We start from the raw sequence: 54,634 nt of genomic DNA on the forward strand, positions 1-54,634 counted from the left end.
CCCGGGCATCGTGAAGACGAACATCACGAACACGACGACGTTCGTCGGAGTGTCCGAAGAGGAGCAGCGACGGCGGCAGAAGGAAAGTTCGAAGCTGTACGCCCGACGCGGTTTCGGCCCGGAAGGCGTCGCGAAGGACATCCTGCGCGCCGTGGAGAAGGACACCGCGATCGCACCGTCCACTCCGGAGGCCAAGGCGGCGCTGGTCCTTTCGCGACTGGCGCCCGGACTGCTGCGTGCGGCGGCGAAGCTGGACCTGACGCCGTGAGCCGGCCGCGGCGGATGTCGCCGCAGGCGCGCCGCGACGACCTGATCCGCGCCGCGCTGGACCTGTTCGGTTCACGGGCGCCGGAACTGGTCACCGTGGACGACATCGTCGCGCGCGCCGAGGTGTCGCGGCCGTTGTTCTACCGGTACTTCCCGAGCCTGCGCGAGCTTCAGGTGCAGGCCCTGCGCACGGTCACCGACGGCCTCATCGACGGCTTGGCCGGGCTCGAGGAAGGCCCGCCGGAAACCCGGCTCCGGGCGGCGGTCCGGGGCCTGATCGACGTCGCCGACCACTACCGGGCCGGGTACATCGCGTTGCTGCGCAGCGGTTCGGTGATCGCGACGTCGGAGACGGACGCGGCGATCGACGAGGTCCGCAACCGCGCGGTGGCCCTGATCCTGGACGCGCTGGCCGTCACCGATCCCTCGCCTCTGCTCTCCCTCACCCTGCGCTGCTGGACGGCGGTGGTCGAGGGAGCCCTTCTGTCCTGGCTCCAAGAGCGCACGGTCCCGCGCGAGCACCTGGACACGTGGCTGGTCGACCAGCTCACGGCAATGCTCGCCGCCACCGCCGCCCACGACCAAGCCGTCACTTTCACGTGAAAGTGACGTGGAGGGTGCCTCCGGGTCGCTTTCACGTGAAAGTGGCGCGTCGCGGTCAGTGCTTGGTGACCAGTTCCCAGCCCTCGACGTCCTCGGGGGTGCGGGGCGCCGGGCCGACGTACTTGGCCGACGGGCGCACCAGGCGTCCGGTGCGCTTCTGCTCGAGGATGTGCGCGGCCCAGCCGGCGGTGCGGGCCGAGCTGAACATCGCGGGCATCATGTGCGGCGGGACCTGGGCGAAGTCCAGGATCACGGCGGCCCAGAACTCGACGTTCGTCTCGATCGGGTGATCCGGGCGCCGCTCGCGCAGCTCCTTCAGCGCCGCCTGCTCCAGCGCGGCGGCCGCCTCGTAGCGGGTCGCGCCGAGCTCCTGGCAGGTGCGGCGCAGCACGCGCGCCCGCGGGTCCTCGGCGCGGTAGACGCGGTGGCCGAAGCCCATCAGGCGTTCCTTGCGGTCGAGGATGCCCTTGACCAGGCCCGCCGGGTCGCCGGTGCGCTCGACCTCTTCGATCATCGGCAGCACGCGGGCCGGGGCGCCGCCGTGCAGCGGGCCCGACATCGCGCCGATGGCGCCCGACATGGCCGCCGCGACGTCCGCGCCGGTGGAGGCGATGACGCGGGCGGTGAAGGTCGAGGCGTTGAGGCCGTGCTCGGCCGCCGACACCCAGTAGGCGTCCAGCGCCTTGACGTGCGCCGGGTCGGGCTCGCCGCGCCAGCGGATCAGGAACCGCTCGGTGATCGAGTGGGCCTCGTCGACGCGGGTCTGCGGGACGGCAGGCTGGCCGATGCCGCGCGCCGACTGCGCGACGTAGGAGAGGGCCATCACCGAGGCGCGGGCCAGCTGCTCGCGGGCCTCTTCGTCGGTGATGTCGAGCAGCGGGCGGTAGCCCCAGATCGGCGCGAGCATGGCGAGCGCGGCCTGGACGTCCACCCGGACGTCGCCGGTGTGCACCGGCAGCGGGAAGGGCTCGGCGGGCGGCAGGCCGTGCCCGAACCGGCCGTCCACGAGGAGGCCCCAGACGTCACCGAAGGTCACCTTGCCGGCGAGGTCCTCGATGTCGACGCCGCGGTAGCGCAGCGCACCGCCGTCCCGGTCGGGTTCGGCGATTTCGGTGTGGAAGGCGACGACGCCTTCCAGACCCGGTCGGAAGCCGTCGTCGGGTTGGCCGGACGGCTGTGGCTTGCTGATCGTGGAGGTAGTCACTGTTTCGCGGAACCTTTCGGTGCGCTTTTTTCCCCGTCTTGGTGGTGGTGCACGCGCGGACGGAAATGCGCACGGAACGCGCGCGCCATCGCACGGATGGATAGACCTTGCTCCCTCGATCGCCAGGGGGCAATCGAAAGAAGCGGTGGTTTCGGTCACGATTACGAGAACGATTCAGTCACCGAGGCCGTCCGACGGGAGAATTTTCACCACTCAGTGTGACGAAGCCCAGGTTAAAGGTATGTTTCCGAACCAGGCGCCGTCGTGGTCCGGGTGATAGACCTAGCGGATGCACCTCAGTCCGCAGGAGCGCGACAAGCTGCTCATCCACGTCGCGGCGGACGTCGCGCGGAAGCGGCTGGACCGCGGCGTCCGGCTGAACTACCCCGAGGCGGTCGCGCTGATCACCGACCACGTCCTCGAAGGGGCCCGCGACGGGTGCACGGTCAGTGAGCTCGTGGCCAGCGGCCGTACCGTGCTGTCTCGTGCGCAGGTGCTCGACGGCGTGCCCGAAATGGTGGACTCGGTGCAGGTCGAGGCCACGTTCCCGGACGGCACGAAGCTCGTCACCGTGCATGACCCGATCGTGTGAAGGCGGACGATGCACCCAGGTGAGATCATTCCCGGCGACGAGCCGGTCGAGCTGAACCCCGGCCGCCCGCGCGTGCGGCTGCTGGTCCGCAACCTCGGCGACCGGCCGGTCCAGGTCGGCTCGCACTACCACTTCGCCGCGGTGAACCCCGGCCTCGAATTCGACCGCGACGCCGCCCGCGGCCACCGGCTCGACGTCCCGGCCGGCACGTCGGTGCGGTTCGAACCCGGCGTCGAACGGGAAGTGGATCTCGTTCCCCTCGCCGGCGCCCGCCGCGTTCCGGGCTTGCGGACCGAATTTTCCGGGGAGTTCTGAAATGCCGCAGATCGACCGCGAGCGCTACGCCGAGCTGTTCGGCCCGACCACCGGCGACCGGATCCGGCTCGCCGACACCGACCTGCTGATCGAGGTCACCGAAGACCGTTCGATGGGGCCCGGCGGCTCCGGCGACGAGGTGCTCTTCGGCGGCGGCAAGGTCATCCGCGAGTCGATGGGCCAGGGCACGGCGACCCGCGCCGAGGGCACCCCCGACCTGGTCATCACCGGCGCGGTGATCCTCGACCACTGGGGTGTCGTCAAGGCCGACGTCGGGGTGCGCGACGGCCGGATCGTCGGCATCGGCAAAGCGGGCAACCCGGACACGATGGACGGCGTCGACCCGGCCCTGGTCATCGGACCGTCGACGGAGGTGCTGTCCGGCAACGGCAAGATCCTCACCGCGGGCGGCATCGACTGCCACGTCCACTTCATCTGCCCGCAGCTCGTCGACACGGCGCTGGCGGCCGGGCTGACCACCCTGGTCGGCGGCGGCACCGGTCCCAACGAGGGCACGAAGGCCACCACCGTCACGCCCGGCGCGTGGAACCTCGGCCGGATGCTGTCCGCCATGGACGGTTACCCGGTCAACGTCCTGTTGCTGGGCAAGGGGAACACCGTCCGGCACGACGCCCTGCGCGAGCAGCTCGCGGCCGGCGCGGGTGGCTTCAAGCTGCACGAGGACTGGGGCACCACGCCCGCCGCCATCGACGCCTGCCTGACCGTGGCCGACGAAGCCGGCGTGCAGGTCGCGATCCACACCGACACGCTGAACGAGGCCGGGTTCCTGGAGTCCACTGTGGACGCCATCGGCGGCCGCTCGATCAACGCGTACCACACCGAAGGCGCCGGCGGCGGGCACGCGCCGGACATCATCCAGGTCGTCTCGCTGCCGAACGTGCTGCCGTCGTCGACCAACCCGACCCGGCCGCACACGGCCAACACCCTCGACGAGCACCTCGACATGCTGGTCGTCTGCCACCACCTCAACCCCTCGGTGCCCGAGGACCTCGCCTTCGCCGAAAGCCGCATCCGGCCGACCACGATCGCCGCCGAAGACGTGCTGCACGACATGGGCGCGATTTCGATGATGAGCTCGGATTCGCAGGCGATGGGCCGGATCGGCGAGGTGATCATCCGGACCTGGCAGACCGCGCACGTGATGAAACGCCGTCGCGGCGCGCTGCCCGGCGACGGCGCGGCCGACAACCTGCGCGCGCGGCGTTACGTCGCCAAGTACACGATCAACCCGGCCATCGCGCACGGCATGGAGACCGAGATCGGCTCGGTCGAGGTCGGCAAGCTCGCCGACCTCGTGCTGTGGGAGCCGAAGTTCTTCGGCGTCCGCCCGCACGTGGTGCTGAAGGGCGGCTTCCCGGCGTGGGCGGCGATGGGCGACGCGAACGCGTCCATCCCGACGCCGCAGCCGGTCATGGCCCGCCCGATGTTCGGGGCGAACATCGGGGCGGCGCTGAGCCTGCACTTCGTCGCGCCGTCCGCTTTGGACAGCGGGCTGCGCGAGACGTTCGGCATCACGCGGCCGCTGGTCGCCGTGTCGAACATGCGCGCGCGGACCAAGGCGGACATGGTGCTCAACGACGCCACGCCGGACGTCCGCGTCGAGCCGGACAGCTTCGCCGTGCACGTCGACGGCGAGCTGATCGAACCGCAGCCGGTGACGGAACTGCCGATGGCGCAAAGGTACTTCCTGTTCTGATGGACCTTTCGGCACTGATCCTCGCGGACTCCCGCTTCCCCGGCGGCGGGCACGTCCACAGTGGCGGGCTGGAGGAAGTCGTCTCCCGGCGGCTGGTGACTTCGGTGCGCGACCTGCCGGGATTCCTTTCCGGACGGTTGCGGACGGCGGGGTTCCTGGCGGCCGTTTTCGCCGCCGCGTCGGCACATGCCGCCGCGCGAACCGTCTCCAGTGGACATTGGGCGCTCCTGGACGCCGAGCTGGACGCGCGGACGCCGTCGCTCGCGCAACGGGAGGCGTCGCGGGCACAGGGGCGGGGGACCGCGCGGGCCGGGCGGATCGCCTGGCCGTCTCCCGTACTGGACGCGCTGCTGGCCGAGACCCCGCGGCCGCACCACCCGGTGGTGCTCGGCGCGCTGGTCGGCGTCGCGGGCGGTTCGCCATACGACGCGGCGATGGCGGTCGCGTACCTGGCGGTGAGCGGGCCGGCGAGCGCGGTGGTGCGGCTGCTGGGGCTGGATCCCTTCGCGGTCAACGCTGTCGTCGCGCGCTTGGATCTCGATTCCGTCTGTTCGGAAGCGGCGGCCGTGGCGGGGGACGCCCCGGCGTCGCTGCCTTCGCCGGGGTCGCCCGCGTTGGATCTGTTCGCCGAGGCGCACGCCCGGCACCACCAGGAAGAGGTGCGTCTCTTTGCCAGCTGAAGGCCACGGCCACGGTCACTTCCACGAGGTCAACTTCGACCCGACGGCCGCCGAACCCGACCACTACGACGCCGCGCCCACCGCGGGCCGCGCGTACCGGATCGGCATCGGCGGCCCGGTCGGCTCCGGCAAGACGGCGCTGACCGCGGCGCTGTGCCGCGCGCTCGGCGACGAGATCAACCTCGCCGTGGTGACGAACGACATCTACACGACCGAGGACGCGGACTTCCTGCGTCGCGCGGGCGTGCTGGACCCGGCTCGGATCGAGGCGGTGCAGACGGGCGCGTGCCCGCACACGGCGATCCGCGACGACATCACCGCGAACCTCGACGCGGTCGAGCGCCTGGAGGAGAAGTTCCCTGACCTGGACCTGGTGATCATCGAAAGCGGCGGCGACAACCTGACGGCGGTGTTCAGCCGCGGGCTGGCCGACAGCCAGATCTTCGTGGTGGACGTGGCGGGTGGCGACAAGGTGCCGCGCAAGGGCGGCCCCGGCGTCACGACGGCGGACCTGCTGGTGATCAACAAGATCGACATCGCGCACCTGGTGAACGCGGACATGGCGGTGATGACGTCGGACGCGCACCGGATGCGGGGCGAGCTGCCGGTCATCACGCAGTCCCTTGTGGACACCCCCGACGCGCCCGACGTCGCGGCCTGGGTCCGTTCCCTGCTGTGAAGGCCCACGCCCGGTTGACGGCGTGCTTCGACGGCTCGCGGACGGTGCTGCGCGAGCTGCGTTCGATGGCGCCGTTGACGTTGTTCCCCCGCCGGGGCCGCGGCTCGACGGCCGTGGTCCACCTGGTCAATTCGGCGACGGCCCCGCTGGGCGGGGACGACCTGCTGCTGACCGTCCGCGTGGGGCCGGGCGCGTCCCTCCGGTTGTCCGGCGTGGCGGCGACACTTGCGTTGCCGGGTCTCCACGGTGAGTCGTCACTGTCCACTGTGGAGGTGATCGTGGAGCCGGGTGGCTCGCTGGAGTACTTGCCGGAACCGACGGTGATCACCTCCCGCGCCCGGCATTCCGCGGTCTTCCGCGGGGAGCTGGCCGCGGACGCGTACCTGCACACGCGGGAGGTGCTGGTGCTCGGCCGGGCGGGCGAGGCGCCGGGGTCCTTGACGACCACGCAGTCGGTCACCCGGGGCGGGGTTCCTGTGCTGCGCCAGACACTTTCGGTCGGCTCGGCGCTGGACCGGAGCCTGGCGGTGCTGGCGGGCCGCCGGGTGCTGGCGACGGACCTGGTGGTCGGCGGCCCGGAGCTGCCGGCGGCGTCGGGCGAGTGGTGGTCCCGCACCCCGCTCGCCGCCGGCGGCACCCTGACGACCTCCCTGGCCCCCGACGCGGTGACGGCTTTGAAGGTGTTTCACTGAGGCTGGCCGCAAGCCCACTTCCAGGTGGCGTCGCCGTACGCCTTGGCCGCCGCGTCGGGATCTTTGCCCGGGGCGGGCATCGCCGTTTCGCCGACGAGGGAGGGATCGAGAGCTTGCCTCGCCAGCCCGGCGATCGCCAGGGCCGAGCCGGTGGCGCAGAAGTTCTTGGCCGACTCGAACATCTCGTCGTAGGTGTGCGGCGAATTCGGTACGAAACCGGCGGTCTTCATCGCGAACGTCCACTCCGCTTTGGGGTCCGGCGGTGCGTCGCTGCCGCAGCCGGAGACGACCGCGATCGAGAGCGCGGCGAGAGCGGGCAGGGCGGTGCGGCGCATGGGTTCCCCTCCGTCGGTGATCAACACAGTGGTGTCGCCACCGTGCCGACATCCGTTACGGTTCACGCGCCGTTCGCCGGGGCAGGCCCCCTGCGCCGTCCCCGGCGAACGGAATCCTCAGAACTTCGTGCCCAGCCAGGTCATCGCCGCCGGGCCGCCGATGGACACGCCGGCGATGTGTTCCAGCAGCGGGAACTCCTGCCAGGTGACAGCGGCACCAGCCGCCTTCCAGCGGTCTCGCAACGCCGTTCCGACGCTGAACGGGATCAGCTCGTCCAAGGTGCCGTGGTAGAGGTACACCGGAACCTTCGGGGCCGTCGTGCCCAGGTAGTTCGACGCCAGCCGGGCCTGCCAGCGCGGGTCGTGGATCGGGTCCGGCACCGTCACGAAGTCCTGCAAATGCGCGAACGGCGCCGCCGCGCCCAGTTCGATCGTGCACGCCTGCGACACCCGCGCCACCGCCTCGCGGCCGCGGTCGTTGAGGATCGACTCGAACGGCACGTCCGGGTAGGCCGCCGCGAAACCCGTGGCCGCGCCCAGGACCAGGCCGAAGGCCGCGCCGCCGTCGTTGGCGCGGAACACCTCGTTCAGGTCCGCCGGGACACCGCCCGCCGCGACACCGACGACGTTCAGCGAAGGCGCGTACGTCGCCTGCAGCTCCGCCGCCCACGCCGCCGCCTGGCCGCCCTGCGAGTAGCCGAACACGCCCACCGGGCCGGCCGCCGACAGCCCGGCGCCGGGCACCCGGGCGGCCGCCCGGGCCGCGTCCAGCACCGCGTGGCCCTCGGACCGGCCGACCGCGTACGTGTGCGTCCCCGGTGTGCCGAGGCCTTCGTAGTCCGTGACGACGACCGCCCAGCCCTGGGACAACGCCTGGGCCAGCAGCGCGCTTTCGTTCTCGGCGCCCCGGGCCAGCAACGCCGAAGGCGCGCACTGGTCACCGAGGCCGTGCGTGCCCACCGCGTACGTGACCAGTGGGCGCGGGCCGCCGCGCAGCCACGGCGTCGGCGGGACCAGGAGCGTGCCGGACACCGCGTCCGGCTCGCCAGTCGCCGACGTCGAGCGGTAGAGCAGGTGCCACGCCTTGACCGGGGCCGGGAAGGGGCCGACGAACACCGTCGTCGGCTGGGCGGAGAGCAGCGCGCCCGGATCGGCCTGCGCGGCCGGCGCGGCGGCCACGAAGAGGAGGGTGACGGCGACCAGTAACCGACGAAGCATCGTTGCCTCCGGCTGTGTGGTAATCGAAGTTTTCACAAACTAGCCAGCCCGGTAGGATCTGGCAATCCCTCAGAAGGAGGAGACAACCGGTGGCTCGCACGTACGGCGGCGTCGCACCCGAGCAACGCCGCGCCGACCGGCGGGAGCGGCTGCTCACGGCCGGTCTCGAGCTGTTCACCTCCACCGGCTTCCGGCACACCAAGATCACCGACGTGTGCGGCCGCGCCGGCGTTTCGACGCGGAACTTCTACGAGGAGTTCACCGGCAAGGAAGACGTGCTCCGCATCCTGCACGACCGGATCAACACGCTCGCGCTCGAACACGTCACCGTCGCGCTCGACGAAGTCGCCGACGCCGACGCCATGACCCGCATCGCGACGCTGCTCGACGTCTTCATCGACACGGTCACCGTCGACCCCCGGCTGCCGCGGCTCAACTACGTCGAAGCGGTCGGCGTCAGCGCGGAGCTGGAGGAGCAGCACCAGGTCTGGGTCGACCGCTGGGCGGCCTTCATCGAGACGGAAGCGCGGCGCGCGGCCGAACGCGGCGCCGCGCCCGACCGCGACTACCGGCTGACGGCGATCGCGCTGGTCGGCGCGGCCACCGGCCTGCTGCGCGAGTGGCAGGCGCACGAGCCGCCGCTGCCGGTCGAAGACGTCGGCGCCGAGCTGCGGGCGCTGATGCTGGCGGCCATCATGCGGCCGGAAAAGATCTCGGAAATCCCGGGCAACCCCGGCGCGGCTTCGGACGTGAAGGAGTCGAGCCGGGAGGGGGACTAGGGGGGACCCCGGCCAACGCGGAGGCCCGTCACCTGCAGCGGACGCAGGTGACGGGCCTTCGCGGACTCTACGGGGTCCGGACCGTCGGCAGGCCGAGCGAAACGGGGCCGGCCGACTGGCACATGTCGTGGCAGGTGCTGTCGAGCGTGCAGCACAGCGAGCAGATCGGGCCGTCCTGCTTCGCGCAGTCCGCGACGTCCGGCACCTCGTACGGGTCGCCGCAGGCCGCGCAGGTGTGCGTCGCGAGCAGGTCGGCCTCCACCGTCATGACGGTGTTCTCCCGCGCCAGGTAGTACTTCCCCTTCGTCGCGACGGCGAGCGCCGGCACCAGCACGACCGCGATGACCAGCGCGAGCAGCGGGCTGAACGCGGCCAGGAACGGCCCGAACGCGCCGAAGTACGCCACGATCGACACCGCCGACGCGACCAGCATGGCGCCGAACCCGACCGGGTTGATCTTGTGCAGGTAGGCCCGCTTGAACTCGATGTAGCGCGGCGACAGCCCGAGCGGCTTCGCGATCACCAGGTCCGCGCACACCGCGCCGATCCACGCGATCGCGACGTTCGAGTAGAAGCCCAGGATCTTGTTCAGGAAGCCGAACGCGCCGAACTCCATCAGCGCGAGCGCGATCCCGCAGTTGACCAGCACGTACCAGACGCGGCCGGGGTGCTTGTGCAGCACGCGGGAGAAGAAGTTCGCGAACGACAGCGAGCCCGAGTACGCGTTCGTCGTGTTGATCTTGATCTGCGAGACGACGACGAACAGCGCGGCGAACGTCAGCGCCACCGGCCCGAGCGCGGGCTTCACCGCTTCCAGGTACGGCGCGATCGGCTCGAGCGCGTGCGTCTTCCCGACGACGCCGAGCGCGAGGAACGCCAGCAGCGCGCCGCCGATCTGCTTCGCGGCGCCGAGGATCACCCAGCCGGGGCCGGCGGCGAGCACCGCCGCCCACCACGACCGCTTGTTCTCGGCGGTCTTTTCGGGCATGAACCGCAGGTAGTCGGCCTGTTCGCCGATCTGCCCGATCAGCGACAGCGCGACACCCATGCCGAGGCCGAACCCGATCGCGGAGAACCCCGAGCCGGCGCCGTCGGTGCCCGCGAAGTGCGCGAACTCGGCGAACTTGCCCGGCTCTCGGACCAGCACGACGACGAACGGCAGCACGAGCCCGGCGATCCACAGCGGCTGCGTCCAGGTCTGCATCTTCGCGACCGCGCCCATGCCGTAGAGCGCGAACGGCAGCACGATCAGCGTGGCGAGCAGGTAGCCGACCGGCAGGGGGATGCCGAGGGCGAGCTCGAAGGCCTGGCCCATGATCGAGCCTTCGAGCGAGAAGAAGATGACGGTGAAGCTCGCGTAGACGAGCGACGTCAGCGTCGACCCGAAGTAGCCGAAGCCGGCTCCGCGGGTCAGCAGGTCCATGTCCACTCCGGACTTCGCGCAGGCGGCCGCGATGGGCACGCCGGTCACGAAGATGACGACGGCGGCGGCGAGGATCGCGAGGACCCCGGACGTGAAGCCGTAGGAAAGGACGATGCTGGCGCCGATCGCGAAATCGGCGAGGTAGGCGATACCGCCCAGCGCCGTCGTCGCGACCACGAACGGTGACCATTTCCGGAACGAATGAGCGGCGAAGCGCAGTGAGTAGTCCTCGCGGTTTTCGTTGGCCGCGAGCGGGGCGTAGCGGCGTTTCGGCGGGGCGCTTTCTTCGGCGCTGGACAGGGTCTCGGTCATGCCTGCCTCCGGGGTGGTGGGGAACGGGCCGAAGGTAGGTGCGTCCTGTATCGATCCTGGTCCGGCGGGTAACGCGGGGGTTACGGCTTGTTGTCCAGCGGTTACGGGCTGCTGGCGGCGGCGTCGTGTCGGGTGTCACCGTTCAGTGGGTTCCGCTGCAGCTCGCGAGGCCTTAACGTGCCTAGAGCCGAAGTCGACTGATGCCCCGACCGGGCGTGGAGGTTTGGCCATGATGCCGGGAATCGAGGACCAGGTGGAAGACGCCGTAGTACGGCTTCCGGGAATGCGGGTGGCCTATGACGGCGCCGCGTTCGACGAATCCGCGCTCGCCGCCACCTGGACCGACCAATTGCAGGGCTGGCTGAACCAGGCCGTCGCCGCCGGCATAGCCGAACCGAACGCGATGGTCTTGGCGACGGCGGACGCCGAGGGCCGCCCTTCGTCGCGCACCGTGTTGTGCAAGGGCCTCGACGAGCGCGGCGTCGTGTTCTACACGAACTACACGTCGACCAAGAGCCACGACCTGACCGCGACCCGGTACGCGTCGGTGACGTTCCCCTGGTACCCGCTGCAGCGCCAAGTCCACGTCCGCGGCGAGGTGGAGAAGGTCGGCACCAAGGAGACGGCGGAGTACTGGGCGAAGCGCCCGCGCGGTTCGCAGCTGGGGGCGTGGGCGTCCCCGCAGTCCCGTGTGGTCGACGGGCGGCGTGCGCTGGACAACGCGTTGAGCGGGATCGAGCGCCGGTTCGCGGACGTGGAGCACATCCCGGCGCCGCCGCACTGGGGCGGGTGGCGGATCCGGCCGGATCTCGTGGAGTTCTGGCAGGGGCGGGAGGACCGGATGCACGACCGGTTGCGGTACGTGCGGACGGATGACGGGTGGCACGTGGAGCGGGTCGCCCCCTGATCTCAAGCGCCCCAATGTGGCGTTCGGTGCGTCCAACGCACCGAACGCCACATTGGGTGCGTTGGACGCAACCAACGCCACATTGGGGCGCTTCGGCGGGGGCACCCGATCGCGGGCGAGGTAAATCACCTGCGGGAAGATAGTTAGCCGAGCTAAGCTCGCTTTTCGTGACTGGTGAACCGGGGACCATGCCGCCCCGCTCGGGCGTGCGCAAGGTCCTCGGACGCATCATCGTCGACACCCGGCCGCTGAAGATCCCGGCTTTCCGGCGGCTCTGGCTGTCCACTGTGGTCACCGCCGTCGGTACGCAGCTGACCGCCGTCGCGGTGCCGAAGCAGGTTTTCGACCTCACCGGGTCCTCCGCCTACGTCGGGCTCACCGGGCTCGTCGCGCTCGTGCCGCTGCTGGTCTTCGGGCTCTGGGGCGGGGCCGTCGCCGATGCCGTCGATCGGCGGAAACTCCTTTTCGTCACCAACGTCGGGGTCGCGATCACCTCCGCGCTGCTGTGGCTGCAGGCGTTCGCGAACTTCGGCTCCGTCTGGCTGGTGCTCGGTCTCCTCGCCGTCAACCAGGCGTTCTTCGCGATCAACATGCCGACGCGCGGCGCGGTCGTCGCCCGGCTCGTGCCCGCCGAACTGCTGCCGTCCGCGAACGCGCTCAACACCACCATGTCCACCTTCGGCGCGGTCTTCGGTCCGTTGCTCGCGGGTGCGCTGATCCCGGTCCTCGGGCTCTCGACGCTCTACTTGATCGACGTCGTCGCCCTCGCGATCACGCTCATCGCCGTCTGGCGGCTGCCGTCGATCCCGCCGCTCAACGGGCCGTCGCGGCGCGCCGGGCTCGGGGACGTCATCGACGGCTTCAGGTACCTCGCCGGGCAGAAGATCCTGCTGGCCTCCTTCGTCGCCGACATCATCGCGATGGTCTTCGGGATGCCGCGGGCGCTGATCCCGGAGATGGCCGAGCGCACGTTCGGCGATCCGCCCGGCGGCGGGCCCGCGCTCGGCTGGCTCTACGCCGCGCTGCCCCTCGGCGCGATGCTGATCGGCCTGTTCAGCGGCTGGCTGACGCGCATCCACCGCCAAGGCGTCGCGGTGGTCGTCTCGATCTGCGCGTGGGGCGCGGCGGTCGCCGGGTTCGGGCTCGCGCACTCGCTGTGGCTCGCCGTCGTCTTCATGGCGCTGGCCGGCGCCGCGGACATGGTCAGCGCCGTCTACCGGATGGCGATCCTGCAGGTCGCGACCACCGACGAGATGCGCGGCCGGCTCCAGGGCGTCTTCACCGTCGTGGTGGCGGGCGGCCCGCGGATCGCCGACCTCACCCACGGCTGGGGTGCCGCCGCGTTCGGCACGACGGCGGCCGCGACCGGTGGTGGCCTGCTGGTCATCGTGCTGGTCTGCGCCGCGATGTTCGTGCTCCCCGCCTTCTGGCGATACCGGGCACCGACCGCGTAGGCCGTTCAGAGTACGGTGCGGTCATGCGTACCTTCGCCGTCGTTTTGGTCGCTTTTGCCGCTTTGACCGCCTGCTCCTCGGGGGACAAACCCACCACGGCGCCGTCGTCGTCCGCGGCCCCGAAGCCGGCGCCGAGTTCGAACGCCGCCGCCGCGTCGCTGGACCCGTGCAAGCTGCTGCCCGCCGCGGCCGTGTCGAAGGCGCTGTTCCTCGACAACCTCACGGCGGTCCCGGGGCCGGTGCAGGACAACGCCGCCAACGGCGGCAAGGCCCGCAGCTGCGAGTACCAGCTGAACGGCAAGGCCGCGGGCGCGCTCGCGGTGACCCGCTACGAGGGCAAGCAGGGCAAGCCCGCCGAGATGGTGGCGTCGATCAAGAAGGCCAAGCCGGCCGCGAAGGACGTCGCCGGCTTCCCGGACGGGGCCGTCTACTACGTCGACGAGCAGAAGACGGCCACCCTCGCCACGGCGGAGCTGGTCGCGGGCACGCCGGTGCTGGTCAACTACACCGGCCCGGCCAAGATGACCCCGGAGCAGATGGCGCCGCTGGTCAAGCAGGCCGTCGACGCCAGCTGATCAGGCCCAGCCGACGAGCTGCCGCTCCGACAGCGTCCCGGTCGGCTTCAGCTGACCGAGCGCGGGCCGGGCGATCGCGCCCGGCGTGGCCTGCGACTGGAACCACTCGTCCTGGTCGGTCTGGTACAGCACGGCGGCCTTGTCCGGGGCCACCGCGGTCTTGGCGATCATCGGCTCGGACCGGTCGACGAGCTTGGTGAGCTGCGGCGTTCCGCCGGCGAGCGACAGGCGCATCAGGACGCCGTGTTCCTCCGTGCCGGAGGCGGCGGACATCAGCACGGTCGTCGCGTCGAGCGCGGTGACGAACTGGTAGACGGCGCCGGGTTCTTCGTAGAAGGCGTAGGCGATCGCGCCCGCCGAGTCGGTCAGGTACGTCAGGCCGTCGCCGGCGTGCCGGGCGTCCTTCCAGGTCAGCACTTCGCCTTGCGAGCCGATCGCCCAGTCCTCGACGTGCTGGTCGGAGCTGCTGTTCGGCACGATGGCGGCTTCCATGACCGGCTGCCCAAGCTGCCGGTAGTCGATGGAGTACACCGCTTTGCCGTCGTCGAAGTACAGCTTCGACCCGGCCGGCCCGAACCGCGGGTTCTGGAACCTGGCCGCCTTCTCGCTCATCGACCGCTCCGGTTCCGGCACGGTGCCGGTGCGTTCGTACCGCCGGTCGGCGGCGTTGAGCTTGAAGACGTCGACGCCGTCTTGGGTTTCGAGCGTCGCGTACTGACCGTCGGGCGAGATGAGGTCCAGTTTGGTGGCCGGCCCGTCGAACCGGTTCAGCGAGCTGTCGTACCCGGGCAGCGACAAGGTCGTCTTCGCCGCGCCGGTGGCGGGATCGGCGAAGACGACGTCGTCGAGGTGCGTCGGCGCCTGCTGCAGCAGGACGACCCCGGAAAGGTCGAGCGGCGGCGCTTCCGGCGCCGCGGCGGCGGCCGGTGCGGGCGGGGTGCCGCTCCCGCACGCCGTGACCAGCACCGCGACCGCCCCGGTCAAGGCCGCACTCCACCACTTGTTCGTCACCGCTGAGCCTCCTTCGTCACGGCTCAGATGCGACGGGAGATCATCCGGTTCCCTCAGCGGCGAAGTGCGGCCAGTTCGACCGGGCTGTGCGCCGAGAACACCTTGACCTCGTCGTGGTGGTCCCGCGCCAGCTCGTGCAGCCGCGCCAGGTTCTCCAGCCGCGGCCGGCGCAGGGTCTGGACGAGGTTCTGGAACACCGTCAGCCCCGGTGGGCAGTGCGGCGCGACCGGGTCGAGCTGGCCGTGGAAGAAGTACGCGTCGCCCGCGTGCAGCAGCCAGCCGTCGCCGGTGTCGACCGCCACACCCGTGTGGCCGCGCGTGTGGCCGGTGAGCGGGACCAGCAGGATCTCCTCCGGCAACCCCTTCAGCGAGCGGACCGCTTCGAAGCCGAACCACGGCTCGCCCGTCTCGTCGTACGTGCTCCACAGTGGGCGGTGCGCGAACTGGGCCGCCCGGTAGCGGTTCTTCTCCGCCGCGTTCGCCGGGGCCGTCGCCGCGCGGTGCTCCTCGGCGCGGACGTGCACGACGGCGTTGGGGAAGTCGGCCAGGCCGCCCGCGTGGTCGACGTCGAGGTGGGTCATCACGATGTGGCGGACGTCGGCCGGGTCGAGGCCGAGTGCCCTGATCTGCGCGACCGCCGTCTCGGCGGCGACGGGCTTGGCGCCGACCATCGCCATGAACGGCCGGCCCAGCCAGACGCCCGGGCGGGCCACGCCCTCGCTGCCGAAGCCGGTGTCGACCAGCACCAGGCCGTCGCCGGTCTCGATCAGCAGGCAGTGCGCGACCAGCTCCGCCCGCCGCAGCAGGCCCGGCTCGCCGTCGAGCAGCTTGCCGCCCGCCGGGCGCATCGATCCGCAGTTCAGGTGGTGCACCTTCATACGCTGCTCCTGGTGCTCAGCCGGAGGAACTCGGTCTCGTCGTGCGCGGCGAAGACGGTGACCTCGTCGCCGTGCTCCTGAACAAGCTGGCGCAGGCGGCGGTGATTGTCCAGCCGGGCGCCCTTCACCGTCTCCATGTGGCCCTCGAACCACTTGAGCCCGGGCGGGCAGCTCGGCGCGGCCGGGTCGACCTGGCCGTGGAAGAAGTACGAGTCGCCGGCGTTGAGCAGCCAGCCGCTGCCGGTGTCGACGGCGACGCCGGCGTGCCCGCGCGTGTGCCCGGAGAGCGGGATCAGCAGGACCTCCGGGCCCACGCCGTCGAGCGGGCGGACGGCGTCGAAGCCGAACCACGGCTCGCCGGTGTCCGCATAGGACGTCCACTGTGGACCGTGGGCGAACTGGATCCGGCGGTAGCGGCCGCGCTCGGCGGCGTCGCGCGGTTCCGTGAACGCCCGCAGCTCTTCGGCGTAGACGTGCACGCGGGCCCACGGGAAGTCGATCAGCCCGCCCGCGTGGTCGAGGTCGAGGTGGGTCAGCACGATGTCGCGGACGTCCGCCGGGTCGAACCCGAGCGCGCGGATCTGCGTGATCGCCGGCTGCGCGGGGTCCGGGACGGGGTTGGACTGGCGGACGAACCCGGCGCCGAGCCAGGCCGTGCGGTCGACCGCGGCCGGCGTGCCCATGCCGGTTTCGACGAGCACGAGACCCGTGTCCGTCTCGAGCAGCAGGCAGTGGCAGACCATGGTGGCGCGCCGGAACAAGCCCGGCCTGCCGTCGATCAGCCCGCCGCCGAGCGGGCGCATGGTGCCGCAGTTGAGGTGGTGGACGCGCATCAGGCGAACTCCCGGTCGAGGGTGGTGTGCAGGTGGGTGGCGACCGCGCGCAGCGGCGCGAGGTCGCGGCGGGTGCGGGCCAGCAGCAGCCCGCCTTCGATGGTGGCGAGCACGACGGTGGCCAGCTCGTCTGCGCGCCCGGCCGGAAGACCTTGCCCGGCAAGGTAATCCGTGAAGATCGCGTGCCACGACGAGTAGCCGTCCACGCAGGCTTCGCGGATCGGCTCGCTCGCCGCAGCGACGTCCAATGCGACCGTCGCGAGTGGACACCCGCGCTGGAAGTCGGACTCCGTCAGGAAACTCGCCAGCGCGTCGATCGCCCGGTCGATCGCGGTCGGCGCGTCGGGCGCGTCCCGCAGGATCGCTTCGAGCAGCGTGCCGGTGCGCTCGCCGGAAAGCCGGACGGCTTCGGCGGCGAGCTGTTCCTTACCACCGGGGAAGTGGAAGTACAGCGAACCCTTGGGCGCGCCGCCCGCCGTTGTCAGCTGGGTGAGGCCGGTGGCGTGGTAGCCCTGGGTCTGAAACAGGTCGGCGGCGGTGTCGAGCATCCGCTGCCGCGTGTCGGTGCGACGGACCATGGCGATGACGGTAGCGCAAACTATGACGACCGGTCTAGTGACTTCGCGGATCGGTAAGGTCGTGCCCATGGGCAACCCGACCGGTCAGCAGTTCGAGATCACCCGCGGCAACGCGCGCGCCGTCGTCACCGAAATCGGCGCCGGGCTGCGCGCTTTCGAGGTCGGCGGCGTGCCGTACGTCGAGGAGTTCGGCGAGGACGAGAAGCCGCCGAAGGGCGCCGGCCAGGTGCTGCTGCCGTGGCCGAACCGGACCAAGGGCGGGAAGTGGACCTTCCAGGGCGAGGAGCAGCAGCTCGAGATCACCGAGGAAGCGCGCGGCAACGCCATCCACGGCCTGACCCGCCACCTCGAGTGGGAGCTGCTGGAGCACGCCGAGTCGTCGATCACTCTGGCCGTCGACGTCGAGGCGCAGCCCGGCTGGCCGGTGCCGCTGCGCGCGACGGTGACCTACGAGCTCGCGCCGCGCGAACTGACCATCACGCACGAGATCCGCAACGAGGGCGAGCAGCCGATCGGCGTCGGCGTCGGCACGCACCCGTACTTCCGGATCGGCGACGTCCCGACCGACGAGCTGACCCTGACGCTGCCGGCGAGCCGGGTGCGGCCCTACCTCGGTGACGAGCAGATGCCGTACGCGCCGGAGCAGGACGTCGAAGGCACGGAGTACGACTTCCGCGGCGGCCGCGTGCTGGAAGGCGTCGACCTGGACACGGCGTTCGGCGGCCTGGCGGCGGCTTCGGACGGCCAGCACCACTTCGTGCTGTCCCACGGGGAGCAGCAGCTGGTCGTCTGGACCGGCCCCGACTTCCGCTGGGCGCAGGTCTTCACCCCGGACGACCTGGTCGGCCGCGGCCGGGCCGTCGCCATCGAGCCGATGACCTGCCCGGCCGACGCGCTCAACACGGGCACCGACCTGATCGAGCTGGAGCCGTCGGCGTCGTGGTCGGGCAGCTGGGGCATCCGGGTCCGGTGAAGCGGCTGGGTCCCGCCGACGCGGGCGAGGTGCTGACGCTGCAGCGCGCCGCGTACGTCACCGAGGCCCGCGCGCACGGCGACCTCGACCTGCCGCCGTTGCTGGAGACGCTCGACGAGACGCGCGCGGCTCTGGCGTCGGTGCTCTCGTGGGGCATCCGCGAGGCGGGCCGGCTGGTGGCCTCGGTGCGCCTGACGGTGACCGGCGAGGTCGGGGTGATCGGCCGCCTGGTCGTGGCGCCGGACCGGCAGGGCGCCGGCCTCGGGGGTGGGCTGCTGCGGTTCGCGGAGTCCGCCGCGCCCGCGGAGGTGACGGTTTTCCGGCTCTTCACCGGGGCGAACAGCGTGGGGCCGCTGCACCTGTACGCCAAGCACGGGTACCGCGAGACGCACCGGACGCCGGAGAACAACCACGAACTGGTGCACTTGGAGAAGGCCCGCGTGCACCCGCCCGGACGAGTTCGTTAGCGTGGCGAACTATGGCGAAGGCAATTGTCGGGGGCTACGTCGTCCCCATCGACGGTGAACCCATCGACGGCGGCACGGTCCTCATCGACGGCGGCAAGATCGTCGCGGTCGGCGCCGAAGCCGACGTCGACATCCCGGAGGACGCCGAACTCGTCGACGCGGCGGGCACCTGGGTGCTGCCCGGCTTCATCGACGCGCACGCCCACCTCGGCGTCCACGAGGAGGGCGAGGGCTGGTCCGGCAACGACACCAACGAGATGACCGACCCGAACGGCGCCCGCTTCCGCGCGATCGACGGCATCGACCCGTACGAGCCGGGCTTCGACGACGCGCTGGCCGGCGGCGTCACGAGCGTCGTCATCAAGCCGGGGTCGGGCAACCCGATCGGCGGCCAGACGATCGGCGTCAAGACCTGGGGCCGCAGCATCATCGACATGGTCTTCGCGGAGCACGTCAGCGTGAAGAGCGCGCTCGGCGAGAACCCGAAGCGCGTGTACGGCGAGAAGAAGCAGACGCCGTCGACGCGGCTGGGGGTCGCGGCGATCCTGCGCGAGGCCTTCACCAAGGCCCGCAACTACCAGGCCAAGCGCGCGCACGCCGAGGCCGAGGGCAAGCCGCACGAGGTGGACCTGACGCTGGAGACGCTGTCGAAGGTCCTCGACGGCGAGCTGTACTGGGACCAGCACGTCCACCGCGCGGACGACATCGTCACGGCGCTGCGGCTGGCCGACGAGTTCGGCTACAAGCTGGTCATCAACCACGGCACCGAAGGCCACCTGATCGCGGACCTGCTGGCGTCGCGCGATGTGCCGGTGATCCTGGGCCCGCTGTTCACCACGAAGTCCAAGGTGGAGCTGCGCAACCGCACCCTGCGTTCGGCCGGCATCCTGGCCCGCGCCGGTGTGAAGATCGCGATCACGACCGACCACCCGGTGATCCCGATCAACTTCCTGGTCTACCAGGCGGCTTTGGCGGTGAAGGACGGGCTCGACCCGGCGACGGCGCTTCGCTCGCTGACGGTGAACCCGGCGTCGATGCTGGGCCTGGACGGGCAGATCGGCGCGCTGAAGCCGGGTCTGGACGCGGATGTCGTGCTGTGGTCCGGCGACCCGCTGGACGTGATGAACCGCGCGCTGCGCGTGTTCGTGCGGGGTGACGAGGTTTACCACTTCGACGAGTCGCTGGGTGAGGGCGTGTCGAAGGACCGGCGCTACCGCGAGGCCCACTGAGTTTCGGGCAGCACGCCGGTTACCGGGCGGTTCCGGCGTGCTGCCCGATCAATGCGTTCAGGTCGAGCTTTGCCGGGAAGGGGACTTCGGTCTCGAAGGTGCCGGTTGTCGGCGCTGCGTCGTGGTAGCCCTGGCAGGCGACGAGGGAGACCGGTTCGTTGAGGTCGATGATCCAGTAGTGCGGGATTCCCGCGTCGGCGTACTCGTCGTGCTTCACGCGGTAGTCCGTGCGCCGGGAGCCCGAGGTCGCGATCTCGACGACCACCGCCACTTCGTCCGCTTTGAGCATGCCGTCGTCTTTGTCGACGCGGGCAATTGCGGACTTGTCGATGACCATCAGATCCGGTCGACGGGAAAAGCCGGGCTTCCCAGGAGGCGCCAAGCCGAGGTCAACATCGCAGCCGGGGACGAAGTCGAGGTGTTCCGGCAGCTGCGCTTCGAGATGTGCCGCCAGCCGGTGGATCGCGCGGTTGTGTCTGGGTTCATGGCTGGGTGACATCAAGACGCGGCCTTCCACGAGTTCGGTGAAACCGGTGTCGGTTTCACCGAGCGCCGCGTACTCCTCGATCGTCAGCAGGTGATCGGGAATCTCCCATCGTCGAGCAGGGCCCGGCTCGGAAACTGCGGTCACAGCGGCTCCTTCACGACAGCAGGCCGTCGAGGTCGAGCTTGACCGGGAACGGGACGTCGGTCTCGAAGGTGCCGGTCACTGGCGCTGCGTCGTGGTAGCCCTGGCAGGCGATTAGCGTGACCGGTTCGTTGAGGTCGACGATCCAGTAGTGCGGGATCCCCGCGTCGGCGTACTCGTCGTGTTTGACGCGGTAGTCGGTGCGCCGGGAGCCCGAGGTCGCGATCTCGACGACCACCGCCACGTCCTCGGCGCGGATCGGGTCGCCCGCTGTCCGGTCGAAGATCAGCAGGTCCGGACGGCGGGAGAAGCCGGGCTCGCCGGGTGGTGCCAAGCCGAGGTCGACGTCGGTGCCGAGGGCGAACGCGAGGCCGCGTGGCAGCTGGCGTTCCAGCTGCGCGGCAAGCCGGCACGCGGCCATGTTGTGCGTGCGGCCGGCGCCGGGTGAGGGTACGACGCGGCCTTCCACCAGTTCGGTGAAGCCGCGGTCGGACTCCCCGAGCGCTCGGTATTCCTCGATGGACAACAGCTGACCTGGCATGCGGAAAACGTATCCGTACCGCGCGTGGGACAGGGTTCGCTCGACCAGGTCGGGTCAGTCGAGAAGGGCGTCCAGGTCGATCTTGACCGGGAAGGGGACGTCGGTGGTGAAGGTGCCGGTGACCGCGGAGGCGTCGAGGTAGCCGAATTCGCCGGCCTGGTGGCAGGCGACCAGGGAGATGGGCTCGGTGATGTCGATGATCCAGTAGTGCGGGATTCCCGCGTCGGCGTACTCGTCGTGCTTGACGTGGTAGTCGGTGCGTTTCGAGCCGGGCGACACGACTTCGATGACAACGGCCACTTCGGCGGCCCGAAGCATGGCGCCGCCCCGGCGAATCCCGGCTTTGTCGACGATCATCAGGTCTGGCCGCCGGGAGAAGCCCGGTTTGCCGGGCGGCGCCAGACCGAGATCGACATCCGTGCCGGGAACGAGCTTGAGGTGGCCCGGCGCCTGTCGCACGAGTTGCCGCCCGAGCTCGAACACCACGAGGTTGTGTCCGGCCTCGGGGCCGGGGGACGACACGACGCGGCCCGCCACAAGCTCGGTGAAACCCGACTCGGTTTCACCGAGCGCCGCGTACTCCTCGATCGTCAGCCGCTCACCTGACATTCCGCCACCGTAGGTGTCCCAAGCGTGTGACAGAACCCGCTCGATCAGGCCTTCTTCAGCTCCCGGGCGATCACCATCCGCTGAATCTGGTTCGTCCCCTCGAAGATCTGCGGCACCTTCGCCTCCCGCATGTACCGCTCCACCGGGAAGTCCCGCGTGTACCCGGCCCCGCCGAGCACCTGCACCGCATCCGTAGTCACCTTCATCGCCCCATCCGTCGCCACCAGCTTCGCGATCGAAGCCTGGCGCTGGAACGGCAGCCCGCGGTCACGTCGCCGCGCGGCCTCCAGATAACAAGCCCGGGAGGACTCCACCGTCGCCGCCATGTCGGCCAGCAGGAACTCGACGCCCTGGAAGTCGATGATCGCGCGGCCGAACTGCGAGCGGCCCTTCGCGTACGCCACCGCCTCGTCGAGCGCCGCCTGGGCCAGGCCGACCGCGCACGCCGCGATGCCGAGCCGGCCCGAGCTCAACGACGACAACGCGATCCGCAGCCCGTCGCCCGGCGAACCCAGCAGCCGGGACGCCGGTACGCGGGCGCCGTCGAAAATCATCTGCGCGGTCGGGGAGCCCGTGAGGCCCATCTTCCTCTCGCGCGGCGCTGCCGACAGTCCCTCGGTCTCGCCGTCGACCAGGAGGCACGAGATCTCGTCGGGGCTGGTGCGGACCATCGTCGTGTAGAAGTCGGCCACGCCCGCGTGCGTGATCCACGCCTTCGTGCCGTTGACGACGTAATCCGTCCCATCGAGACGGGCTCGAGTCGACAAAGCGGCCGCGTCCGAGCCGGCCTGAGTCTCCGAAAGCGCGTACGCGCCCAGCAGCGAGCCTTCGAGCATGTCCGGGAACCACTCGTCGCGCTGGGTATCCGTGCCGTACTCCGCCAGCGCGTAGCAGGACATCGTGTGCACCGACAGCCCGACGCCGACCGTCATCCACGCGGCCGCGATCTCCTCCAGAACCTGCAGGTACACCTCGTACCGGACGTCGCCGCCGCCCCAGCGCTCCGGGTACGGCAGGCCCAGCAGGCCGGACTTGCCCAGCAGGCGGAACTGCTCGCGCGGGAACTGCTCCGCCTCTTCGGCCGCTGCCGCGCGGGGGGCCAGCTCGTCGCGGGCGATCTCGGTCGCCAGTGCGACCAGGTCCTCGGCGTCCGAATCCGGCAGCAGGCGTTCGGCGGGCATCGTCGTCCTCCAAAGCGGTACTGAAAACAGTACTGTGGGCTAGTTCAGAGTACAGTACGACAGGCCTGGGGTGGCCGGAAGACGTAGGAGATAGTGAGCCGATGCGCCCCGAACCCCGCCGACGGCCGACCGCGCGGCAGCGCGCCCTGCTCGCCGAGCTGGAGGCGCTCTTCCTCGCCGAGGGCTTCGTGGCCTTCACCCTCGACGACCTCGCCGGCCGCCTGCGCTGCTCGAAGTCGACGCTCTACGCGCTCGCGCCCAGCAAGGAGCAGCTCGCCGTCAAGGTCGTCACCCACTTCTTCCGGGGCGCCGCGGAGCGGATCGAGGAGCGCATCGCCGGCATCGACGACGCCCGCAAGCTCATCGGGGAGTACCTGGCCGGCGTCTCCGAGCACCTGAACCGGGCGTCGGCGGCGTTCATGCGCGACCTCGCCGAGTTCGGGCCGGCGCGGGAGGCCTACCAGGTCAACAGCCGGTTCGCGGCGCAGCGGCTCCGGCGGTTCATCGACAAGGGTGTCGCCGACGGGGTGTTCCGGGACGTCCACGCCCGGCTGGTGGCCGAGATGACCGGGCTGATCATCGAGGGCATCCAGACCGGCGTGCTCGGGCAGCGCACCGAAGTTTCCGACGCCGAAGCGTTCACCGCTCTGGGTGAGTTGCTGCTCGGTGGGCTGAACAAATAGCGGACAGGAATTGTCAGCCCGCAATGGATAAACTCCCCGCGTGATCGTCGTAGGCGGAGAAGCTCTGGTCGACCTGGTTCCCGGCGACCCCCTGGATTCCACTGTGGACGGTGGGCTGCGCGCGCTGCTGCCCCGGCTCGGCGGTGGTCCGTACAACGTCGCCCTCGCGGCCGGGCGGCTCGGCGTGCCGGCGGCGTTCCTGTCCCGCGTGTCGACCGACCGCTTCGGCGACGCGATGGTCGAACGCCTGCACGCTTCCGGCGTCGACACGTCGCTGCTGCAGCGCGGCGACGAGCCGACGACGCTCGCCGTCGTCGCGCTCGACGCGAAGGGTGCCGCGCACTACACGTTCTACGTCGAGGGCACGGCGGACCGGCTCGTCGCCGACCCGGGACCGCTTCCGGAGAACGTGACCGCGCTCTCCCTCGGCACCCTCGGCATGGTCCTCGAGCCCGGTGCGTCGGTGTACGAGGCGATGCTGCGGCGCGAGGCCGCGCGCGGTGTGCTGACCGTCCTCGACCCGAACATCCGCGAGGCGCTGATCGCCGACCCGGCGGCCTACCGCGCCCGGTTCGCGTCCTGGCTGCCGGACGTCCGGCTGCTCAAGATCTCCGACGACGACGCCGCGTGGCTCACCGGCGGCGCCGACCCGCTCGCCGCCGCGAAGACGTGGGTCGAGTCCGGTGTGGACGCCGTGGTGCTCACCCGGGGCGCCGACGGGCTCGCGGTGATCACCGCCGCAGGTGAGCTGGCCCACGTGCCGTCGCGGAAGGTCGAGGTGGTCGACACGATCGGCGCCGGCGACACCGTGCAGGGCGCGCTGCTGGCCTGGCTGCACACCCGGGAGGTCGCCGACCTGGCTTCTCTCGACGCGGACGCGTGGCGCGAGGCCCTCGCTTTCGCGGCGAAAGCGGCGTCGATCACGGTGTCCCGCAGCGGTGCCGAGCCGCCGACGTCCGCGGATATGGCGTCGAGCGTGTGAACCTGGTCCCAAAGGGGCCCCCAGGAGCAACGCCACCGCTGCGCGAACACCAGTTCCTCGACTAGCGTAGAGGGGCATTCTTCATACCCCAGCGGGGCGGTGTGCAGCGAGGCGCCAGTGTTTCCTCGCGTGAACACGTGGCTACCTGTGAAACGTACAGGCGCCGCCGCTCCGTGCCGAACGTGAGAGGGACTTGCATGTCCGACGCGACGACTGCGGGGCAGTCCGGCGGCGATACCGCGAAGCTGACCCTGCCGAGTGGCGAGCACGAGTTCAAGATCGTCCACCCGGTCGAGGGCGCGCCCGGGATCGAACTGGGGAAGCTGCTGGCGCAGACGGGGTACATCACCTACGACCCCGGTTTCGTCAACACCGGCGCCGCGTCGTCCGCCATCGCCTACATCGACGGTGACGCCGGCATCCTCCGCTACCGCGGTTACCCGATCGAGCAGCTGGCCGAGAAGTCGACCTTCGTCGAGGTCTCGTACCTGCTGATCTACGGCGAGCTGCCGACCCAGGCCCAGCTGGCCGACTTCACCGAGAAGATCCAGCGCCACACGCTGCTGCACGAGGACCTGAAGGCCTTCTTCAGCGGCTTCCCGCGCGACGCGCACCCGATGCCCGTCCTGTCCAGCGCGGTGTCGGCGCTGTCGACCTTCTACCAGGACTCGCTCGACCCGTTCGACGAGCCGAACGTGGAGCTGTCCACCATCCGGCTGCTCGCCAAGGTCCCGACCCTGGCCGCCTACGCGTACAAGAAGTCCGTGGGCCAGCCGCTGCTCTACCCGGACAACTCGCTCGGCCTGGTCGAGAACTTCCTGCGCATGACCTTCGGCTTCCCGGCCGAGCCGTACGAGGTCGACCCGGACATCGCGAAGGCGCTGGACCTGCTGTTCATCCTGCACGCCGACCACGAGCAGAACTGCTCGACGTCGACCGTGCGCCTGGTCGGCTCGTCCGAGGCCAACCTGTTCGCGTCGATTTCGGCGGGCATCAACGCGCTGTTCGGCCCGCTGCACGGCGGCGCGAACGCGGCGGTCCTCGACATGCTCGAGGGCATCCAGAAGGACGGCGGCGACGTCGCCAAGTTCGTGGAGCGGGTGAAGAACAAGGAAAAGGGCGTGAAGCTGATGGGCTTCGGGCACCGGGTCTACAAGAACTACGACCCGCGCGCGAAGATCATCAAGAACACCGCCGACGAGATCCTCGGCAAGCTGAAGGGCGGCGACCAGCTGCTCGACATCGCCAAGAAGCTCGAGGAAACCGCCCTGTCCGACGACTACTTCGTCGAGCGGAAGCTGTACCCGAACGTGGACTTCTACACCGGCCTGATCTACCGGGCGCTGGGCTTCCCGACGAAGTTCTTCACGGTGCTGTTCGCGCTCGGCCGGCTCCCGGGCTGGATCGCGCACTGGCGCGAAATGATCAACGACCCGGCCACCAAGATCGGCCGCCCGCGGCAGATCTACACCGGCCACGCTTCGCGGGACTACACCCCGATGTCGGAGCGCTAAAAGCTCACCCTGGTAACCGCCCCGTCGTGCACCCGCACGGCGGGGCGCTTATCGTTGGGCCGCGTGACCAAAGAAGCACCCGTCGTCCTGTGGTTCCGCCGCGACCTGCGGCTGGGCGACCACGCCGCCCTGCTCGAAGCCTCGAAGCACAGCAAGCACGTGCTCGCGCTGTACGTCCTCGACGAGGCATTGCTCAAGCCCGGCGGCGCCCCGCGTGAGGCCTTCATGTACGGGTGCCTGGAAAAGCTGAACGAGCAGCTCGGCGGCCGGCTGATGCTGGTCCGCGGCGAGCCGGCGGCCGAGGTCGTGAAGGCGGCGAAGAAGATCGGCGCGGCCGCGGTGCACGTCAGCGCCGACACCGGACCGTACGGCCGCCGCCGGGACGCCGAGGTCGCGAAGGCGTTGGCCGAGAACGACATCGACTGGGTCGAAACGGGCTCCCCGTACGCGGTGACGCCGGGCCGGGTCACCAAGCCGGACGGCGACCCCTACCGCGTCTTCACGCCGTTCTACCGCGCGTGGACCGCGCGCGGCTGGCACTCGCCCGCGGACACCGGACCGTCCCTTGTGGACTGGGTCGAACCGCCGCGCTCACTGAAGATCCCTCGTGCGCCGAAGGTTTCCGCGACCCTGCCCGAGCCGGGCGAGCGGGCCGCGCTCGACGTCTGGCACGAATTCCTCGACGACGGCATCGAAACCTACGACGAGGACCGCGACCGGCCGGACCGCGAGGGCACCACGCGGCTTTCGCCGTACCTGCGCTGGGGCTGCATCCACCCGCGGACCATCCTGGCGGATCTGGCGGGCGACGACCGTGTCGGCGCGAAGTCGTTGCGCAGCGAGATCTGCTGGCGCGAATTCCACGCCGACGTCCTGTGGAACCGGCCGGAAACCGCGCGGAAGAACTACGACAAGCGGTTCGACGGGATGAAGCACGACGACGACCCCGAGGCGTTCGAGCGGTGGTGCGCGGGCAAGACCGGCTACCCGATCGTCGACGCGGGGATGCGGCAGCTGCTGGCCGAGGGCTGGATGCACAACCGGGTGCGGATGGTCGTCGCGAGCTTCCTGGTGAAGGACCTGCACCTGCCGTGGTGGCTGGGTGCCCGCCACTTCATGAAGCACCTCGTGGACGGCGACCTGGCGTCGAACCAGCTGAACTGGCAGTGGGTCGCGGGCTGCGGCACCGACGCGGCGCCGTACTTCCGGATCTTCAACCCGACGACGCAGGGCGAGAAGTTCGACCCGAACGGCGACTACGTCCGGAAGTACGTGCCGGAGCTGCGGTCGGTCGAGGGGAAAGCGGTGCACAAGCTGAAGGAACGGCCGAAGGACTACCCGGAGCCCATGGTCGACCACGCGCACGAGCGCCAGGTTTCCCTGGAGCGGTACGGCAAGATCACGTCGTGAGCAGCGGGCGGGCGCGCCACACGACGGCGAGCCGGGGATCGCCGGAAGGGCTCGGCTCGATCCGCTCCACGGTGAAGCCCTCGCGCTCGTAGAACGCGCCGGCCCGCTCGTTGGCCGCGAAGTGCTCGATGCAGAGCCGGCTCGCGCCGGCGGGCAGCTGCCGGGCCAGGGCGTCGAGCAGCCGCGGACCGAGCCCGCGGCCGCGGCGCTCGGGGTGGACGTAAAGCTTGTAGACCACGTGATCGGTGCCGTCGTGGCCGCGCTGCCCGACGCCCGCGAGCCCGGCGTCGTCCCCGGCGACGACCACCCGCCCGGCGGCCACCGCCGCGGCGAGGTGCGGTTCGTTCCACCAGTCCCGGACCTGCGCGTCCGCGGCGGCCGCGCCGATCAAGGGCGTGTAGTGCGGCCGGATGTGCGTTTCGCCGAACCGGACGAGCGCGGCGACGTCGTCCGGCCCGGCCGTCCGCACGTCAGCCACGCAGGGCCTCCGACAGCTTGATGCGGCTGCCGATGCGCAGGACGCTGTTGCCGTAGATCTTCCCGCCCAGCCAGGTCAGCAGCGCGACGGACGCCAGTGTCAGCGCGAGCGACAGCACGATCTCCCAGCCCGCCGCCGCGCCGGTCGAGATGCGGGCCGGCATCAGGATGGGGGACAGCAGCGGGATCAGCGAGACGACCTTCGCCGCCGTGCCGGAAGGATCCTGCAGCAGCAGGTTGAAGCCCGCGACGAACCCGACGATGAGGATGATGTTCAGCGGCCCGACGACCGACTGCGTGTCCTCCTGCCGCGACACCAGCGAGCCGAGCGCGCCGTAGATCATGGCGTACAACAGGAAACCGAGCAGGTACCAGAGCAAGCCCCACAGCACCGCGCCGGTCGCGAAGCCGGACAGGGTGAACACGCCGGTCGCCGTCGCCGCCAGCAGGCCCGCCGCGCCGAGGATCACCAGCTGCGTCAGGCCGACCAGGCCGATCCCGATCACCTTGCCCAGCAACAGCTGCCACGGCCGGACGCTGGCGAGCAGGAGCTCCACGACCCGGCTCGACTTCTCCTCGACCACGCCCTGGGCGACCATCATCCCGTAGGTGATGATGCTCATGTAGAGCAGGAACGCGACGATCAGGCCGAGGACCAGCCGTTGCGTGTGGTCCGCCGGTTCGGGCGAGAGGGCGTCGTCCTGCACGTGGGTGGAGTTGACCTGCGCCATGACTTCGGCCGGTTCGAGCTGCGCGGACGACAGGACGCCGTCGAGCACCTGCTGCTGGGCGACCTGGTCGAGCACCCGGCGCAGCTGATCGTCCAAAGCGGACTTGTAGGTGGCGGTCAGCTTCGCCGCGCTGCCCGAGACGAGCGCGTCGAGGTCGCCGTCTTCGACCTTCTTGCGGCCCTCGGCGGGGTCGGTGACGGTGACCGTCTCGACGTGGCGGCCGGACTGCGCGGCGGCGATCTGCAGCTGCTTGGCGATCCCGGTCGCCTGCCCGGTCAGCCCGACCTTGCTCTGGTCCGACGAGCCGGCCAGCGCGGTCTGGAACCCGACGTAGCCGAGCAGCAGCACCAGCAGCACCGCGGTGCCGATCACGAACGACCGCGTGCGCAGCCGCGTGTTCAGCTCGCGCTTGAGCACGAGCCAGACGGCCCGGCGCCCGCTCAGCTTCTTCACCGTTCCCCCTTCTCCGAGACGGCGTCGCGGAAGAGCTCGGTCAGCGACCGGCGACGGCGGCTGAACTCCGTGACCGGCCCGGTGCTCAGTGCGGCGGCGAGCACGGCCTGGTCGTCGGCACCCGGGTCGAGGTCGAGCACGGTGGTGGCGCCGTGGTCCTCGACCACGCGCACCCCGGGCAGGCCCCCGGCCCAGCCGGGCCGCGCGGCAGGCGCGGTGACCACGAGCTTGCTGCTCGCGCCCGCGGTCAGCTCGCCGACCGTGCCGACGGCGACCATCCGGCCCCCGCGGATGATCCCGACCCGGTCGCAGAGCCGCTCGACGAGGTCGAGCTGGTGGCTGGAGAACACCACGGGCACCCCGGCCGCGGCCTTCTCCCGCAGCACCCCGCTCATCACGTCGACGGCGAGCGGGTCGAGGCCGGAGAACGGCTCGTCCAGCACCAGCACGGCCGGGTCGTGGACCAGGGCCGCGGCCAGCTGGACGCGCTGCTGGTTGCCGAGGCTGAGCTTCTGCACCTCGTCCTTGCGGCGCTCGGCCAACCCGAGCCTGCCGATCCAGTCCTCGGCGTTGCGGTGGGCTTCGTTCGTGCTCAGGCCGTGCAGCTCGGCGAGGTAGACGAGCTGGTCGAGCACCTTCATCTTCGGGTACAGGCCGCGTTCCTCCGGCATGTACCCGATGTGCGTGCGGGTCTCGTGCGTGACCGGCTTGCCGCCGAAGCGGACTTCCCCGCTGTCGGCGGCGAGCACCCCCAGCGCGATCCGCATCGTCGTGGTCTTCCCGGCCCCGTTGCTGCCGACGAAGCCGAACAGCTCCCCGGCACGGACGTCGAACGTGACGCCGTCCAGCGCGACCTTCGTGCCGTAGCGCTTGGAGATCCCGTCGATCTCCAGCGTCCCCTCGGTCATGCCCTCACCCTAAGCCAAGCAAGGACCGCGCTCAGGCGAGGCCGGCCAGCGACTTGTCGACAAGTTCCGCCACCCTCGCCCGCGCGGCTTCCGCGTCCGCCGGGATCAACGCCAGCCGCGTGCGGCGCTCCAGGACGTCTTCGACGCTCAGCGCGCCCTCGTTCCGGACCGCCCACACGACCTCGGCCGCCGTGATCCCGGTGCCCGGCGACACCGGGGCGGCGAACTCGGCGTCCAGCTCGCCCAGCGCCGCCACGCGCGGGGCCTCGGTGCCGTACCGTGCCACCAACCGCGCCGGGGCGTCCACAAGGGACAGTTCCGCGCGGGGTGCGGCGCCCAGCAACGGCAACCGGGCGGTCCGGCAGGGGACGACGGAAAGCCCGGCCAGCCGGATGGCCGCGTCGACGGCGTCTTCGGCCATCCGGCGGTAGGTGGTCAGCTTGCCGCCGACCACCGTCAGCAGCCCGTCGGAACCGGCCAGCACCGCGTGCTTGCGGGACAGGTCGGCCGAGCGGCCGCCGCTGCCTTCGACCAGGGGGCGCAAGCCCGCGTACGAACCCGCGACGTCGGCACGGGTCAGCGGCCGGTCCAGTACCGAAGAAGCCAGCGAGAGCAGGAAGTCCACATCGGACTCGGGCACCGAAGGCACGTCGGGGATCGCGCCCGCGACCGGCTCGTCGGTGAGTCCCAGGTAGACCCGGCCGTCCGGCTGGGGGAGCAGGAAGACGAACCGGTTGGTCTCCCCGGGCACGCCGACGTTGATCGACGTCGTCCCCATCGGCACCGTCCCCGGCGCGAGCACCAGGTGCGAACCGAGGGACGGCCGCAGGCGCACCGCGCCGGTCAGGGTGCCCGCCCACACACCCGTCGCGTTGATCACCTGGCGCGCGTGGATGTCGAACGCGTCGCCCGAAACGCCGTCGACGACCGCGACCCGGTCCGCCGAAAGCGAGGACGCCGACAGGCGCGTCAGGATCCGCGCGCCGAACGACGCCGCCGTGCGGGCCAGGGAAACGACCAGCCGGGCGTCGTCGACCAGCGCGCCGTCGTAGGCCAGGAGGCCGCCGCGCAACCCGTGCGGGGACAGCCCGGGCGCCAGCGCCAGCGCTTCGGCGGGCGGGACCGACCGCGGCCGCGGCAGCACCGACGACGGCGTCCGCGCCGCCCGGCGGAGCACGTCGCCCGCCCGGAGCCCCGCCGCCACCAGCGCCTGCTGGGCCCGGGAAGTGCCGGGGTACAACGGGAACAGCTGCGGCATCGCGCGAGTCAGGTGCGGCGCGGTCCGCGTCATCATGATGCCCCGCTCAACCGCGCTTTCGTGCGCCAGGCCCAGCTCGCCGTGCGCGAGGTACCGCAGGCCGCCGTGCACGAGCTTCGACGACCAGCGTGACGTCCCGAAGGCGAGGTCGTGCGCCTCCACGAGCGCCACCGACAGCCCGCGGGAAGCCGCGTCCAGCGCGATGCCCGTGCCGGTGACGCCACCGCCGACCACGACCACGTCGACGCGCTCGCCCGAGGCCAGCTCGGCGAGTTCGCGATCGCGGCGGCGCGCGTTGAGGGAGCCGGTCGTCACGGCTTCAATGCCGCGTCGAGCACGTGCCTGAACTCCGCCAGTAGTGCCGTTTCGTCGACGTCCGCGGTGGCCGGCCGCAGCGAGAACGCGAACGACTGGACCACCAGCAGCACCGCCCGGGACTGCGCCGCGACCGGGGCGCGCCGGATCGAGCCGTCGTCGTGGCCGGCCGCCAGGAGCAGGTGCAGCGCCTGCTCGGCGAACTTCTGGGTCGCGCCCAGCCGCTCCACGATGTACGGCAGCACCAACTCGGGGTCGACGTCGAGCAGCGTGCGGAACAGCGGGTCGTCCGACAGCGCGCGGACGCCGGCCGAGGCGATGACCACGAGCCGCTCGCGGCTGTTCGCGGCGTCGGCGCCGCGCTCGCTCGCGGTCTGCAGCAGCCCGCTGAACTCGCGAGTCATCAGTGCCGCGAGCACGCTGCGGACGTCGGGGAAGCGGCGGTAGACCGTCATCCGGCTGACCCGGGCGGTGCGAGCGATTTCGGCGAGTGTGGTGCGGCGCACACCGACCGCCAGCACGCATGCGCGTGCGGCGTCGAGCAGCACGTCATCGGCCACTCTGGTCGCCGTTTGCCGGTTGCGGGTGTCCGCGAGCGCGGAAGATCCCGCCGTCTGCGTGGTGTGACGTTTCACGTCCATATGTCACACTGTAGTCGTGAACGCGCTCATTGACCACCGTCTCCGCCGGTCCTGGACCGCGGAAGCCGGCGACGCCGCCCAGCTGCCCGCGCGGGCGGCCAAGTGGCTTGAACAGCGTATAGGCCAGGTGGCCCCCAGTGCTGCCCCCGCGGGCGAATTGCCGGTGGAAATACCGTCACGGAAACTGGACGAATCTGCTGCCGCCGCGTTGTCGGAAGTGGTCGGCGCGGAGAACGTGCTGGTGGACGACGCGGCACGGCTGGCGAGGGCGACGGGGCTGTCCTACCTCGACCTGCTGCGGCGCCGGTCGCCGTCGGTGGAATTCCCGGTGCCCGACGCCGTCGTGCTGCCGGCCGGCCCCGACGAGGTCCAGGCGGTGCTCGACGTCTGCGTGCGGCACGACATCGGCGTCGTCCCCTTCGGCGGTGGCACGTCGGTGGTCGGCGGCGTCGCGGCGCTGCGCGGCGACAAGGCGTCGGTGATCGCGCTCGACCTCGTCCGGCTCGACGCGCTGGTGTCGGTCGACGCCGAGTCGCGCATCGCCGTGCTGCAGGCCGGTGTGCGCGGCCCCGAGGCCGAGCGCCTCCTCGGCGAGCACGGGCTGACGCTCGGGCATATCCCGCAGTCGTGGGAGCGGGCGACGATCGGCGGCTTCGCGGCGACGCGCTCGGCCGGCCAGGCGTCGTCGGGCTACGGGCGGTTCGAGGACATGGTCACCGGCGTGCGGCTGGCGACCCCGCGCGGCGAGTGGAAGCTCGGCGTGGCACCGGCGTCCGCCGCCGGGCCGGACCTGCGCCAGCTCGCGGTCGGCAGCGAGGGGACGCTGGGCGTGATCACCGAGGTCGCGCTGCGGGTCCGCCCGACGCCGGCGGTGAAGCGCTACGAGGGCTACGCGCTGCCCGGCTGGGCGGCGGGCGCCGATGCGGTCCGCGACCTCGCGCAGCACCACGCGCTCGCCGACGTCACCCGGCTGTCCGATGTGGACGAAACCGAGGTTTCGCTGGCGCTGAACGCGGGCCTCAAGACGGCGGCGCTGCGCCGGTACCTCGCCGCCCGTGGGGTGCGGCGGCCGTGCTTCCTCATCGTCGGCTGGGAAGGCAGCGCGCACGAAGTCGCGGTGCGCCGGCGCGAGACGGTCCGCCGGCTGAAGGCTGCGGGTGCCGTGCGCGTCGGCAAAGCGCTCGGCGAGTCCTGGCGGCACGGCCGGTTCGCCGGGCCCCGGCAGCGGGATGCCCTGCTGGATAGGGGGATCTGCGTCGAGACGCTGGAGACCGCGGCCTACTGGTCCAATGTGGACGAACTGCGTGACGACGTCCGGGCCGGGCTGACGGCGTCGCTCGGCCGCGCGATCGTGATGTGCCACGTTTCGCACGCGTACGAAACCGGCGCGTCGCTGTACTTCACGGTGCTGACGGCCCGCGACGAGGCCGACCCGATCGGCCAGTGGCAGCGCGCGAAGGCGGCGGCGTGCGAGGCGATCACCGGGCTCGGCACGATCTCCCACCACCACGCGGTCGGCGTCGACCACGCGCCCTACCTGAGCGCGGAAATCGGCTCGCTGGGCGTGGAAGTGCTGCGGGCGGCCAAGTCCGCGGTGGACCCGACCGGGATCCTCAACCCCGGCAAGCTGATCTAGGGGAAGGTGCGCCCGTCCGGCGGTTCGACGACCTCGCAGGCGACGCCCGGGCCGTCGGCCGGCTCGCCTTGGAGCTCGACGGCCTGCGCCTGCGGGACGTCGGCCGTGCGCACCGGCTTGCCGTCGACCAGCAGCGGGTAGCGGATCGGCATCGCGCCGATGTAGGCGAGCACGTCGGTCACCCGGCTGCCGTCTTCGAGCGTGATGTCCGGATCCGTCAGCCGCACCAGGTGGTAGCGGTTGCCGCGGCCCTCACAGACGTCCAGCACCGCGAGCTGCTGCGGAGTCACGAACCAGACGGCGTGCTCCTCGACGCCCGGCAGCGCGGTGAGCGTCGCCGGGCGCTGGCCGTCGCGGAACCGCAGGCCGGACGCCCAGACCGCGGCGAGACTGTCGCAGCGCGCGTGCGCCACGACGACCGGGCCTTCGAGCCCGAGTTCGGCGCGCATCCAGCTGATCTTCGACGGGTTCGCGTTGGAGCCGTACGCGAGCACGGCCTGCCTGTCCCGCCAGCCGGCCGGCGCCGTGTCCAGCGGGTGGCCGGCGCCCTGGGTGTGGACGAAGGAGAAGCCCGGCCGGGTCCCCGGGTAGGGGTCGGCCGGGTAGTCCTCGTCGGTGAAGAGGATCAGAACGTCACTACGCTGCGCAGGACGTCGCCGTGGTGCATGCGCTCGAAGGCCTGCTCGACGCCGTCGACGCCGATCCGCTCGGTGACGAACTTGTCCAGCGGCAGCCGGCCCTGCAGGTAGAGGTCGACGAGCATCGGGAAGTCCCGGCTCGGCAGGCAGTCGCCGTACCAGGACGACTTCAGCGAGCCGCCGCGCGAGAAGAAGTCGATCAGCGGCAGGTCGTCGAGCCGCATGTCCGGCGTCGGCACGCCGACGAGCACGACGGTGCCGGCCAGATCGCGCCCGTAGAACGCCTGCCGCCAGGTCTCCGGGCGGCCGACGGCGTCGATGACGACGTCGGGGCCGAAGGAGTTCGTGGCGTCCTGCATGGCCTCGACGACCTGCGCCTCGGAGAGGCCACGGCTGTTGAGGGTGTGCGTCGCGCCGAAGTCCTTGGCCCACTCCAGCTTCCGGTCGTCCATGTCGATCGCGACGATCGTGGTGGCGCCGGCCAGCTTCGCGCCCGCGATGGCGGCGTCACCGACCCCGCCGCAGCCGATCACGGCCACCGAGTCGCCGCGGGTGACGGCCCCGGTGTTGATGGCGGCGCCGAGCCCGGCCATGACCCCGCAGCCGAGCAGCCCGGCGACGGCGGGTTCGGCTTCCCGGTTGACTTTGGTGCACTGTCCGCTGTGGACGAGCGTCTTCTCGAGGAACGCGCCGACGCCGAGCGCGGGCGACAGCTTGGTGCCGTCGGCGAGCGTCATCGGCCGGCTGGCGTTGAAGGTGGAGAAGCAGTACCACGGCTTGCCGCGCTTGCAGGCCCGGCAGGTGCCGCAGACCGCGCGCCAGTTGAGGATGACGTAGTCACCGGGTTCGAGATCGGTGACCCCCTCGCCGACGGCTTCCACGATGCCGGCGGCTTCGTGGCCGAGCAGGAACGGGAAGTCGTCGTTGATCCCGCCTTCGCGGTAGTGCAGATCGGTGTGGCAGACCCCGCAGGCCTGCACGTTCACGACGGCCTCGCCGGGCCCGGGGTCGGGCACCACAACGGTCTCGAGCGAGACGGGCTCGCCCTTCGCCCGCGAAACGACCCCCTGCACCTCGTACGGCATGCGAATCCACCTTCCGGCTCCTGCGGTCCTGCCCGCAGCTAATCACGGATCATGCGGAGATGGCGACATCCGCATGAGTGAGGTTCGGTGGTGAATACGCAACGGGTTGCGTCCTCCGCAACTCGGCTCAGAGGTCAAAGTCAGCTCGGCGTGGCAGGTCCGGTGTCCCTGAATGTCTTGAATGAGTCATTCAGGACCTCCGAAGACCTGAATGACTCATTCAGGACGCCTGCGAAGCCGCCGCGCCGGGGCTTGGGCAGGTTGGGGCGGGGCCGGACGTGCTCCTCACTCGGGCCTCGGCAGGTCCATCGACGCCAGCCGCACCGGGTCGGCCACCGCGGCGATGCGCGTGACCCGGCCGTCCGCCACCACGAACGCCACCACCGACAACGGCGACCCGTCCGGACGCCAGGCCACCACGCCCGGCAGCCCGCCGACCAGCACCGTGCTGCCGCCGGACGCCGCGCCGAACTGGGCGCCCGCCGCCACCTTCGTCGCGCCCAGTACCACCACCACGCCGCCCGGGGTGTCCACCGTCAACTGGACGTCCGGGTCGAGCACCCGCAGCAGCCCTTCGAAATCGCCGTCGCGAGCCGCGCGCAGGAACGCCTCGACCACCACGCGCTGCGAACGTCCCGCCGCCGGGGGCCGGTCCGCGGCCCGCACCTTGCGGCGGGCGCGGCTGGCCAGCATCTTCGTCGCGCCCGCGGACTTGCCCAGGATGCGGCCGATCTCCTCGAACGGGACCGCGAACAGGTCGTGCAGGACGAACGCCAGCCGCTCGGCCGGGCCCAGCGACTCGAGGACCACGAGCAGTGCCAGGCCGACGGAGTCCGTGCGGGCGACGTCCTCGGTGCCGTCGTCGACCGCCACCACGATCTCGTCGTAGGGCGACTCGGGGCGCGACTTGCGCGAACGCAGGACGTCCAGGCTGATCCGGCCGACCACCGTGGTCAGCCAGCCGTCGAGGTTTTCGATGGCCGCCGCGTCCTGGCGCGACAGGCGCAGCCAGGCCTCCTGGACCACGTCCTCGGCGTCGGCGTGCGAGCCGAGCAGGCGGTGGGCCACCGCGCGCAAGCGGTCGCGCCGCTCTTCGAACGCTTCGGCCAGCGTGTCGGGCATGTCGTTACCTTCCTCGGTTCCGCTCCGTCGTGGTGGTGACGAGCCCGGAGGGGCACAGGTAACCGATGGAGGAAAAGATGGAAGCACGGCTGGCGAACGACAGCAGTCCCGAGGTGACCGGCGCGGTCCAGCAGCTGTTCAAGGCGGTGCACGGCGCCGGCGTCGATCCGCTGCTGCTCGAACTGGTCCACCTGCGGGCCAGCCAGATCAACGGTTGCAGCCCGTGCGTCTTCGCGGGTGTCGCGTCGGCGAAGCGGCAGGGGGAGACCGACGAACGGCTGCACAACGTCGTCACCTGGCGCGAGACGCCGTTCTTCACCGAGCCGGAGCGGGCGGCGCTCGCCCTGACCGAAGCCGCGACGCGGATCCAGGACGGCCAGCCCGGCGTCACCGACGAGATCTGGGCGGCCGCCGCCGCGCACTTCGACGACAAGCAGCTGTCGGCGATCGTCCTGAACATCGCGCTGACCGGCTTCTTCAACCGGATCAACCGCGCGATCGGGGAGCAGGCCGGCAAGACCTGGTGACAAAAGCCGTGAAGGCCTCCTTACCGGCTTTTTTGCCCGTTAAGGAGGCCTTCACGGATTCAGGCGGGGGTGATGATGTACGCGATGCCGCCGGGGCCGCCGGCCACCGTGCCGTCCGCGCGGTAGCGCTTGGTCCGCTGCCAGATCTTCTCGAACTGGTCGCGCTTGTAGACGTTCCGCACGCGGTCGTTGCTGCTGGCCGCCGGGTCGTTGGCGATCACGTCGCCGTCCTTGGTGAACCCGACGACGACCATGATGTGCCCTGCCGTCCCGTAGCCGGCGCCGTCCAGCTCCGAGGCCAGGAACGACTGCGACGTGATCACCGGGATGCCGCGGGCGATGTAGTTCTCCAGCTCGTTCAGCGAGTGCAGCCGCGTGATGTGCCCCTTCAACCCGCGCGACGCCGCGTAGGCGGTGTTGAACGGCCAGTTCCCGGTGCCGTCGTAGGCGTGGTCGTAGGTGTAGCGCGCCGCGAAGGCCACCTGCGGGTCGACGTAGTCGGCCGGGATCCACGACATCTCTTCGGCGGACGGCTTCTTGCCCCAGTACTCGGCCACCATCTCGGTCGACGTCGGGCTGCACCAGGCTTCGCCGCCCCCGCCGTACTGCGGGAACTGTCCCTTGTGGAGGTTCTGCGCGTACGCGGGCACCTTCAGCTCGATCCCGGTGGCGCGGCCCGGCTTCGTCGGCTGCACCTCGAAGCGGTCCGGCACCGCCGACGTCATCGCGCCCAGCAGCGACACCGACGGCGTCGCGCCCGAGCCGGCTTCGCGGTAGAGGCTGATCCGCAGCTTGTACGACTTCAGCGTCACCCCGGCCTTCGTGACCAGCGTGTCGACGTCGACCAGCGCGTTCGCGTCGTCCTGGCCGTCGACGCTGGTGCGCAGGATGTCGGCGTCCCCGCTGGCCCAGCGGCCCATCACGTACCAGCCGGTTTCGGCACCGGCCGACGTCCGGCCTTGCGCTTCGACCTGCAGCCACGTCTTGGCCGGCGTCTTCGCGTTCCAGGACGCGACCAGCTGCGTCGCGCCGAAGCCCTGCCGGTACGACGGGGACGTCCACTGGCTGTACTCGTACGTCCGCGTCGTGCCGAGCTCCGGCTCGGTGTGCTGCACCGTGCCGATCGGGCGCGTGATGCGCAGGCCGTCCCGGGTCAGCGCGAGCCCGGCGAAGTCGCCTTCGTGGAAGCGGCCGCCGGTCCACTCGTGGTAGTCGACGGCTTCGTCGTCGCGTGGCCCCGCTTCGGCGACTTGAACGGTTACGGCTGTCAGCACGACAACCGACAGTAGTGTGAACAGACTGCGCACCCGCATCGCGGCTCCTCGCTCGACCCACCCAGTAGGCGAGGATTTTCGCCGGTCCGGCGAGGTATGTAAACAGGTACCTAGAGGACGGCCTGGGTCTGTGTCACTTTCGCGACCAACTTGCCGTCGTCGTCGTGGACCTCGGTTTCCACGACGACGAACTTGCGCCCGGCGTGCAGTGGTCTGGACGACGCAACGGCGTAGCCCGAACGCACCGCGCGCAGGAAGTTCGTCTTCGATTCGACGGTCGTCGTGCCCTGTCCGCCCTCGGGCAGGTTGAGGAACGCGCACACGGCACCGGTCGAGTCGGCCAGCGCCATGAGCGCGCCCCCGTGCAGCGCGCCGCCGAGCGTGCAGAGGCTCTCGTCCCACTTCAGCCGGCTGCGGACGAGCGCGGGCCCGTGTTCCAGCACCTCGACGCCGAGGCGTTCGGAGAACGGCATGGAGCGGTGGAAGAGCTGCGTGCCCTCGGGATCGGTCATGCCCCGCAGCTTGCCCGAAAGCCCGCCGCGGGGCGATTACCTCCGGGGTAACGTCAGGACAGCGGGTTGACCAGCAGCAGCTCGGTGTTGTGGTCCCCGCTCGCCCCGACGCGGCCCGGGTCGGTGTGGATGTCGTTGTAGGACAGTTCGCGGTACAGCGACGCAAGCGCTTGCGGCGTCCGGGCGCCGTAGTCCACCGCGTACGGCGCTTCCGCCTCGATCAACGTCGTGAACAGCGACAACGTGCCGTCGGCGTTGTCCGCGACCTCGACGATCCGGGCGTGCTGCGGGAAGTCGACGTGCGACGCGGTGTTGATCTCCCAGAAGCTCTGCCGCGGGGTGTTGCCGGCGTGGGCGGTGATCTGGTTGCGGTGCGTGTGGCCGTTGACCCAGGCCAGCACGTTCGGGAACCGCTTGAGCAGCGCGACGAACGCGTTGCCGTCCAGGCGCGGGTCGAGGAGGTGGCGCGAGTCCGGCAGCAGGTTGCCCATCGAGCCGCTGGTGTGGTGGCTGAACAGGATGAACAGCTCGTCGGTGACGGCGTGGGTGACCTTGCGGCCGAAGAAGTCGTAGTACGCCGAGCTGTTCCGCTTGAGCGTCGACTCCACCCAGTTGTACTGCGTCAGCCCGATCGACCCGTCGGCGAACCCGGCGTCGGTGGTCGTGTCGAGGCTGATCCCGGTGATGCCCGGGGCGATCCGGAACGTGTAGTAAACGTTGCTGCCGTCGGCGTTCGCGCTGGTGAAGCCGTGCCCGACCGGCCCGGGGCCGGTGTTGGCGGTGTCGAGGTGCGCGCGGACGAACTCGCCGGTGGTGAACGGGCGGCGCCGGGCGTCCGGCGTGATCTCGCGGATGGTGCCGGAGCCGCCGAAGAGTTCGGTGACCGGGATGCTCGAGCCCGGCGTCTTGATCGCGTCCGCGAGCTTCTTCGCGGTGGTCTCGTCCTTGCCGATGACCTTGTACTTCCCGGTGTACCAGGCGTCGATGCCGGGGATCTGGGCCGGAAGTGAGCCGACGATGCTGTCGTCGTGGTTGCCGAAGGTGCAGAACCACGGCACGTCGAGGCCCGGCGCGGTGAACGTCTTCATGGCCGCTTCGAGCAGGCCCGGCAGCTGCGGGAAGCCCTTGGCCGAGTAGTCGTCGCCGACGCCGGGGATCGACGGGTTCCAGTACTCCTTGTTGCCCGAGCTCTGGACGCCTTCGTAGACGTTCGGGTCGCCGGAGCCGGGGGTGACGCTGCCGCCGTTGAGGACCTTGAGGAACCAGTCGAGCTCGATCAGCTCGTGGTTGTCGGTGTTGTCGCCGGTGGTGACCATGAGGTCGAACGGCCGCCCGGTGAACGGGCCTTGGCGCACGCTGTTGACGCGCTCGACCAGCGCGCTGGTGGCGACGGTGCCGAGCGCCTCCTGCGGCCGGTGCGCGGAGCCGATGAACGGGTGCAGGTACTCGAACCGCGCGGGGCTCTCGGTGTCGGTGATGTGCAGGTCGGTGAACTGCACGAAGGCGCTGAGCGCCCGGCGCCGATCGTCGCGGCCGCTCTGCGGCGTGGCTAGGTCACTGCGGACGACCAGCGGCCAGCCCGGGCCCGCGGACAGCCGCGAGTAGCCCGTGCCCGACGCCGTCGCGACCTGCTCGAGCGTGGTGCCGGTGGTGCTGACCGACCGGGTGCCGGTGAGCCGCAGGGCGCGGTCGAGGGCGTTCGCGGTGGGCGTGCAGAGCAGGAGCCCGAGACCGGCGGCGCCCGCGGTGGCGACGGTGCGCCGGGTGAGTTCGGCCATGGTTGTTCGCTCCCCAGTCTTCTCGGTTGCCCAGCACCGTGCCGGACGTCGGTGTCCGGGCGATGAACGTGACATTTCGAGCTACCATGTCACGGGCGTCGAGGTGGGTGTACCGCCGAAGGTCGTGGTCATTTCAGCCCGTCAGGCCGGACTCGGTCACCCCGCGCACCAGGTACCGCTGCAGGAACGCGAACAGCAGCACGATCGGCAGGATCGACACCGCCGCCGCCAGGAACAGCAGGTTCAGCTGCGGGTTCTGGGCCGTCAGCAGCCCCGACAGCGCCACCTGGACCGTCCACGAATCCGGGGACTGGGCGATGATCAGCGGCCACAGGAACGCGTTCCAGCTGCCGATCACCGTGATGACCGCGATCGCCGCGAAGAAGCCCTTCGAATTCGGCACGACGATCCGCCAGAACACGCCCCAGCGGCTGAGCCCGTCCACCCGCCCGGCTTCCTCCAGCTCGCGCGGGAAGTCGAGGAAGTACTGGCGGAACAGGAACACGCTGAACGCGCTGAACAGCCCGGGGATCACCAGGCCGCGGAAGTCCGACAGCCAGCCCAGCGACGAAACCACCACGAAGCTCGGCACGAACGTCACCGACGTCGGGATCATCAGCGTCGCCAGCACCGCGTAGAACACGATCTTGGCATGCCGGTACGGGATCCGGGCCAGGCCGTAGCCGGCCAGGGAACAGAGCACCAGCAGGCCGACCGTCTGCAGCACCGCCACGATCGCCGAATTGAGCAGGCTGCGCGCGAACGGGACATCCTGCGCGGAGAACAGCTTCGAGAAGTTCTCCCAGTGCACTGTGGACGGGAAGAACGTCCACTCGGGAGCGGTGATCTCGGCCCGCGACGCCAAGCCGTTGCGCAGCAACAGGTAGAAGGGCAGCAGGAACAGGACCGCCGCCACGATCAGTGCGGCCCACCGGAGGAACGTCCTCACGCCTGCCTCCCGAAGCGCAGCACGCGGCCTTGCAACAACGTCACCAGTGCGATGATCAGCGCCAGGATCACCGCGCCCGCGCTGCCGCGGCCGAGGTCCTGGCCGCCCGAACCCAGCGAGGTGTAGTAGAGGTACACCAACGGCGGCCGGGCGAACGGCGGATAGCCGCGGCTGTCGCCCATGATGTTGTAGAACTCGTCGAACGCCTGGTAGGCGTTGATCAGGTTCAGCAGCAGCACCGCCACCGCCGTCGCGCGCAGCTGCGGGAGCGTCACGTACCGGAACACCTGCCAGCCCGGTTTCGCGCCGTCGAGCCACGCGGCTTCGTAGAGGTGCTTCGGGATCCGTTGCAGCGCGGCGATGAACAGGATCATGTAGAAGCCCAGCTGCAGCCACAGCCGGGCGGTCACCAGCACGATCCAGTACAGCGGCGGGTGCACCGTCCCGGTCCACGCCACCGGATCCACGCCGAACACCGACAGCACCGTGTTCGCCAGTCCATATCGGACACCCGAGAACAGCGACGTCTTCCAGATCAGCGACGCCACGACGTACGAGCACGCGAACGGAAGGAAGAACACCGACCGGAAGAACGCCCGCGCGAACCTCAGCTGGTTGACGCCGAGCGCGAGCGCCAGCGACAGCACGAACGTCAGCGGCACGATGAACACCGCGAACACGCTGAACGTGCCCAGGCTGGACAGGAACGGCTCGTCGGTGAGCATGTGCCCGTAGTTGTCCAGCCCGACGAAGTCCGTCGGGGTCACGGTGTTGCGCGCGTCGAAGAAGGACAGGTACGCGCTCCAGCCGATCGGGAGGTACGCGAAGACCGCGAGCCCGATCAGGAACGGTCCGACGAAGAGCCAGAAAGCGCGCGCGTCGCGCCGTTTCATCCGAACAAGCGCTTCAGCTCGGACTGGGCCACACCGACGGCCGTCTTGACCTGCGCCGCCGGGTCCGCACCCTCCTTGGCGATCTTCGCGGCCGCGTCGGACAGCGCCGTGTTCGCCTGCTGGGTCCACACCGGACCGCCGACGAGGTGGCTGTTCTCCTTGACGAACCGGGCGGCGTCGGCGGCCGGGCCGCTCTTGAGGTTGTCCGCGCGGTCGATCAGGCTCTGGCGGGCCGGCACGTGGAAGCCGAACTTCGTCGCGAACTCGAGCTGGTTCTGCGTCTGGTCGATCCACAGCCACTTCACGAACGCCTTGGCCTCGGCGACGTGCGCGCTCTTGGCGTTGACCATCGCGCCGTACGCGCCGACCGGCACCGAGGGCGCGCCGCTGCCGTCCAGTTTGGGGAACGGGAGCACGCCGAAGTCGTCGTCGAACGCCGAGCGGATCTTCGGCATGTTCCACAGCCCGGTCCACTGCATCGCGGCGAGCCCGTCGACGAACGCGCCGGGGTCCGACCAGTCGGCCGGGGCGCCGAGCAGCAGGGAGCCGTTGGTGTTGAGCGTGTGCAGCTTGCCGAGCGCGGTCGCCGCGCGCGGGTCGTCGAAGCCGACCTCGCGGTTGCCGTTCTTGAGGTAGTCGAGACCCGCCGACCACAGCAGCGGGCCGGTGAGCACGCCGACGCCGCCGTCGTTGCCCGCGAAGAAGCCCTTGACGCCGTCCTTGGTGAGCTTCGCGGCCGCGTCGATCAGCTCGTCGACCGTCTGCGGTGGTTGCACGCCCGCGGCCTGCAGCAGGCTCTTGCGGTAGAAGAGCACCTGCGTGTCGGTGGCCTGCGGGATGCCGTAGACCTTGCCTTCGACGGTCTGCGCGGCGAGCACGGCCGGGCTGAAGTCGCCCTTCACCGGCGCGATGACGTCGTCGAGCGAGACGACCTGGTTCTGCCGCACCCAGTCGATCTTGACCTGCGCCTCGAAGACGTCCGGGACCTTGCTGTTCTGCAGCGCGGTGACGATCTTGGAGTCGTAGTCGCCGGGGTTCCACTGCACGTTCACGGTCGCGCCGGGGTAGCTCGCCGCGTAACGCTTCACGGCTTCCTGGACGCCGTCCTCGCCGTACGCGTGGTACCACTGCTGGAGCGCGACTTTCGGGGTTTCCGACGGCGGGGGCCCCGCCGAGTACGCCGTGGAAGGTGGCGGGTCACCCTGCCGCCCGGTGTTCGACCCGCACGCCGCCGTCAGCGCGCCCGCACCCGCCAACGCCAAGAACCTGCGCCTGTTATGCATCCCCAGTACTCCTCCGCGTACGTCCGTGAATGCCACATTGAGGGACCTAGCGTCCCTCAATGTGGCATTCACGGACTTCGAGCCACGCCGGAGATTTACCCGTTAGAGCTGGGAGATGTCGAGCTTTCCCTCGGAGTAGGACGCGCGGATCCGCTTCTTGTCGAACTTGCCGACGCTCGTCTTGGGGACTTCGTCCACGAACGTCCAGTTCTCCGGCAGCTGCCACTTCGCGACCTTGTCGCTGAGGAAGTCGCGCAGCTCCTCGGGTGTCGCGGTCTGGCCCTCCTTGAGCACGACGGCGACCAGCGGCCGCTCGTCCCACTTCTCGTCCGGGATGCCGACGACCGCGGCCTCGGCCACCGCCGGGTGGCCCATGACCTGGTTCTCCAGGTCGACCGAGGAGATCCACTCGCCGCCGGACTTGATGACGTCCTTGGCGCGGTCGGTCAGCGTCAGGAAGCCGTCCGGGCTGATCTTGCCGACGTCGCCGGTGCGCAGCCAGCCGTCGTGGAACTTGTCCGGGTCGACCTGCGAGCCGCCGTAGTACGAGCCGGCGATCCACGGGCCCTGGACCTCGAGCTCGCCGACGGCCTCGTTGTCCCAGGGGAGCACCGTGCCGTCGTCGTCGAGCAGCCGCGCCCGCACGGACGCCGGGAAGCGGCCCTGCGTGTAGCGGTAGCGCCAGGCCTCGTCGCCGGTCGCGGACGCCGGCGGGCGCGCGACGCTGCCCAGCGGCGACGTCTCGGTCATGCCCCAGGCGTGCAGGATCGAGACCTTGTGCTTCTCCTGGAAGGCGTGCATCAGCGACGGCGGCACCGCCGACCCGCCGACGACGACTTCGCGCAGGTGGGAGATGTCCTGCGGGTGCGCTTCGAGGTGGGCGAGCAGGCCCTGCCAGACGGTCGGGACCGCGCCGGCGAAGGTCGGCTTCTCGGCCGCGAGCAGGGCGGCGAGCGGGGCCGGCTGGAGGAAGCGGTCCGGCATCACCAGCGACGCGCCGACCATCAGCGCCGCGTACGGCAGGCCCCACGCCATCGCGTGGAACTGCGGCACGATGGCCAGCGCCTTGTCGCTCTGCGCGAGGTTCATGCTGTCGCTCATGCAGACCTGCATCGAGTGCAGCCAGATCGAGCGGTGCGAGTAGGCGACACCCTTGGGGTCACCCGTCGTGCCCGAGGTGTAACACATCGCGGCGGCCGAGCGCTCGTCCACGTCCGGCCAGTCGAAGGTGTCCGGCTGGGCCGCCAGCAGTTCGGCGTAGGCGTGCACCTGGATGCCGTCCGGGGCTTGAAGCGACGCTGCGTCGCCGTTGGCCACGATGACGTGCCGGACCGTCTTGAACTCGGGCAGCTGCTTGGCCAGCAGCGGGACGAGCGTGCCGTCGACGATGACGACCTGGTCCTCGGCGTGGTTGGCGACGAACGTCAGCTGCTCGGGGAAGAGGCGGATGTTCAGGGTGTGCAGCACGGCGCCCATCGCCGGGACGGCCAGGTAGGCGGCCAGGTGCTCGGCGTTGTTCCACATGAACGTGCCGACGCGCTGGTCGCCGGTGACGCCGATGCTCCGGAGCGCGTTCGCGAGGCGGGCGGCGTTGCGCCCGAGCTCGCCGTAGGTCTCGCGCCGGGCTTCTGAACCGGTCCAGGTGATGACTTCGCTCGCCGAGTGCACCGACGTGCCGTGGCGGAGCAGGTTGGCCAGCGACAGCTGGCCGTCCTGCATGGTGCTCAACATGGTCGCTCCCGGGGGTCGTTCGCCGGTGAACTGGGGTTGCGCCGACTCTAGTGCGGATCGGGTGAAGCGGGCATGGTCAACAACGGCTCCGTTCGGTCACGGTCGTCGCGCGATCGGGCGACAACCGGACGATGATCAAGATCATCAATTTTTCCGCCTTTCCTTATAGGCAAGGAAATACGTGCGGTAACGGAGGCTCCACTTCCGGGTGAGTCTGGCCACTCGAGCCGCTTATTGGGAGCGTTTCCGCAGGCCGGAGCGGGTTGCCCGGTATCACCTCCGGGGGTAATAAGTGCGTGTCGGTTGCACGGCCACGCAGCCGGTGGCGTTTACTGGGGCCGTGGCAAGAGACGGCTGAGCAGCGCTTGCAGGAGCAAGCACTCACAAAAGCTGTCGGCCGCGAAAGCGGAGACCTGAGAGGAAAGGACACTACGTTGGCTCTGCCTACGTTGACTCCGGAGCAGCGCGCCGAGGCCCTGGCCAAGGCCGCCGAGGCTCGCAAGGCGCGTTCGGAGCTGCTCGCGTCGATCAAGTCCGGCAAGGAGAGCATCGAGAAGGTGCTCAAGCAGGCCAAGGAGAACAAGACCATCGGGAAGACGAAGGTCACCCAGCTGCTGAAGGCCGTCCCCGGCCTCGGCGCGGTGAAGGTCGCCGCCCTGCTCGAGCAGGCCGGCATCGACCCGGACCGGCGTGCGGCCGGCCTGGGCGAGCGCCAGCGCGAGGCGCTCATCGACGCGCTCAAGTAGCTCGTCGTCAGGAGCTCCCGCGAGGGGAGTGTCGCTCGTGACACTCCCCTCGCGGATCTCCCGAAGCCTGGGACGCTGGAGTCGTGAGTTCACCTGACCCGGCGACCCCGGCACTCGACCTCGCCGCCCGCTACCAGCGTGGCGACTTCCTCTTCACGACGGCCCAGCGCGCACTCCTGGCGCAGGGCGTGCTCCGGACCGTCACCGAGACGGACCCGCGGCGGCTCGCTTCGGCGATCCCCGGCGTCCTGGCCGAGACCGGAGCCCCGCTGGCCGTCGGTGTCCTGCCGTTCGACACCGGGCCCGACACGAAGGTGCCGGGTCACCTCGTCGTGCCGCGGACCGTCCACCGCGCCGAGGGCGCGCCTTCGCTCGCGCGTGAGGTCCTGGCGGCGCCCGTTCGGGTGCGTGCGGTGCCCTCGCCCGCGCAGCACATGGCCGCCGTGCGCGCCGCGGTGGACGCGTTGGCTTCGCGGGATCTGCGCAAAGTCGTGCTGGCTCGCGCCCTGGACCTCGAGTTTTCGTCGCCGGTGTCCGCCGAGCGCGTCGTGCGCAACCTGGCGGCCGGCAACCCCCGGCACTTCACGTACGCGGCCGAGGTGCCCGGCGGCCGCACGCTCGTCGGCGCGACGCCCGAGCTGCTGCTGCGCCGCACCGGCCGCACGGTGTTCTCGTCGCCGCACGCGGGCTCGATGCCGCGGTCCGCGGACCCGGCGACCGACCGCGCCAACGGCGAGGCGCTGCGGACGTCCCGCAAGGACCAGCTCGAGCACGCGGTGGTCATCGACTACCTCGTCGAGGCGCTGCGGCCGTTCTGCCGCACGCTGGACGTCCCGGCGGGCCCGGAGCTGGTGACGACGCCGGCGATCTGGCACCTGCGCACCCCGATCACGGGCGAGCTGATCGACCCGGACATCACGGCCCTGGACCTCGCGGCGGCGCTGCACCCGACCCCGGCGATCTGCGGCACCCCGACGGCGGACGCCCGTGACCTGGTCCAGGAGCTGGAGCCCTTCGACCGCGACTACTACGCGGGCGCGGTCGGCTGGGTCGACGCGGCAGGCGACGGCGAGTGGGCGGTGGCGATCCGCTGCGCGGAGATCGCGTCGACGTCGATGCGGTTGTATGCGGGCGGCGGCATCGTGGCGGCTTCGGACCCACAGGCGGAACTGGACGAGACGACGGCGAAGTTCCGCACGCTGCTGACGGCGATGGGCCTGGAGGACCTCACCTCGGTCTGACCCCGGGATGGTCGCTTAGGGGACCCAGTGCTCCTCGGTCACCGACAGCTCCTCGGTGGTCAGCACCGCGATCGCCGCGCGATAGCCGTCCGTTGCCTTCAAATCCGCCAGCCGCGTGCGGGCCGGGTCCAAAGCCGCGTCCCCGGACGACACCAGCCGGGCCGGTTCGTCGTAGCGGGAGAACGTGATGCTCTGCAGCGGGATGCGCAGGCCCTTGCCCGTGGCCTTCATCACCGCCTCCTTGCGGGTCCAGTAGACGAAGAACGCCGCCGCCTTCTCCTCCGGGCCCAGGCCCGCCAGGTGGGCCGCCTCGGCCGGGCTCAGCGCGTAGTCGATCAGGCCGTCGTCCGCGCGGCGGTTCGCCGTCTCGACGTCCAGGCCGACCGGGACCGCCGGGGTCGCCGCGAGGCCGATCAGGTCGCCCGAGTGCGAGATCGACAGCGTCAGGTCCGCCCCCGGCACCCGGGGCCGGCCGTGGGGCTTGCCGCAGTCTTCGCAGGTCGCGTCGAACTTCACCGCCTCGGGGGTCAGGCCCAGCCGCTCCGCCGCGACCGTCTTCGCCAGTACGCGGCCGGTCAGGAAGCGGCGCTTGTCGGCGTCCTGGCGGTACGCCGCGAAGCGGTCCTGCTCGGCTTCGTCCAGCAGACGCAGGAAGCGCTCTTCGGCGGGCAACGGCGGCGACCAGCGGACCACGATCTCCATCACCCCTCCGATCCTTCCGGGCGCCCGGGCGCTTGTCACGAATTCGGGGCGAGGTCTGGGGTAATCCACCTCTCACGGGGTACCCTCGACTAAGCAAGCGCTTAGCCAGTGTCGGAGGAGCAGCTCACCCATGGACTTTTCACTCAGCACCGAAGAACGGGAAGTGCGCGACTGGGTCCGCACGTTCGTCCAGCGGGAGCTGATCCCGCTCGAGCAGGAAGTCCTCCGCCGCGAGCGCGCGCACCAGCCGGGGCTGACCGGCGAGGAGCTGAAGGATCTCCAGCTCAAGGCGAAGGAGTCCGGCTTCTGGGGTGTCTTCACGCCGGAGGAGTACGGCGGCATGGGCCTGTCCGCCGTGATGGCCGCGCTGCTGGAGGCCGAGCTCGGGCGCACCTTCGTGCCGTTCCGCTTCGGCGGCGCCGCGGACAACATCCTGTTCCACGCCAACGAGGAGCAGAAGCAGACCTACCTGCTGCCGACCATCTCGGGCGAGCGCAAGTCGTGCTTCGCGATCACCGAGCCGGGCGCCGGGTCGGACGCCAAGGCCATCCGGACCACCGCCCGCAAGGACGGCACCGACTGGATCATCAACGGCGAGAAGACCTTCATCACCGGTGGCAACGAAGCCGACTTCACCATGGTCTTCGCGATCACCGACCCGGAGAAGGGCGCGAACGGCGGCGTCACGTGCTTCCTCGTCGACCGCGAGGCAGGCTGGAAGTCCGAGTACATCGATACCATGGGCGAGTGGGGCCCGGCGTCGCTGATCTTCCAGGACGTCCGCGTGCCCGAGACGCAGATCCTCGGCGAAGAGGGCCGCGGCTTCGAACTCGCGATGCAGTGGATCGGGCAGGGCCGCTACCTCCTGCCGGCGCGCGCGATCGGTTCGTGCGAGCGGCTGATCTCCATGGCCATCGAGCACGCCAACACGCGGGAGACGTTCGGGCAGAAGATCGCCGAACGCCAGGCCATCCAGTGGATGATCGCCGACTCCGGAGTGGAGCTCGAGGCGCTGCGCTGGCTCGTGCTCAACGCCGCCTGGCAGGTCGACCAGGGCATCGACTCGCGGCACGCGCAGTCCATGGCGAAGCTGTACGGCGGCCAGAAGGCCAACGAGATCGTCGACCGCGTCCTGCAGATCCACGGCGGCATGGGCTACACGCGGGAGCTGCCGATCGAGCGGTGGTACCGCGAGCTGCGGCTGCTGCGCATCTACGAGGGCACCGACGAGATCCAGCGCCGCACCATCGCGCGCAATCTCCTCAAGGGGCACGTGAAGGTCGGCGGCGTGCTGGGCTGATCCCGTCCGGAACGCGAACGAGGCCACCTCCCGGACGTCCGGGAGGTGGCCTCGGCGGTGTTCGGGGTTACTTCTTGTTGCGGATGGCGATCGGGACGCCGGCCAGGTCCTCTTCGTTGCACAGGAGCTTCACGTCGTAGTACGGCGAACCCTGACGGTCGTCGTAGTCGAGGTGGATGGCCAGGACGTCGAGCGGCTCGCCCAGCCATTCCTGCGCCTGCCGTAGCCAGGCGGAGCACCGTTCCAGGGCGGTGGGGAGATCGTCATCGCGGAACTCGACCGGGCGATAAGGGACATCCTGCACCTGATCGCGGGGGTGTGCCGGCGCCGGGAGGCCCGGCGCGAGACCCGAGTCGTCCAGTTCCAGTTGGATCGTTTCCTCAGTCACCCTTCGAGCGTCCCCCACGCACGCCGTCTGGGCAAGGCGTACACAGGTAAAAGCGCCGCTAAACGGACACGCCCCACTCTTTCGCGACGATTTCCCGGCACCGCCGGAAGTCGGTCCGGCCCGGCGGCGACGGGCAGCCCAGCGCCCTCGACACCAGCTCCGCGTAGTGCTCCGCGAGCTGGTCCAGCGCGAGCGGGCCGCGCGGGGAGTACCACCTGGCCACGCCGCTGCACATCTCCAGCAGTGCGAGCCGCGTCACGGCCGGGTGTTCGGTGTGGAACACCCCGGCCGCGACGCCCTCGTCGATCGCCGCCGCCCACAGGCGTTCGTACGCGTCCCGCAACGCCACCACCGGCTCGCGCGCGGCCGGGGACAGGACGTCGACTTCGTTGTCCACCACCCGGGTTTCCGCCGGGCCGACCGCGTGCGCGAGCACGTGCAGCGCGACCAGCGTGCGCAGCCGGTGCACCGGGTCGCCGCCGCCCGCCGTCGCTTCGCGGGCCGCGTCCAGCAAGCGGTTCAGGGCGGTGTGCATGATCTCCGCGAGGAGATCCTCCTTGGTGCCCATGTAGTGGTACAGGCTCGCCGACGAGAGTTCCGCCTCCTGCGCCAGATCCCGGATGCCGGTGCCGTGGAACCCCTTGGTGGCGAACAGTTTCACCGCCGCCGCCCGCACCCGTTCCCGGCTGCTCACAGCCATGCTCCCGCCTTCGCGTCCCACGACCCGGCGCGCGGGTCGGCCACCTTCCGCAGCTCGCCCTTCGCGACCCGCTCCGACGGCGTCATCGGCAGCGCGTCGGCGAACGCCCAGAACCGCGGAACCTTGAAGTAGGCCAGCTTGCCCGAGCAGAACTCGGCGAGCTCGGCCGGCTCCGGACGTTCGCCGTCGCACACGACGTACGCCTTGATCTCCTCGCCGCGCAGCTCGTCGGGCACCGCGACGACGGCGGCCAGCTTGACCGCGGGGTGCAGCAGCAGCGCGCGCTCGACCTCGTCCGCGGACACGTTTTCGCCGCTGCGGCGGATCATGTCCTTCGTGCGGCCGACGTAGTGGACGCGGCCGGCGTCGTCCAGCCGCGCGAGGTCGCCGGTGTGGAACCAGCCGTTCTCGAACGCCTTCGCCGTCGCTTCGGGATCTTCGTGGTAGCCGTGCATCAGCCCGATGCCGCGGATCAGCAGCTGCCCGGTTTCCCCTCGCGGCAACGGCTTCCCGTCGTCGCCGGCGATCATCACCTCGCGGTCGCGGCTCGGCCGCCCGATGCAGCCGGTGCCGACGGTCTCGTCGTGGTCGGCCACCGTCATCCGGATGTCGCCGCCGGTCTCGGTCATCCCGAACGCCTCGTACCACGGGACGCCCCAGCGCGCCTCCAGCTCGGCGTGCAGTTCTCGGGGGATGGCCGACGCGCAGATCGCGCGGACGCGGTGGTCGCGATCGGCCGCCGACGGTTCCTGGCGCAGCAGCAGCGTCGGCATCAGGCCGAGGCAGTAGAACCACGTGACGCCGTGCTCGCGGACCTTCGCCCAGAACGTGCTGGGGTGGAACCGGTCCAGCACGACGAGGGTGGCGCCGCCGGCCAGCCCGAGCGCGACGTTCCACTGTGGATCGATGTAGTGGAAGGGCTGCGCGGTCAGGAGGACGTCCGTCTCGCCGACGGCCGGGAAGTCGGTGGCCAGGCTGATCGCGAGCGTCGTCCAGTAGCGGTTCGGCAGGACGCAGCCCTTGGGCGCGCCGGTGGTGCCCGAGGTGTACTGGATGTTGACCGGCAGCTCGGGCACCGGGGTGAAGGCGCCGCTTTCACGTGAAAGCTCCGCCCGCAGGTGGTCGCTTTCACGTGAAAGCTCCGCTGGGGTGACGACCTCGGTCAGGCCGATCCGGCCGAGCAGGTCGGTGAACTCCGCGGCCGCGACGACGAGCTTCGCGCCGGAATGGCGGAGGACGTGGGCGCCGTCGAATTCCTGGTAGTTCGTGTTGACCGGCACCAGCTGCGCGCCGATCTTCGCCAGCGCGAGCCAGGTCAACGGGAACGCGGGCACGTTCCGCAGCATCACCGCGACCCGGTCGCCGGGGCCGATGCCGCGCCCGGCCAGCGCCGCGGCGATCCGCGAGCTTTCGCGGTCGACCTCGGCGAATGTGAACTCCTGGTCCAGGTGGTCGAAGACCCACGCCGTGCGCGCCGGCCACAGCTCGGCGGCGCGCCGGACGAGCTGCTCCAGGGTCCCGATCTCGGCGAGCGGGGTCATCCGCGGCTCCGGAACGCTTCCGTCGACGCGGCGACCGCGGCCGAGTGCTCGGTGATCAGGGCGTGGCTGACCTCGAGTTCGAGGGCCGGCTCGACGTCGATCGGAGTGTCGAGGACGCGCTTCGCCATCGCCGCGGCCGCCGGCGGGTGCTCGGCGATCCGCTTCGCCCAGCTCAATGCCTCGGCCTGGAGCTGCTCGGCGGGCACGGCGGCGTTGACCATGCCCAGTTCGGCGGCCTTCCGGCCGTCGAAGCGCTCGCCGAGCAGCAGGAGTTCCTTCGCCTTGAGCGGGCCGACGAGCAGCGGCAGCAGCCGCGACGCCGCGCCGGTGACGCTCAGGCCCAGCGAGACCTCCGGGAACGCGAACACGGCGTCCTCGGCGGCCAGGATCATGTCGCAGCCCAGCGCGAATTCGGCGCCGGCGCCGATCGCGTAGCCGTGCACCGCCGCGATCACCGGCTGGCGCAGCCCGCGCAGCCGCCGCGTGACGTCCTGGAGCCGGTCCAGCCGCGTGCGCGAATCACCCTCGGGGGTGGGTTCCTTGAGGTCGTGGCCGGCGCAGAAGGCGCGCCCGTTGCCGGACAGCACGACCACGCGGGCGTCGCTGCGGGCGGCCGCGTCGAGGGCGGCGAGGAAGTCGTCGACCAGGACGGCGGCGACCGCGTTGAGCCGCTCGGGCCGGTTCAGCCGGATCTGTGCGATGCCGTCCTCGACGGCGAAGTCCACGGTGGGCATGAGGGCGATGCTAGACGTTCGATCGATCGATCGATAGCCTCTGGCTCATGCGGGTTGACACGGTCTACGAGAACGCCACGGTGTGGACGGGCACCGGCGTGACCAGCGCTCTTGCCGTGTGGCAGGGCCGGGTGGTCGCGCTGGGGGATGACGCGCTGTCGCTGTCGGCGCGCTCGCGGGTCGACCTCGCCGGCGGCTTCGTGGTGCCCGGCTTCCACGACGCCCACAACCACATGGCGTGGTTCGGCATGGGCCTCGACGACGTGCCGCTCAGTGACTGCCGCAGCGTCGAGGAGGTCTACGACGCCGTCGCCGCGCGCGCCAAGACGCTGCCGCCCGGGAGCTGGGTGGTCGGCAGCGGGTACGACCAGAACAAGCTCGCCGGCGGGCACCCCGACTCCCGCGGCCTCGACCGCGCCGCGCCGGGGATGCTCGTGCGGCTCAAGCACACGTCCGGGCACATGACCGTGGTCAACTCGGCCGTGCTCGACCAGCTCGACCTGGCGCACGTCCCGGTCGGCGGCGACGTCGTGCACGTGGACGGCTCGCCGACGGGACTGCTGCGCGAGCAGGCCCAGCTGCTGCTGCGGCCGCTGACGTACCCGACGCCGGTCTCGCGGGTCGTGCGCGGGCTCGCCCGGGCGTCCGAGCGGTACCTCGCCGAGGGCATCACCAGCGTCCAGGAGGCCGGGATCGGCGGCGGCCTGGTCGGCGAGACGCCCGCCGAGCTGGCCGCCTACCAGGAGGCGCGCGACACCGGCGTGCTTCGCGTGCGCAGCACGGTGATGGTCGCCGCGAGCGTGCTGCACGACCTGCCCGACGACGCCGGCTTCGGCCTCGACCTCGGCCTGCGCACCGGCCTGGGCGACGAGTGGCTGCGCGTCGGCCCGATGAAGTTGTTCGCCGACGGCTCCCTCGTCGGGCGTACCTGCGCGATGCACGACCCGTTCGACGGAGAGCCGGACAACCGCGGCTACTTCCAGGTGCCCGAGGACGAGCTGGCCCGCACGATCCGCCGCGCCCACGAGGCGGGCTGGCAGATCGCGACGCACGCGATCGGCGATCGCGCGATCACCGTCGTCCTCGACGCCTACGAAGCCGCGTTGGCCGCTTCGCCGCGCGCGGACCACCGGCACCGCATCGAGCACTGCGCGGTGCTCCAGCCCGCGGAGCTGACCCGGCTCGCCTCGCTCGGCCTCATCCCGTCCCCGCAGGGGCGGTTCGTCAACGAGCTCGGCGACGGCATGCGCGCCGCGCTCGGCGAGTCCCGCGTCCCCTGGTGCTACCGGCTGCGAAGCGTCCTCGACGCGGGCTGCGTGCTCCCCGCGTCCTCGGACCGCCCGGTCGTGAACGGCGCTCCGCTGCTCGCGCTCTCCGACATGGTTCGGCGGCGCACGGCGTCAGGCGCACCCTTCGCGCCCGAAGAGGCGTTGACGCCGGAGCAGGCGTTGCGTGCGTACACGTACGGATCGGCGTACGCGACCTTCGCCGAGCGTGACCTGGGCACGCTCGAGCCCGGGAAGCTCGCCGACTTCGCCGTGTTGTCCGGATCGCCGCTCGAAGAGTCCGCTTTGGACGGGCTCAGCGTGCAAGGCACCGCCGTCGGCGGCGAACTGCGTTATCAAGCGTGATGACTCACTTCCTTCCCACGAACTCGAGTGCTTCTTCCGCCAGCGCGGACCACGGCTGTGGCGACGCCGCGTCCAGCGCCAGCCATTCCTTCATCGGCGTGCCCTTGTTCGCGTCGAACCGCACGCCGTGGCCGCCCTCGACCAGCTCGTCCACCCTGGCCTTGGGCAGCT

Annotated in this window: 58 protein-coding genes (2 of these 58 only partly in view); 25 read left to right on the forward strand and 33 right to left on the reverse strand. The window is 70.7% G+C overall.

The annotated features are described in order from the left end of the window. Positions 1-268: the final stretch of an SDR family oxidoreductase gene (locus H4696_RS38560; protein ID WP_192783115.1), read on the forward strand. It extends 1,427 nt beyond the left edge of the window; only the last 268 of its 1,695 coding nucleotides appear in the window; its start codon lies off the left edge, out of view; it ends in the stop codon at positions 266-268. Between the two features lie 14 nt (positions 269-282). Continuing rightward, positions 283-870, forward strand: coding sequence for a TetR/AcrR family transcriptional regulator (locus tag H4696_RS38565; RefSeq protein WP_086856318.1), 588 nt, complete (start codon positions 283-285; stop codon positions 868-870). A 55-nt stretch (positions 871-925) separates the two neighbouring features. Here the strand turns inward: H4696_RS38565 and H4696_RS38570 are convergent, their stop codons facing one another. After that, entirely contained in the window at positions 926-2,074 is a 1,149-nt protein-coding gene (locus tag H4696_RS38570) for a citrate synthase 2 (protein ID WP_086856317.1), read from the reverse strand. 289 nt (positions 2,075-2,363) lie between these two features. On the opposite strand from H4696_RS38570, the gene H4696_RS38575 reads away from it, so the two are divergent. From H4696_RS38575 to H4696_RS38600, 6 genes are read left to right on the forward strand one after another with little or no spacing between them, the layout of a single operon-like run. Continuing rightward, positions 2,364-2,666, forward strand: a complete 303-nt coding sequence (locus H4696_RS38575) for an urease subunit gamma (protein ID WP_086856316.1) — start codon at positions 2,364-2,366, stop codon at positions 2,664-2,666. Positions 2,667-2,675: 9 nt separating this feature from the next. Continuing rightward, positions 2,676-2,981, forward strand: coding sequence for an urease subunit beta (locus H4696_RS38580; protein WP_086856315.1), 306 nt, complete (start codon positions 2,676-2,678; stop codon positions 2,979-2,981). Between the two features lies 1 nt (position 2,982). Beyond that, complete coding sequence (locus H4696_RS38585) at positions 2,983-4,698, forward strand: urease subunit alpha (protein ID WP_086856314.1); 1,716 nt, start codon at positions 2,983-2,985, stop codon at positions 4,696-4,698. Continuing rightward, positions 4,698-5,378, forward strand: a complete 681-nt coding sequence (locus H4696_RS38590; protein ID WP_086856313.1) for an urease accessory protein UreF — start codon at positions 4,698-4,700, stop codon at positions 5,376-5,378. The genes H4696_RS38585 and H4696_RS38590 overlap by 1 nt, the downstream gene beginning before the upstream one ends. Continuing rightward, the gene (ureG, locus tag H4696_RS38595; protein ID WP_086856312.1) at positions 5,368-6,057 is read left to right on the forward strand and encodes an urease accessory protein UreG; all 690 of its coding nucleotides are present in this window, start codon (positions 5,368-5,370) and stop codon (positions 6,055-6,057) included. Before H4696_RS38590 ends, ureG begins: the two co-directional genes overlap by 11 nt. Then, entirely contained in the window at positions 6,054-6,749 is a 696-nt protein-coding gene (locus H4696_RS38600) for an urease accessory protein UreD (RefSeq protein WP_086856311.1), read from the forward strand. The genes ureG and H4696_RS38600 overlap by 4 nt, the downstream gene beginning before the upstream one ends. Here H4696_RS38600 and H4696_RS38605 read toward each other — a convergent pair. Both H4696_RS38605 and H4696_RS38610 read right to left on the reverse strand, forming a co-directional pair. Then, positions 6,743-7,084 carry a hypothetical protein gene (locus H4696_RS38605; protein WP_086856310.1) on the reverse strand — a complete coding sequence of 114 codons (342 nt, stop codon included), beginning with the start codon at positions 7,082-7,084 and terminating at the stop codon, positions 6,743-6,745. The two genes, H4696_RS38600 and H4696_RS38605, sit on opposite strands and share 7 nt — an antisense overlap. Positions 7,085-7,201: 117 nt before the next feature. After that, positions 7,202-8,302 (reverse strand): lipase family protein, encoded by a 1,101-nt coding sequence (locus H4696_RS38610; protein ID WP_086856309.1) that lies wholly within the window; start codon positions 8,300-8,302, stop codon positions 7,202-7,204. A gap of 89 nt (positions 8,303-8,391) precedes the next feature. Here H4696_RS38610 and H4696_RS38615 point away from each other — a divergent pair, with 89 nt between their 5' ends. Continuing rightward, the gene (locus H4696_RS38615) at positions 8,392-9,081 is read left to right on the forward strand and encodes a TetR/AcrR family transcriptional regulator (RefSeq protein WP_086856308.1); all 690 of its coding nucleotides are present in this window, start codon (positions 8,392-8,394) and stop codon (positions 9,079-9,081) included. Positions 9,082-9,148: 67 nt separating this feature from the next. Here the strand turns inward: H4696_RS38615 and H4696_RS38620 are convergent, their stop codons facing one another. Then, a complete protein-coding gene (locus tag H4696_RS38620) occupies positions 9,149-10,816 on the reverse strand; it encodes a purine-cytosine permease family protein (RefSeq protein ID WP_086856307.1) in 1,668 nt (555 codons plus the stop codon). A gap of 229 nt (positions 10,817-11,045) precedes the next feature. On the opposite strand from H4696_RS38620, the gene pdxH reads away from it, so the two are divergent. From pdxH to H4696_RS38635, 3 genes are all read left to right on the forward strand, one after another. After that, positions 11,046-11,723 carry a pyridoxamine 5'-phosphate oxidase gene (gene pdxH, locus H4696_RS38625; RefSeq protein ID WP_086856306.1) on the forward strand — a complete coding sequence of 226 codons (678 nt, stop codon included), beginning with the start codon at positions 11,046-11,048 and terminating at the stop codon, positions 11,721-11,723. A gap of 188 nt (positions 11,724-11,911) precedes the next feature. Further along, a complete protein-coding gene (locus tag H4696_RS38630) occupies positions 11,912-13,177 on the forward strand; it encodes an MFS transporter (RefSeq protein WP_192783116.1) in 1,266 nt (421 codons plus the stop codon). Positions 13,178-13,200: 23 nt separating this feature from the next. Continuing rightward, positions 13,201-13,752: a DUF3558 family protein gene (locus H4696_RS38635; protein WP_086856305.1), complete on the forward strand. Its 552-nt coding sequence runs from the start codon at positions 13,201-13,203 to the stop codon at positions 13,750-13,752. Here H4696_RS38635 and H4696_RS38640 read toward each other — a convergent pair whose 3' ends face one another. Genes H4696_RS38640 through H4696_RS38655 form a run of 4 tightly spaced genes read right to left on the reverse strand, consistent with a single transcriptional unit; the run spans position 13,753 to position 17,052 of the window. Continuing rightward, positions 13,753-14,763: a hypothetical protein gene (locus H4696_RS38640; RefSeq protein WP_086856304.1), complete on the reverse strand. Its 1,011-nt coding sequence runs from the start codon at positions 14,761-14,763 to the stop codon at positions 13,753-13,755. It abuts the gene before it with no gap. 53 nt (positions 14,764-14,816) lie between these two features. Beyond that, the gene (locus tag H4696_RS38645; protein ID WP_086856303.1) at positions 14,817-15,641 is read right to left on the reverse strand and encodes an MBL fold metallo-hydrolase; all 825 of its coding nucleotides are present in this window, start codon (positions 15,639-15,641) and stop codon (positions 14,817-14,819) included. Then, on the reverse strand, positions 15,638-16,474 hold the full coding sequence (locus tag H4696_RS38650) for an MBL fold metallo-hydrolase (RefSeq protein ID WP_086856302.1): 837 nt from the start codon (positions 16,472-16,474) through the stop codon (positions 15,638-15,640). The genes H4696_RS38645 and H4696_RS38650 overlap by 4 nt, the downstream gene beginning before the upstream one ends. Further along, a complete protein-coding gene (locus H4696_RS38655; RefSeq protein WP_086856301.1) occupies positions 16,474-17,052 on the reverse strand; it encodes a TetR/AcrR family transcriptional regulator in 579 nt (192 codons plus the stop codon). Before H4696_RS38655 ends, H4696_RS38650 begins: the two co-directional genes overlap by 1 nt. Positions 17,053-17,119: 67 nt before the next feature. Here H4696_RS38655 and H4696_RS38660 point away from each other — a divergent pair, with 67 nt between their 5' ends. The 3 genes from H4696_RS38660 to H4696_RS38670 are packed head-to-tail and all read left to right on the forward strand — an operon-like array spanning position 17,120 to position 19,721. After that, positions 17,120-18,025 (forward strand): aldose 1-epimerase family protein, encoded by a 906-nt coding sequence (locus tag H4696_RS38660; protein ID WP_086856300.1) that lies wholly within the window; start codon positions 17,120-17,122, stop codon positions 18,023-18,025. Beyond that, the gene (locus H4696_RS38665; RefSeq protein WP_086856299.1) at positions 17,992-18,492 is read left to right on the forward strand and encodes a GNAT family N-acetyltransferase; all 501 of its coding nucleotides are present in this window, start codon (positions 17,992-17,994) and stop codon (positions 18,490-18,492) included. The genes H4696_RS38660 and H4696_RS38665 overlap by 34 nt, the downstream gene beginning before the upstream one ends. A gap of 11 nt (positions 18,493-18,503) precedes the next feature. Then, positions 18,504-19,721: an amidohydrolase gene (locus H4696_RS38670; RefSeq protein ID WP_086856298.1), complete on the forward strand. Its 1,218-nt coding sequence runs from the start codon at positions 18,504-18,506 to the stop codon at positions 19,719-19,721. Positions 19,722-19,740: 19 nt separating this feature from the next. Here H4696_RS38670 and H4696_RS38675 read toward each other — a convergent pair whose 3' ends face one another. Genes H4696_RS38675 through H4696_RS38690 form a run of 4 tightly spaced genes read right to left on the reverse strand, consistent with a single transcriptional unit; the run spans position 19,741 to position 22,680 of the window. Further along, on the reverse strand, positions 19,741-20,352 hold the full coding sequence (locus tag H4696_RS38675; protein WP_086856297.1) for a Uma2 family endonuclease: 612 nt from the start codon (positions 20,350-20,352) through the stop codon (positions 19,741-19,743). Between the two features lie 10 nt (positions 20,353-20,362). Beyond that, the gene (locus tag H4696_RS38680) at positions 20,363-20,890 is read right to left on the reverse strand and encodes a Uma2 family endonuclease (RefSeq protein WP_086856296.1); all 528 of its coding nucleotides are present in this window, start codon (positions 20,888-20,890) and stop codon (positions 20,363-20,365) included. Between the two features lie 54 nt (positions 20,891-20,944). Then, positions 20,945-21,499 carry a Uma2 family endonuclease gene (locus H4696_RS38685; protein ID WP_086856295.1) on the reverse strand — a complete coding sequence of 185 codons (555 nt, stop codon included), beginning with the start codon at positions 21,497-21,499 and terminating at the stop codon, positions 20,945-20,947. Positions 21,500-21,543: 44 nt separating this feature from the next. Then, positions 21,544-22,680, reverse strand: a complete 1,137-nt coding sequence (locus tag H4696_RS38690; RefSeq protein WP_086856294.1) for an acyl-CoA dehydrogenase family protein — start codon at positions 22,678-22,680, stop codon at positions 21,544-21,546. 101 nt (positions 22,681-22,781) lie between these two features. Between H4696_RS38690 and H4696_RS38695 the strand changes: the two genes are divergently transcribed. The 4 genes from H4696_RS38695 (at position 22,782) to H4696_RS38710 (ending at position 27,269) form a co-directional block, all read left to right on the forward strand. Then, entirely contained in the window at positions 22,782-23,363 is a 582-nt protein-coding gene (locus H4696_RS38695; protein ID WP_086856293.1) for a TetR/AcrR family transcriptional regulator, read from the forward strand. 40 nt (positions 23,364-23,403) lie between these two features. Further along, positions 23,404-24,345, forward strand: coding sequence for a carbohydrate kinase family protein (locus tag H4696_RS38700; protein ID WP_086856292.1), 942 nt, complete (start codon positions 23,404-23,406; stop codon positions 24,343-24,345). Between the two features lie 197 nt (positions 24,346-24,542). Then, complete coding sequence (locus H4696_RS38705) at positions 24,543-25,859, forward strand: citrate synthase (protein ID WP_086856291.1); 1,317 nt, start codon at positions 24,543-24,545, stop codon at positions 25,857-25,859. 63 nt (positions 25,860-25,922) lie between these two features. Then, positions 25,923-27,269 (forward strand): cryptochrome/photolyase family protein, encoded by a 1,347-nt coding sequence (locus tag H4696_RS38710; protein WP_086856290.1) that lies wholly within the window; start codon positions 25,923-25,925, stop codon positions 27,267-27,269. Here the strand turns inward: H4696_RS38710 and H4696_RS38715 are convergent. From H4696_RS38715 to H4696_RS38735, 5 genes are read right to left on the reverse strand one after another with little or no spacing between them, the layout of a single operon-like run. Then, positions 27,259-27,747: a GNAT family N-acetyltransferase gene (locus H4696_RS38715; protein WP_086856289.1), complete on the reverse strand. Its 489-nt coding sequence runs from the start codon at positions 27,745-27,747 to the stop codon at positions 27,259-27,261. The genes H4696_RS38710 and H4696_RS38715 overlap by 11 nt on opposite strands. Next, positions 27,740-28,930 (reverse strand): ABC transporter permease, encoded by a 1,191-nt coding sequence (locus tag H4696_RS38720; RefSeq protein WP_086856288.1) that lies wholly within the window; start codon positions 28,928-28,930, stop codon positions 27,740-27,742. Before H4696_RS38720 ends, H4696_RS38715 begins: the two co-directional genes overlap by 8 nt. Then, positions 28,927-29,838: an ABC transporter ATP-binding protein gene (locus H4696_RS38725; RefSeq protein WP_086856287.1), complete on the reverse strand. Its 912-nt coding sequence runs from the start codon at positions 29,836-29,838 to the stop codon at positions 28,927-28,929. Before H4696_RS38725 ends, H4696_RS38720 begins: the two co-directional genes overlap by 4 nt. A 31-nt stretch (positions 29,839-29,869) precedes the next feature. After that, on the reverse strand, positions 29,870-31,411 hold the full coding sequence (locus tag H4696_RS38730) for a glycerol-3-phosphate dehydrogenase/oxidase (RefSeq protein ID WP_086856286.1): 1,542 nt from the start codon (positions 31,409-31,411) through the stop codon (positions 29,870-29,872). Continuing rightward, positions 31,408-31,971, reverse strand: a complete 564-nt coding sequence (locus tag H4696_RS38735; RefSeq protein WP_086856330.1) for a TetR/AcrR family transcriptional regulator — start codon at positions 31,969-31,971, stop codon at positions 31,408-31,410. Before H4696_RS38735 ends, H4696_RS38730 begins: the two co-directional genes overlap by 4 nt. A 97-nt stretch (positions 31,972-32,068) precedes the next feature. Between H4696_RS38735 and H4696_RS38740 the strand changes: the two genes are divergently transcribed. After that, positions 32,069-33,688, forward strand: coding sequence for an FAD-binding oxidoreductase (locus H4696_RS38740; RefSeq protein WP_420831535.1), 1,620 nt, complete (start codon positions 32,069-32,071; stop codon positions 33,686-33,688). Here H4696_RS38740 and H4696_RS38745 read toward each other — a convergent pair. The 3 genes from H4696_RS38745 to H4696_RS38755 form a co-directional block, all read right to left on the reverse strand. After that, the gene (locus tag H4696_RS38745) at positions 33,685-34,221 is read right to left on the reverse strand and encodes a gamma-glutamylcyclotransferase family protein (RefSeq protein ID WP_086856329.1); all 537 of its coding nucleotides are present in this window, start codon (positions 34,219-34,221) and stop codon (positions 33,685-33,687) included. The two genes, H4696_RS38740 and H4696_RS38745, sit on opposite strands and share 4 nt — an antisense overlap. A 92-nt stretch (positions 34,222-34,313) precedes the next feature. Beyond that, a complete protein-coding gene (locus tag H4696_RS38750) occupies positions 34,314-35,411 on the reverse strand; it encodes an S-(hydroxymethyl)mycothiol dehydrogenase (RefSeq protein ID WP_086856284.1) in 1,098 nt (365 codons plus the stop codon). 285 nt (positions 35,412-35,696) lie between these two features. Next, positions 35,697-36,533 (reverse strand): sigma-70 family RNA polymerase sigma factor, encoded by an 837-nt coding sequence (locus H4696_RS38755; protein WP_086856283.1) that lies wholly within the window; start codon positions 36,531-36,533, stop codon positions 35,697-35,699. A 77-nt stretch (positions 36,534-36,610) separates the two neighbouring features. Here H4696_RS38755 and H4696_RS38760 point away from each other — a divergent pair, with 77 nt between their 5' ends. After that, positions 36,611-37,060: a carboxymuconolactone decarboxylase family protein gene (locus H4696_RS38760; RefSeq protein ID WP_086856328.1), complete on the forward strand. Its 450-nt coding sequence runs from the start codon at positions 36,611-36,613 to the stop codon at positions 37,058-37,060. Positions 37,061-37,119: 59 nt separating this feature from the next. Here the strand turns inward: H4696_RS38760 and H4696_RS38765 are convergent, their stop codons facing one another. From H4696_RS38765 to H4696_RS38795, 7 genes are all read right to left on the reverse strand, one after another. Next, complete coding sequence (locus H4696_RS38765) at positions 37,120-38,373, reverse strand: peptidase C39 family protein (protein WP_086856282.1); 1,254 nt, start codon at positions 38,371-38,373, stop codon at positions 37,120-37,122. A 71-nt stretch (positions 38,374-38,444) separates the two neighbouring features. Continuing rightward, positions 38,445-38,846, reverse strand: a complete 402-nt coding sequence (locus H4696_RS38770; RefSeq protein WP_086856281.1) for a PaaI family thioesterase — start codon at positions 38,844-38,846, stop codon at positions 38,445-38,447. A 53-nt stretch (positions 38,847-38,899) separates the two neighbouring features. After that, the gene (locus H4696_RS38775) at positions 38,900-40,624 is read right to left on the reverse strand and encodes a TIGR03767 family metallophosphoesterase (protein WP_086856280.1); all 1,725 of its coding nucleotides are present in this window, start codon (positions 40,622-40,624) and stop codon (positions 38,900-38,902) included. Between the two features lie 133 nt (positions 40,625-40,757). Further along, entirely contained in the window at positions 40,758-41,540 is a 783-nt protein-coding gene (locus H4696_RS38780; RefSeq protein ID WP_086856327.1) for a carbohydrate ABC transporter permease, read from the reverse strand. A 29-nt stretch (positions 41,541-41,569) separates the two neighbouring features. Then, positions 41,570-42,466 carry a carbohydrate ABC transporter permease gene (locus H4696_RS38785; RefSeq protein WP_086856279.1) on the reverse strand — a complete coding sequence of 299 codons (897 nt, stop codon included), beginning with the start codon at positions 42,464-42,466 and terminating at the stop codon, positions 41,570-41,572. Beyond that, positions 42,463-43,749, reverse strand: coding sequence for an ABC transporter substrate-binding protein (locus H4696_RS38790; protein ID WP_086856278.1), 1,287 nt, complete (start codon positions 43,747-43,749; stop codon positions 42,463-42,465). The genes H4696_RS38785 and H4696_RS38790 overlap by 4 nt, the downstream gene beginning before the upstream one ends. Before the next feature lie 102 nt (positions 43,750-43,851). After that, the gene (locus H4696_RS38795) at positions 43,852-45,480 is read right to left on the reverse strand and encodes a long-chain fatty acid--CoA ligase (RefSeq protein WP_086856277.1); all 1,629 of its coding nucleotides are present in this window, start codon (positions 45,478-45,480) and stop codon (positions 43,852-43,854) included. Positions 45,481-45,914: 434 nt separating this feature from the next. Here H4696_RS38795 and mihF point away from each other — a divergent pair, with 434 nt between their 5' ends. Together mihF and H4696_RS38805 are read left to right on the forward strand one after the other, a co-directional pair. Continuing rightward, a complete protein-coding gene (mihF, locus tag H4696_RS38800) occupies positions 45,915-46,226 on the forward strand; it encodes an integration host factor, actinobacterial type (protein ID WP_051767699.1) in 312 nt (103 codons plus the stop codon). A gap of 83 nt (positions 46,227-46,309) precedes the next feature. Beyond that, the gene (locus H4696_RS38805) at positions 46,310-47,467 is read left to right on the forward strand and encodes an isochorismate synthase (protein ID WP_086856276.1); all 1,158 of its coding nucleotides are present in this window, start codon (positions 46,310-46,312) and stop codon (positions 47,465-47,467) included. 15 nt (positions 47,468-47,482) lie between these two features. Here H4696_RS38805 and H4696_RS38810 read toward each other — a convergent pair whose 3' ends face one another. Next, positions 47,483-48,169: a 4'-phosphopantetheinyl transferase family protein gene (locus tag H4696_RS38810; protein WP_192782775.1), complete on the reverse strand. Its 687-nt coding sequence runs from the start codon at positions 48,167-48,169 to the stop codon at positions 47,483-47,485. A 130-nt stretch (positions 48,170-48,299) separates the two neighbouring features. Between H4696_RS38810 and H4696_RS38815 the strand changes: the two genes are divergently transcribed. Then, positions 48,300-49,469: an acyl-CoA dehydrogenase family protein gene (locus H4696_RS38815; protein ID WP_086856274.1), complete on the forward strand. Its 1,170-nt coding sequence runs from the start codon at positions 48,300-48,302 to the stop codon at positions 49,467-49,469. Between the two features lie 67 nt (positions 49,470-49,536). On the opposite strand, the gene H4696_RS38820 is transcribed toward H4696_RS38815, so the two are convergent. From H4696_RS38820 to H4696_RS38835, 4 genes are read right to left on the reverse strand one after another with little or no spacing between them, the layout of a single operon-like run. Further along, entirely contained in the window at positions 49,537-49,857 is a 321-nt protein-coding gene (locus tag H4696_RS38820) for a hypothetical protein (RefSeq protein WP_086839577.1), read from the reverse strand. Positions 49,858-49,915: 58 nt separating this feature from the next. Beyond that, positions 49,916-50,551, reverse strand: a complete 636-nt coding sequence (locus tag H4696_RS38825) for a TetR/AcrR family transcriptional regulator (RefSeq protein ID WP_086856273.1) — start codon at positions 50,549-50,551, stop codon at positions 49,916-49,918. Further along, positions 50,548-52,098, reverse strand: coding sequence for an ATP-dependent acyl-CoA ligase (locus tag H4696_RS38830; protein WP_086856272.1), 1,551 nt, complete (start codon positions 52,096-52,098; stop codon positions 50,548-50,550). Before H4696_RS38830 ends, H4696_RS38825 begins: the two co-directional genes overlap by 4 nt. Continuing rightward, the gene (locus tag H4696_RS38835; protein ID WP_086856271.1) at positions 52,095-52,832 is read right to left on the reverse strand and encodes an enoyl-CoA hydratase/isomerase family protein; all 738 of its coding nucleotides are present in this window, start codon (positions 52,830-52,832) and stop codon (positions 52,095-52,097) included. The genes H4696_RS38830 and H4696_RS38835 overlap by 4 nt, the downstream gene beginning before the upstream one ends. A gap of 47 nt (positions 52,833-52,879) precedes the next feature. On the opposite strand from H4696_RS38835, the gene H4696_RS38840 reads away from it, so the two are divergent. After that, positions 52,880-54,463 (forward strand): amidohydrolase, encoded by a 1,584-nt coding sequence (locus tag H4696_RS38840; protein WP_192782776.1) that lies wholly within the window; start codon positions 52,880-52,882, stop codon positions 54,461-54,463. A 4-nt stretch (positions 54,464-54,467) separates the two neighbouring features. On the opposite strand, the gene H4696_RS38845 is transcribed toward H4696_RS38840, so the two are convergent. Beyond that, positions 54,468-54,634, reverse strand: partial view of a hypothetical protein gene (locus H4696_RS38845; RefSeq protein ID WP_169734982.1) — the 3' portion only. 154 nt of this gene lie beyond the right edge of the window; 167 of the gene's 321 nt are visible here — the last part of the coding sequence; its start codon lies off the right edge, out of view; it ends in the stop codon at positions 54,468-54,470.

The sequence above is a fragment of the Amycolatopsis lexingtonensis genome (genome assembly GCF_014873755.1).
In the GTDB taxonomy this organism is placed as follows: Bacteria; Actinomycetota; Actinomycetes; order Mycobacteriales; family Pseudonocardiaceae; genus Amycolatopsis; species Amycolatopsis lexingtonensis.

Excerpts from the sequence above, each read along its gene's own strand:
- H4696_RS38585 (WP_086856314.1), top strand. The coding sequence starts at position 2,983 with ATGCCGCAGATCGACCGCGAGCGCTACGCCGAGCTGTTCGGCCCGACC.
- H4696_RS38790 (WP_086856278.1), bottom strand. The coding sequence starts at position 43,749 with ATGCATAACAGGCGCAGGTTCTTGGCGTTGGCGGGTGCGGGCGCGCTG.
- H4696_RS38565 (WP_086856318.1), top strand. The coding sequence starts at position 283 with ATGTCGCCGCAGGCGCGCCGCGACGACCTGATCCGCGCCGCGCTGGAC.
- H4696_RS38690 (WP_086856294.1), bottom strand. The coding sequence starts at position 22,680 with ATGCCCGCCGAACGCCTGCTGCCGGATTCGGACGCCGAGGACCTGGTC.
- H4696_RS38680 (WP_086856296.1), bottom strand. The coding sequence starts at position 20,890 with ATGCCAGGTCAGCTGTTGTCCATCGAGGAATACCGAGCGCTCGGGGAG.
- H4696_RS38695 (WP_086856293.1), top strand. The coding sequence starts at position 22,782 with ATGCGCCCCGAACCCCGCCGACGGCCGACCGCGCGGCAGCGCGCCCTG.
- H4696_RS38750 (WP_086856284.1), bottom strand. The coding sequence starts at position 35,411 with ATGCCGTACGAGGTGCAGGGGGTCGTTTCGCGGGCGAAGGGCGAGCCC.
- H4696_RS38775 (WP_086856280.1), bottom strand. The coding sequence starts at position 40,624 with ATGGCCGAACTCACCCGGCGCACCGTCGCCACCGCGGGCGCCGCCGGT.
- pdxH (WP_086856306.1), top strand. The coding sequence starts at position 11,046 with ATGATGCCGGGAATCGAGGACCAGGTGGAAGACGCCGTAGTACGGCTT.
- H4696_RS38795 (WP_086856277.1), bottom strand. The coding sequence starts at position 45,480 with ATGTTGAGCACCATGCAGGACGGCCAGCTGTCGCTGGCCAACCTGCTC.
- H4696_RS38760 (WP_086856328.1), top strand. The coding sequence starts at position 36,611 with ATGGAAGCACGGCTGGCGAACGACAGCAGTCCCGAGGTGACCGGCGCG.
- H4696_RS38770 (WP_086856281.1), bottom strand. The coding sequence starts at position 38,846 with ATGACCGATCCCGAGGGCACGCAGCTCTTCCACCGCTCCATGCCGTTC.
- H4696_RS38815 (WP_086856274.1), top strand. The coding sequence starts at position 48,300 with ATGGACTTTTCACTCAGCACCGAAGAACGGGAAGTGCGCGACTGGGTC.
- H4696_RS38830 (WP_086856272.1), bottom strand. The coding sequence starts at position 52,098 with ATGACCCCGCTCGCCGAGATCGGGACCCTGGAGCAGCTCGTCCGGCGC.
- H4696_RS38785 (WP_086856279.1), bottom strand. The coding sequence starts at position 42,466 with ATGAAACGGCGCGACGCGCGCGCTTTCTGGCTCTTCGTCGGACCGTTC.
- H4696_RS38810 (WP_192782775.1), bottom strand. The coding sequence starts at position 48,169 with ATGGAGATCGTGGTCCGCTGGTCGCCGCCGTTGCCCGCCGAAGAGCGC.
- H4696_RS38670 (WP_086856298.1), top strand. The coding sequence starts at position 18,504 with ATGGCGAAGGCAATTGTCGGGGGCTACGTCGTCCCCATCGACGGTGAA.
- H4696_RS38630 (WP_192783116.1), top strand. The coding sequence starts at position 11,912 with ATGCCGCCCCGCTCGGGCGTGCGCAAGGTCCTCGGACGCATCATCGTC.
- H4696_RS38840 (WP_192782776.1), top strand. The coding sequence starts at position 52,880 with ATGCGGGTTGACACGGTCTACGAGAACGCCACGGTGTGGACGGGCACC.
- H4696_RS38660 (WP_086856300.1), top strand. The coding sequence starts at position 17,120 with ATGGGCAACCCGACCGGTCAGCAGTTCGAGATCACCCGCGGCAACGCG.
- H4696_RS38575 (WP_086856316.1), top strand. The coding sequence starts at position 2,364 with ATGCACCTCAGTCCGCAGGAGCGCGACAAGCTGCTCATCCACGTCGCG.
- H4696_RS38635 (WP_086856305.1), top strand. The coding sequence starts at position 13,201 with ATGCGTACCTTCGCCGTCGTTTTGGTCGCTTTTGCCGCTTTGACCGCC.
- H4696_RS38705 (WP_086856291.1), top strand. The coding sequence starts at position 24,543 with ATGTCCGACGCGACGACTGCGGGGCAGTCCGGCGGCGATACCGCGAAG.
- H4696_RS38610 (WP_086856309.1), bottom strand. The coding sequence starts at position 8,302 with ATGCTTCGTCGGTTACTGGTCGCCGTCACCCTCCTCTTCGTGGCCGCC.
- H4696_RS38580 (WP_086856315.1), top strand. The coding sequence starts at position 2,676 with ATGCACCCAGGTGAGATCATTCCCGGCGACGAGCCGGTCGAGCTGAAC.
- H4696_RS38835 (WP_086856271.1), bottom strand. The coding sequence starts at position 52,832 with ATGCCCACCGTGGACTTCGCCGTCGAGGACGGCATCGCACAGATCCGG.
- H4696_RS38620 (WP_086856307.1), bottom strand. The coding sequence starts at position 10,816 with ATGACCGAGACCCTGTCCAGCGCCGAAGAAAGCGCCCCGCCGAAACGC.
- H4696_RS38725 (WP_086856287.1), bottom strand. The coding sequence starts at position 29,838 with ATGACCGAGGGGACGCTGGAGATCGACGGGATCTCCAAGCGCTACGGC.
- H4696_RS38765 (WP_086856282.1), bottom strand. The coding sequence starts at position 38,373 with ATGCGGGTGCGCAGTCTGTTCACACTACTGTCGGTTGTCGTGCTGACA.
- H4696_RS38605 (WP_086856310.1), bottom strand. The coding sequence starts at position 7,084 with ATGCGCCGCACCGCCCTGCCCGCTCTCGCCGCGCTCTCGATCGCGGTC.
- H4696_RS38755 (WP_086856283.1), bottom strand. The coding sequence starts at position 36,533 with ATGCCCGACACGCTGGCCGAAGCGTTCGAAGAGCGGCGCGACCGCTTG.
- H4696_RS38650 (WP_086856302.1), bottom strand. The coding sequence starts at position 16,474 with ATGCGCGTCCACCACCTCAACTGCGGCACCATGCGCCCGCTCGGCGGC.
- H4696_RS38655 (WP_086856301.1), bottom strand. The coding sequence starts at position 17,052 with ATGGTCCGTCGCACCGACACGCGGCAGCGGATGCTCGACACCGCCGCC.
- H4696_RS38685 (WP_086856295.1), bottom strand. The coding sequence starts at position 21,499 with ATGTCAGGTGAGCGGCTGACGATCGAGGAGTACGCGGCGCTCGGTGAA.
- H4696_RS38590 (WP_086856313.1), top strand. The coding sequence starts at position 4,698 with ATGGACCTTTCGGCACTGATCCTCGCGGACTCCCGCTTCCCCGGCGGC.
- H4696_RS38645 (WP_086856303.1), bottom strand. The coding sequence starts at position 15,641 with ATGAAGGTGCACCACCTGAACTGCGGATCGATGCGCCCGGCGGGCGGC.